Genomic DNA, 56,804 nt, shown 5'->3' with positions numbered 1-56,804 from the left:
GACGTCGGGCAGGGCGGGTCTGCCGGCGCTGGACTCCAGGTCGACCTCGCCCCGGCGCAGCTCGGGCGTGTCCGTGCCGGGCTCGGCGGGCAGGCGCAGCTGGACGCCGGGCGCCTGCCGGTGTACGGCGGCGACGAACGCCGTGCCGCAGGCGGCGGTCAGCGCGTCGTGCCAGCGCACGGTGAACACCCGGTCCAGCGCCGCCAGGTCGAGCTCCTGCCGGGCGGACAGGAGCCGCTGCGCCTGCTGCACGAGCGCGTGGACCTCGGCGCGCATCCCCAGCGCGCGCGTCGTCGGCACCATGCTCCGGCCGGTGCGGACCAGGATCTGATCCCCCGTGGCCTTGCGGATGCGGCCGAGTGACCGGCTCATCGCCGGAGCGGTGACGTGCAGCCGCGCCGCCGCACCGGCGACGCTGCCCTCCTCCAGCAACGCGTCGAGGACCGTCAGCAGGTTCAGATCCAGTTGCATGCGAGTAACTCTACAAGTGCAAAGCATGCACTTGTCGTTAATGGCAGGGCGGCCTACGTTCGCAGTGCGGGCAGGAAAGGCCCGCGGTCGAACGAAATCCAGGGAGCCCGTTCATGAGTACAGCCATGCCTTTCGTCGCCGACCCGGCCCTGCTGTCCGGCGTGACGGCCGCGGTGCGCAAGGCCGGTGACACGCTGCGCGAGCGGTACACCACACACGCCCGGGGGGTGAGCCTGGACGAGATCGTCGGCGAGATCCACGCCAACGACGACGCGGTGCTCGCCGTGCTGCGCGAGCCGCTGCTGAAGGCCCGGCCGGGCTCGCAGTGGGCCGAGGACGAGCTGGCCGGCGGCGCGCTGCCGCCCGGGGAGTGGTGGGTCGCCGACCCCGCCGAGGGCAACATCAACCACGTCCACGGCATGGGCGAGTGGGCCGTCACCGCCACCCTGGTCCGCGACAACCAGCCGGTGCTCACCGTCGTCCACGTGCCGCTGACCGGCGACACCTACACCGCCGTCGCCGGAGGCGGCGCGTACCTCGACGACCGGCCGCTGCGGGTGTCCGCCAAGACCGACCTGGGCGCCACGCTCGCCGGCACCGGGCAGGCCAGGCCCGGCGAGGGCGAGGACACGTTCCGGCGGATCGGCGAGTCGGTCAGCGCCATGCTCACGAGCGGGCTGGTGGTGCGCGTGTCCGTACCCGCGACGATGCAGCTCATCCACGTCGCCGCCGGGCGCACGGACGCGTTCTGGCAGTTCTCCGACGTCCGCTCGGGCTTGGTCGCCGGTGCCCTGCTGGTCGCCGAGGCCGGTGGTGTGGTCACCGACCTGGCGGGCGAGCCGTGGCGCACGGGCAGCCGCGACTTCCTGGCCGCCGCGCCCGGTGTCCACGCCGCTGCCCTCGCCGTCCTGTCACCGATCGCCTGACACCGCAAGGAGTTTTGTCTCATGAGCACCATCGGCATCCTGGGCGCGGGCCGCGTCGGCACCGCACTCGCGGACAAGCTCGCCGCTGCCGGGCACCACGTCGTGGTCGGTAGCCGGAGCCCGGAGGACGGGGTCCGCATCGCTGCCCGGACGGCGGAGATCGTGATCAACGCGACGCCCGGCGACAGCGCCCTGCAACGGCTCACGGGCCTGCGGGACGAACTCGACGGGAAGATTCTCGTCGACCTCTCGAACGCCACCCGCCACGGCGCGGACGGCCTGCCGGGCGAACTGTGTTATCCGGGCAGCAGTCTCGCCGAGCAGCTGCAGGCCGCCCTGCCCGGCACGCGGGTGGTCAAGACCCTCAACACGATGCTGTTTCCGGTCATGACTGCCCCGGAGATCCTCGCGACCCCGCCCACGGCTTACCTTTCCGGCGACGACGACCAGGCGAAGAAGACGGTCGCCGGGCTGCTCGGGGACCTGGGCTGGCGGCCGGAGTGGCTGGAGGACCTCGGCGACATCACCACCGCGCGCGCCACCGAGGCCATGATCCTGGTGGTGCCCCACCTCCTGCGCCGCCACGGTTTCCAGCCCTTCGCCGTCTCCCTGGCCCGCTGACGAAACTGATACACCTCATTTGACGATCGGGCGTCAATCTGTGACTCAGCTCTGCCGCACCTCGTCCAGCCGCCGGGCCTCGGCGGCCTGTTCGAACGGCGTGTCGCCCGCCGGGTGGCGGTCGCCCAGCTCGGCGAACAACGCGGCGACCGTCTTGGAGTCGTGGTGCGACGCCAGCGCGGCCAGCCCCGGGTCGGTGGTGGCCAGCAGCTGCCGGAACCGCAGCTCGGCGAGCGGGCCGAGGCGGTCGTAGATCTGCAGGAACACCTTCTGCGCGCGGTCCCGCGCCCAGTGCCCGGGCAGCAGCTCGGCGGGCAGATCCGGGTCGGTCTCCGGAAACCGGCGCCAGTCCACGCGCAGCTCGGTGCGGATGCGCAGCGCCTGCGCGGGACTGACCAGCCCGTCGTCGAGGCTCGCGAGCACCGGCTCGTAGCGTTCGGCGAAGCGCTGGTACTCCTTGGCGAGCGGGCCGAGGTCGAACGCCGCGACCGGGCTGCTGCCCCCGCCGGGCACCTCCGTCGCGCGGAAGACCGTGGCGCTGGCGATGCCCAGCTCGTTCAGCACCGAGAGAGCGCTTTCCGCCAGGTCGTGCGGGCTCACCCACACCCCGTCGTACAGGGCGCTGAACCGCAGGGCACGCAGCTGGGTGCGCAGCGTCGTGCGCATCCCGCGGTCGTGTTCCGGCACCGAGAAGGCGACCACCGTCCACCGGCCGTCCCAGTCGGGCGCGGTCGCGCCGAACGTCAGCATGCGGTGCGTGCGCTCGATGATCACCTCGGACGTGCGGGCGGGAATGCCGTACGCCGTCGTGCGCCCGGACCGCGACGCGGTGAGCAGACCGCGCGCGGCGAGCCTGCGGATGGCGGCCCGCGCGCTGGCCGGGGTGATGTCGAACTCGCCCAGCAGCCGCACGAGCGCGGCGGACGGGATGTGCTCGTCGCGCCAGTACCAGAAGTCGCCGAGCAGGGAGGTGAGCAGCAGCTGCGGCTCGGCTCCCTGCTGTGAGCGGGGCAGCGGGCCCGTCGTCATTCCTCGCCTGCCTGTCCGAAGGTCCGGTCGGAGCGGCGGGCCGGTGCCGCCGCCGGTGTCCATGCTGGCAGCTCCGGCGGGCCGCAGTGGACAAGGGGTTGAATCACGCGACACATCATGCGACGATCGGCGCCAAGATAGCAATCCATCCTTCGCAGGATCCCCGCTCGCTCCCCGTGCCGTCCACTCCGGACGGCCTCGCGCAGGAAGAAACTGATATGGGGTTCTCACTTCGTCAATGGCGTCGAAGCACGATCGCGGCGGCCGTCGCCACGGGGCTCGCCCTGACCGCGTGCACGGTGGACGACGGCGCGGCCTCCGCGCCCGCGCCCGCCGCGGCCGGCCTCGCCGTCGTCCCGGCGCTGCACGACCAGCTGCCGCAGGCGGTCAGGGACGCCGGGCTGCTCCGGTTCGCCGGTGACTCCCACCCGCCGTACCGCACGGTGTCGCCGGACGGCACGACGGTCACCGGCATCGACCACGACTTCCAGCAGGCGCTCGGCCAGATCCTGGGCGTGCGCGTGGAAACCACCATCGTCAGCGGCCTCCCGGCCGCGCTGCAGGGCATGCTCAGCGGCCGGTACGACGCGTTCAACGGGCCCGCCAAGGCCACCGCCGAACGCGAGCAGCAGTTCGACACCGTCACCTGGATGACCACCCGCACGTCCTACGTGGTTCCGGTGGGCTCCACGGCCGGTGTCAAGCAGGCCGACGACCTGTGCGGCAAGCGCGTCGCCGTGGTCACCGGCAGCGTGGTGGAGGACCAGCTCGCCAAGCTGTCCGCGTTCTGCCAGCGCGAAGGGCGCCCGGCGGCGCAGGTGATCGGGCTCGACGACACCAACGCGACGCTGCTGGCGGCCAAGTCCGGCCGCGCCGAGGCCGCGGGCATGACGCAGGCCGCCGCGATCGACGTGACCACGCAGCAGAAGGGGCAGTACGAGTACGTGACGCAGACCGAGGAACAGGGCGCCACCAAGGACAACCTGGCGTTGTACACGCCGAAGTCCGCGGGGCTGGGCCCGGTGTTGCAGAAGGCGTTCGAGGAGCTGTTCCGCGACGGCACCTACGCCCGGATCATGAACCAGTGGGGCCTGAACGACGTCACCGTCCCGCGGCCGCTGTTCGACGTGGCCTCGGCCGGGTGACCCGGGTGTCCACTGTGGAGGAAACAGTCGGGCGGCCGATGGCCGACGACGTCGCCTCGGCCCGGTCCCGTTTCCGCCCGCTGCGCTGGCTGTTCGTGCTCGTGCTCGCGGTGCTGGCCGCGCAGCTGGTGGTGTTCCTGGTCGGCAACTCCCGCTTCCAGTGGGACGTGGTGGCGAAGTACCTGTTCGAGAAGAGCGTCATGGCCGGGCTGGGCACCACGGTGGTGCTCGCGGTCGCGGCGATGGTGCTCGGCTCGGTGGTGGGCGGGGTGGTCGCCGCGATGCAGCTGAGCGGGTTCGGCCCCGCACGGTGGGTGGCGACGCTGTGGGTCGGGTTGTTCCGCGGCATTCCGCCGCTGGTGCAGCTGATCTTCTGGTTCAACCTGGCGTACCTGCTGCCGCGGCTGTCGATCGGCATCCCGTTCGGGCCGGTGTTCGGCAGCTGGGACGCCAACACCGTGATCACGCCGCTGACCGCCGCGGTCATCGGGCTGTCGCTGGTGGAGTCGGCGTACCTGGCGGAGATCTTCCGCGCCGGGGTGTCGGCGGTCGACCCCGGGCAGCGGGACGCGGCGCGCGCGATGGGGTATCCGCCGGGGCAGACGCTGGTCAGGATCGTGCTGCCGCAGGCGATGCGCGTGATCATCCCGCCCGCGGGCAGCCAGTTCATCAACGTGCTCAAGGGCACCGCGCTGGTGTCGGTGATCGCGATGTCGGACCTGCTGCACTCGGTGCAGGTGATCTACAACCGCACGTACGAGATCGTGCCGATGCTGCTCGTCGCGTGCTTCTGGTACCTGGTCGTGGTCACCGTGCTGACGGCCGCGCAGCGCCGCCTGGAGCGGTGGTTCTCCCGCGGGCACCTGCCCGCCGTCGTGCGGGGGCGGCGATGACGCCGCCGGTCCTGCGCGTCAGCGACGCGCGCAAGCGGTTCGGCCAGGTGGCCGCGCTCGACGGGGTGAGCCTGGACGTGCACGAGGGCGAGACCGTCGTGATCATCGGGCCGTCGGGCTCGGGCAAGTCGACGCTCATCCGGTGCGCGCACCAGCTGGAGTCGATCGACGGCGGGGCGCTGTACCTCGACGGCGAGCTGCTGGGCTACCGGCGCTCGCCGAGGGGGCTGCGGCCGCTGAGCGAACGGCAGGTCGCCGCCCAGCGACGGCGGATGAGCATGGTGTTCCAGCAGTTCAACCTGTTCCCGCAGTTCACCGTGCTGCGCAACGTCACCGACGCGGCGATCCGCGTGCACGGCCGCGATCGATCCACTGTGGAACGTGAGGCGCGTGAGCTGCTGGCGCGCATCGGTCTCGCGGGCCGCGAGGACCACTACCCGCGGCAGCTGTCCGGCGGGCAGCAGCAGCGGGTGGCGATCGCGCGGGCCGTGCTCGTGCGGCCGCGGATCATGCTGTTCGACGAGCCGACCAGCGCGCTCGACCCGGAGCTGGTCGACGAGGTGCTCGCGGTGCTGCGGGACCTCGCGGCGGCCGGCACCACGATGGTCGTCGTCACGCACGAGATGGCGTTCGCGCGGGAGGCCGCCGACCGGTGCGTGTTCATGGAGGCGGGGCGGATCGTCGAGGAGGGCAAGCCCGCCGACCTGTTCGCCCGCCCGTCCACCGAACGGCTGCGCGCGTTCCTGTCCCGTCATCTGTCCGAAAGGGAGGGTGTTTCGTGATCACCATCGGCGCCGTCGGCGACCTCATCCTGGACGAGCCGGACCCGGACTCCTTCCTGGCCCCGGCCGCGCCGGTGCTGCGGGGGATGGACCTGGCCATCGGGCACGTCGAGGTGCCGCACTCCACCACGACGGTCCAGCGCAGCACGGACGTGCCCGCGCCGCCCGCGGACCCCGCGGCGCTGAAAGCGGTTTCCGCCGCCGGGTTCGCCGTCGTCACGCTGGCGGGCAACCACATCTGCGACGCCGGGGACGAGGGGCTGGCCGACACCATCGCGCACGCCCGCGCGGCGGGCATGGAAACGGCGGGCGCCGGGGCGGACCTCGCCGAGGCACGCCGCCCGGCGGTGGTCGAGCGCGGCGGCCTGCGCATCGGCGTGCTGTCGTACAACTGCGTCGGCCCGCGTGACTCGTGGGCGACCTCCCGCAAGCCCGGCTGCGCCTACGTGCACGTGCTCACCCACTACGAGCTGGACCACGCGAGCCCCGGCGGGCCACCCCAGGTGTACACGTTCGCCGATCCCGGCAGCCTGGAGGCGATGGCCGACGACGTGCGGCGGTTGCGCGCCGAGGTCGACGTCGTGCTGGTGTCGCTGCACAAGGGCGTCGGGCACACGCCGGTCGTGGTCGCGATGTACGAGGGCCCGGTCGCGCGGGCGGCGATCGATGCCGGGGCGGACGCGGTGTTCTCCCACCACCCGCACATCATGCGCGGCATCGAGGTCCACAGAGGACGGCCGATCTTCCACGGTCTGGGCAACTTCGTCACCGTCACCCACGCACTGACCCCGGGCGCGGACACCGGCGCGGACGAGCTGCGTGCGTGGGCCGAGCGGCGCACGAAGCTCTACGGGTTCGCGCCGGATCCGGACATGCCCTACTTCCCGTTCCACCCCGAGAGCCGCAACACCGCCATCGCCTTCTGCCGCTTCGACGAGAACGGGTTGCGGGAGGCCGGTTTCGTGCCGTGCCGGATCGACGACCGCGGCAGGCCCGTGCCCTCCGGCGGCACCCCCGAGGGCGACGCCGTCACGCAGTACGTCGAGGACATCACCCGCGGGGCGAAGCTCAACGGGAAGTTCACCACCCGCGGCACCGAAGTGCTCGTCGACCTCACCGAGGGGGTTTCATGACCGACCAGCCACTGGCCGGCCGCACCGTGATCGACCTGACCACCGCGCTCGCCGGGCCGTACGCGACCCTGCTGCTCGCCGGGCTCGGGGCCACCGTGATCAAGGTCGAGAACCCCGCCACCGGCGGGGACTCCTCCCGCAACAACGCGCCCTACGTCGGGCGCGACGGGCTGAACCTGGCGCGGCGGCACGACGACGACCTGTCGGTGTCGATGCTGCTGCGCGGCCGCAACAAGCTCAGCGTCACCCTGGACCTGAAGAACCCCCGCTCCCGCGCGGTGTTCGCCGATCTCGTCCGCGACGCCGACGTGCTCGTGGAGAACTACAGCCCGGGCGTCACGAAACGGCTGGGCATCTCCTACGACGAGGTCCGCGAGCTCAACCCGCGGCTGGTCTACACCTCGATCAGCGGGTTCGGCGAGCAGGGCGGCCCCGGCTCGGGCAAGGCGATGGACTCGATCATCCAGGCGCTGAGCGGGGTGATGATGACCGCGGGCGAGCCCGACGAGGGCCCGGTGCGGTTCGGGCTGCCGATCGGGGACCTGCTGGCCCCGCTGTTCGCCGTCGTCGGCACGGTCTCCGCGCTGCTGCAGGCCGAGCACACCGGCGAGGGGCAACATGTCGACGTGTCGATGCTCGGGGCGCTGACCTCGCTCGTGGCGTGCGAGCCGTTCGACGCCTTCGACGCGGTCGGCCTGCCTCAGCGGACCGGCTCGATGGTGCCGCGACTCGCGCCGTTCGGGATCCTGCCCGCCGCCGACGGCTACGTGGCGCTGTGCGCGCCGACGGACGCGTTCGCGCACGGGGTGCTGCGGGCGATCGGGCGCCCGGACCTGGCCGAGGACGACCGCTACCGCACGCGGGACCAGCGGGTGCGCTCGGCCGACGAGCTGCACGGGCTCATTCGGGAGTGGTGCCGGGTGCGGCCACTGGCGGAGATCCTCGCCGCGTTCACCGCGGAAGGCGTGCCCGCGGCCGAAGTCCGGGAGCCGCGCGAAGCCGTACGGGATCCCTTGGTGCTGGCGCGCGAGGAGGTCGTGCCGCTGCGGCACCCGAAGCACGGGGCCGTGGCCGACCTCGCCGGAACCGGAGTGCCCATCCGGTTCTCCGGCGCGCGCGTGTCGCTCGACCGGCCCGCGCCGGGGCTCGGCGAGCACAACGAGCACGTGTATCGCGAGCTGCTCGGCTACAGCGAGCAGCAGGTGGCGGAGCTGGCCGCGGAGGCCGTGATTTGAGCGCGCTGGCCGAACTCCTCGCGGTGGCGCGGGACCGGGTGGCCGCGGCCCACGCGGCGGGCCTGCCCGTGGTGGGCTGCGTCGGCGCGGACGTGCCGGTCGAGCTGATCACCGCGGCGGGAATGCTTCCGTTGCGGCTGGCGGGAAAGCCCGGTGCCAGCGAACTCGGCGACCGCTACCTGGGCAGTGGTGTGGACCCGGTCGCGCGGTCCGTTCTCACGCGGATCCTCGCCGGAGACTACGGAAAGCTCGAAGCCATCGTGGTGTCGCGGGACTGCGAGGCGTCGCTGCGTCTGTTCTACGCGCTGCGGGAACTGCGCCGGGTCGAGCCGGAGCTGCCGCTGCCGCCGGTGCGCCTGGTCGACGTGCTGCACCTGCCGCATCACACGACAACCCGTTATGTGAAGGCGAAAATCGCGGAGCTGCGGGAATGGCTGGGCGTCGGCGACCCACGTGAGGCGATCGAGGCCCACGACCGGTTGCGGCGCCTGCTCGCCGAGGTCGCCGTCCTGCGGCGCACGCGGCTGACCGGCACCCAGTTCCTCGGCGTGGTGGCCGCGACCACCGCCCTGCCCGTGGCCACCGCGACGGCGCTGGTGGAACGCCTGCTCGGCGAAGTTCTTCCGGAGGTCGACGGCGTGCGGGCGTTCCTCACGGGCAGTTCGCACGACGACCCGGGGGTGTACGAAGTGCTGGAGGAAAACGGTTTCCTGATCACGGGGGAGGACCACGACTGGGGCGAGCTGCTGTTCGCGCGCACGTGCGCGGCGCCGACCGAGCTGGCGCTGGCCGAGCGCTACCAGCACAACGGGCCGTCCGCGCCACGTGCGTCCATCCGGCAGCGTGCCGCGCACACCGCGGCTGCCGCGCGGGCCTGCGGGGCGGAGGTGCTCATCTCCTACGCGCGGGTGCACGACGACGCACCGCCCTGGGACTTCTCCGCACAACGCGCGGCCGCCGGGCTGCCCGCCGTGCTGGCCGGGCACCAGCCGTACGGCGGGCTGACGGAGAAAGCGCTTACCGAGATCCGGACGCTCCTGCCGTTGGGAGTCTCACGATGACCGGCAGACTGGCTTCCGCGACCACCGCCACCGCCTATCAGCGCGAGTGGTTCGCCCGGATGCGCGAGGAGGTCGCCGGTGGTGTTCCGCTGGCGCTGGTGAACGCGGACGCACCGCAGGAGATCTTCCGCGCCATGGGCATCCCGTACGTCGTCAACCAGTGGTGGGCCTCGATCGTCGCGGCGAAACGGCAGACCCAGCGTTACCTCGGGTTGTTGCGAGAACGCGGTTATCCGGACGACATCGAGCAGTACAGCGCCACCTCGCTCGCGTCGGCCTTCGAGACCGACCTGGAGCAGGCGCCGTGGGGCGGCTTGCCGACACCGTCCATTGTGCTCGGTGAGACCACCGGTGACGCGTCGCGCAAGATCTTCGACGTTTGGGACGCCCAGCCCGGCGTGACCTACTACCCGCTGGAGAGCGCGGCGGAGAACGCCGTGCCGGAGCGGTGGTGGGAGCTGATGCCGCACCGCTGGGAGGAGGCGATCGGCTCCGATCGGCTCGACCTGATGACCGGCGAGCTGACCGGGCTCATCCGGTTCCTGGAGCAGACGACGGGCCGGGTGTTCTCCGAGACCCGGTTCCGTGAGGTGCTGGCGCTGGTCAACGAGCAGCAGGAGTGGAACCGGCGCACCCGTGACCTCATCGCCGCCGCCCGGCCCTGCCCGATCGCGGTCACCGACGGCATTCCGAGCGTGATGGTCCCGCAGTGGCACCGCGGCACGGAATGGGCGCGGGACGCCGCGCGCGCGTTCCACGACGAGGTGCGCGAGCGGGTCGAGGCGGGCGTGGCGGTGTGCGAGGACGAGCGGCTGCGGCTGATGTGGATCGGCCGCGGGCTGTGGTTCGACCTGGAGTTCTACCGGCGGTTCCAGGAGTCGCACGGCGCGGTGTTCGTGTGGTCGATGTACCTCGCGATCGCCGCCGACGGATACCTGCGCTACGGCGACGACCCGCTGCGCGCGCTCGCCGCGCGCTTCGCGGCGTTCTCCGACCAGCTCTACACCCCGCCGTGGTCGGCAGAGTGGTACGTGAAGGAGGCCCGTCACCACGGCGTGGACGGCGTGGTGCACCTGGTGTCCGACGACGCCCGCGGCGGCTACTTCACCACCCGCGCCCTGCGTGCCGCGGGCATTCCGGTGCTGGAGCTGCACGCGGACAACGTCGACGCCCGCACCGGCGGCGACCTGACCACGCAGATGACGGCGTGGCTCGACGAATTGGGGAGCAACTGATGAACCGGCGCTGGGCAGTGCTCGCGGCCGTTGCCGCGATGACCACCGCGATCGCACCGGCCGCGCAGGCCGCGGAGGGAAGCCCGTGCCCGGGCATCCCGTCGGCGACGTGCGTCCAGGGACAACTGGCCGACGGCACGCCTTACACGTTCGCGAAACCGGCCCGGTGGAACGGCACCGTGCTGGTGGACCTCGACTTCGCCTCGAACAGCCTGACGGCCCCGCTCACCGGAAATCTGCTGGCAGGCGGGTACGCGGTCGGCGGTACCACGCGGACGGTCACCGGCTGGCACATCGCCCAGGCCATCGACAACCAGGCCGCCGCGCTCGACCGTTTCGAGGCGGCGTTCGGCCACGCCCGCTACGCGATCGCGGAGGGCCGCTCGATGGGCGGCATGGTCGCCGCCGGCGTGGCGCAGGTGCACCCGGACCGGTTCGACGCGGCGGTTCCGATGTGCGGCGGGCTGGGCGGGGCCGTGGGGCAGTGGAACCAGAAGCTCGACACCGTGTTCACGCTGAAAACGTTGCTGTTCCGCGATTCCGCGCTACCCGTCACCGGGGTTCCCGCCGACGTCGCGGGAACCCAGCAGCAGTGGCTCTCGGCGGTGACCGCCGCCCAGGCGACGCCGGAAGGCAGGGCCCGGATCGCCCTCGCGGCGGCGATCGGGCAGCTGCCGGGCTGGGGAGTGGCCGCCGACGGCACCCCCACACCGGTGCCCGCCGAACGAGACGTGGATGGCGTCGAGCAGGGCGAGTTCCTGGCCCTCGCGGGCGGCCCGCTGCCCTACCTCGGGCAGGCCGTCAGCAGCAGGCGCAGCATCGAGCAGCTGGCGGGCGGCAACCCGTCCTGGAACACCGGCGTCGACTACGCGCGGCAGCTTTCGATGGCCGTGCCGGCGGAGCAGAACGCGGTGCGGCGGCTGTACGAGCGCGCGGGCCTCGACCTGCGCGCCGACCTCGGCACGCTCGCCGCCGCGCCCCGTGTCCAGGCCGACCCCGCCGCCGTCGCCTTCCTGCGGGACGGGATCGTGTTCACCGGCGACCTGCGGATCCCGGTGCTCACGGTCAACGGCACCGGCGACCAGATCTCCACCGTCGCCCAGCAGCAGTCCTACGGTGCGTTCGCCCGGGAGACGGGCACCGCGTCCCTGCTGCGGCAGACGTACGTGCAGACGGCCGGGCACTGCACCTACACCACCGGGGAGCAACGGGCCGCGATCGACTCGATGCTGTTCCGGCTGCGCACGGGGCACTGGCCGGACACCGCGCCGCGGACGCTGAACCGGCTCGCCACGGCGGCCGACGGCGAGCCGGGGCGCTACCTGGACTACACGCCGCCGCGGTTCAACCGGACGTACCCGGCGGCGTGACGTCCACTGTGGAGGGTCAGTCGTGCAGGGACTCCTCCGTGACCATCGGCTTGTGCGCCGCCCCGCGCAGGACGACCCCGGCGAGGAAGGCGGCCACCAGTGCGGCCACGCCGCAGACCACATAGCCGATCGAGTAGGCGTGGCCGAGGGCGTGGAAGGCCACGTCCTTCAACGGGTTCACGGACGCGGGCACGGCGTTCGCGCCCAGCGGCCCCGAGTTGACCGCGCCGACCGCGGCCTCCACCTCGGGCCGCTCGGCCGCCGGGGCGTGGGCCGGTGCGGCGTTGAACGCCGCCAGCGCGGACTGCAGCGCCGGGCTTTCGGCGATCTTCGCCTGGATCTGGGAGGCGGCGTTGCTGAGCGCGATCGCCCCGACGACCGCCGGGCCGAGGGTGAACCCGAAGTCCCGCAGCTGGCTCGTCGTGCCCGACGCCATGCCGGCGAGGTGGCCGGGCACGGTGTTGACCGCGACCGCGGTGACGCCGGACAGCGCGAAGGCGAACCCGACGCCGATGAGCACCAGCGGCGCGATGATCGGCAGCAGCGCCAGGTCGGTCACCGCGTGCGTGGCGATCCACAGGTCACCCGCACCGATGAGCAGGAACCCGCCGCCGAGCGCCCACCGCGGATTGTAGGAGTGGATGGCCCGCGCGGTCACCGGCATCAGCACCAGCGCGAACCCCTGCAGCAGCACGAACGCGATCGCGGTCTTCATCGGCGAGAACTCCTGGATCGCCGACAGCCGGATGCTCGTGGAGTACGCGGTGCCGAGGAAGGCGAACATGCCCACCACGGTGATCACCGAGTTCGTCGCGAACGCCCGGCTGCGGAACAGGTCCAGCCGCAGCAGCGGCGCGGGCGAGCGGCGCTCGGCCAGGACGAACAACACGAAGAACACCACGGCGAGCACGAACCCGCCCACCACCCACGGGTCCGACCAGCCGCTGGTGGCGCCCTGGATGACCGCGAACAGCAACGCGAACAGCGAGATCGCGATCGTCACCTGCCCGGGCCAGTCCAGCGACCGGCCCTCGGGGGAGGAGGAGTTCCGTGCCGCGAACGCAACCGCCGTGCTGACCAGCGCGAGCACGCACACCGCGACGAACGCCCACCGCCACGTCGCGTACGGGTCACCGCCCCAGCCGATCTTCGTCACCAGCCCGCCGAGCAGCGGCGAGATGAACCCGCCGCTGGACAGGGCGGCCGCCCAGATCGCGATGCCCCGCGCCCGGCTGCGCGCGGTGTGCGTGCCGGCGGCGACCATGGCCAGCGACGTCGGGAACAACACGGCCGCCCCGATCCCGGCCAGCGCCTGGCCGATCCACAGCACCGCCACCCGCGCGTCCGGGGAGGTCCCGGCGCCCGGCGTGAGGACGCTGACCGCCTCGCCGAGGGCCAGCAGCAGGCTGCCGCCGATCAGGAGGCGCTTGCGGCCGAAGAGATCGCCGAGCACGCCGAAGGTCAGTTCCAGCAGCGTCACCGGCACGAGGAACGCGTCGGAGATCCAGGTCAGCTGCGAGGACGTGGTGCCGAGGTCCTGCTGGAACAGGCCGTTGAGGACGGCGGGGATCGCCAGGCCGACCTGGGCCACGCACACGGCGAGCGCGGTGGCGACCTGGGTGCCGGGCGTGAGCGTGGGCGTGTGGACCGCGGTGCGGGCCGGACCGCTGGTGGTGCTCATGGAACCTCCACGGTGAGTTCGGGGCCCGAAGATATACAGGAATCCTGTCTTTTTCACCGCGTCGAAACCCACTCGTGACCCAGTGGCCGTCACCATGGAGGCGTGCCCTCACCGCCGAACCTGCTGTACCTGATCAAGCAACTGGAGCTGGCGGTGCGCGCCAGCCTCGACGAAGTGCTGCGGCCCGCCGAGCTGACACCACTGCAGTACACCGCGCTGACCGTGCTGCAGCGACGGGACAACCTGACCACCGCCGAGCTCGCCCGCAACTCGCTCGTCACCGACCAGACCATGGCCGGCATGATCGTCACGCTGGAGCGGCGGGGGCTGATCGAGCGGGAGAACGACGCGCAGGACCGGCGCCGCCGCGTGATCCGGCTGACCGAGGCCGGACGGGGTGTCCTCGACCGGTTCGCGGGCCCGGTCGCGGCGATCGAGGAGCGGATGCTCGCCGGGCTCGGCCCCGAGGACGCGGAGGGGCTCCGGCGCTCCGTACTGCACTGCCACGCGGCGCTCGCCGACCGGGTCCCGCACTGAAATCAGATTTCCTGATATTTCCACCTCGGAAAACTCTTGACTCTCCACGAGCTCGGCCACACAATCATCAGGAAACCTGACAAGTAGCAGGGAGATCCCATGGCTTTCCTCGATCCCGCGACGTGGCAGGACCGGGTCTTCACCGGCGGCTGGACCTCCGGTGGCGCCGGCGTGCGCGAGGTGTCCGAGCCCGCGACCGGCGCCGTGCTCGGTTCGGTCGGTGTGGCCGGCGCGGCGGACGTCGCCGCCGCCGTCGAGCGGGCCGTGGTGGCGCAACGGGAGTGGGCCGCCCGCCCGCACACCGAGCGAGCCGCGATCCTGCTGAAGGCGGCCGCGCTGCTGACCGAGCACGCGAGCGAGATCGCCGAATGGCTGGTCCGCGAGTCCGGCTCGGTGCGGCTCAAGGCGGGCATCGAGATCGACGGCTCGGCCGGGGAGTGCACCCAGGCCGCCGCGCAGGCGTCCGCGCCCTACGGCGAGCTGCTGCCGTCCGCGGGCCGGATCAGCGTCGAGCGCCGGGTGCCGGCCGGGGTGGTCGCGGTGATCTCGCCGTTCAACTTCCCGCTCCTGCTGTCGATGCGCTCGGTCGCTCCGGCGCTGGCGCTGGGCAACGCGGTGATCGTCAAGCCGGACCCTCGCACCGCGGTGTCCGGCGGCGTGGTGATCGCCCGGATCTTCGAGGAGGCCGGCCTGCCCGCCGGGGTGCTGCAGGTGCTGCCCGGCGACGCCGAGGCGGGCGCCGCACTCGTCGAGCACCCACGGGTGCCGGTCATCTCGTTCACCGGCTCGACCCGCGCCGGGCGGGCCATCGGCGCGCGCGCCGGGGAGCTGCTCAAGCGGGCGCACCTGGAGCTGGGCGGCAACAGCGCGCTGATCGTGTGCGAGGACGCCGACCTGGAGGCCGCCGCGTCGTGCGGCGCGTTCGGCAGTTTCCTGCACCAGGGCCAGATCTGCATGGCCACCGGCCGCCACCTCGTGCACCGCTCGCGCTACGACCGGTACGTGGAGCTGCTGGGCAAGAAGGCCGAGCAGCTGCCCGTCGGCGACCCGTTCACCGCCGACGTCGCGCTCGGCCCGATCATCGACGCCGGTCAGCTAGCGAAGGTCCAGGACCTGGTGGACCGCAGCGTCGCCGCCGGGGCCCGGCTCGTGCAGGGCGGCACGGCGGACGGCCCGTTCTTCCGGCCCACCGTCCTGGCGGACTGCCACGCCGGCATCCCCGCCTACGCCGAGGAGGTGTTCGGGCCGGTCGCGTGCGTGCGGGCGTTCGACACCCTCGACGAGGCCGTCGAGCTCGCCACCGAAACCGAGTACGGGCTGTCCCTCGGCGTGCTCACCGCGAACCCGGCCGCCGGGCTCGCGCTGGCCGACCGCATCCCGTCCGGGCTGGTCCACATCAACGACCAGACCGTCAACGACGACCCGGCCGCGCCGTTCGGCGGGGTCGGGGCCTCCGGGGTGGGCCGCGTGGGCGGTGCCCGCGCCAACCTCGAAGCCTTCACCGAGACCCAGTGGGTCACCGTCCGCGCCGAGTCGGCGCGGTACCCGTTCTGAAAGGAAGACCAAGTGTCCACACCCCCCTGGGGCAACACGGTTCTCGTCGAGTTCGACGAGGGCATCGCCTGGGTCACGCTGAACCGCCCCGGCAAGCGGAACGCGATGAACCCCACCCTCAACGACGAGATGGTCGCCACCCTCGACGCGCTCGAAGGCGACCCGCGCTGCAAGGTCCTCGTGCTCACCGGCGCCGGGAACTCCTTCTCCGCGGGGATGGACCTCAAGGAGTACTTCCGCGAGGTCGACGAGTCCGGCGACCCCGCGCTGCAGATCCGCGTCCGCCGGGCGAGTGCCGAATGGCAGTGGAAGCGGCTGGCGAACTGGTCGAAGCCCACCATCGCGATGGTCAACGGCTGGTGCTTCGGCGGCGCGTTCACCCCGCTCGTCGCCTGTGACCTCGCGATCTCCGACGAGGAGGCGCAGTACGGCCTGTCCGAGATCAACTGGGGCATCCCGCCGGGCGGCGTGGTCTCCCGCGCGCTGGCCGCGACCGTCAGCCAGCGCGACGCGCTGTACTTCATCATGACCGGCGAGCCCTTCGACGGCCGCCGCGCCGCCGAGATGCGGCTGGTCAACGAGGCGGTCCCGGCGGAGCGGCTGCGCGAGCGCACCCGCGAGCTGGCGCTGAAGCTGGCGTCGATGAACCCGGTCGTGCTGCGGACGGCGAAGGTGGGCTACAAGCTGGCCCAGGAGATGCCGTGGGAGCAGGCGGAGGACTACCTCTACGCCAAGCTGGAGCAGTCGCAGTTCCTCGACGCCGAGCGCGGCAGGCAGAAGGGCCTGACGCAGTTCCTCGACGAGAAGAGCTTCCGTCCCGGCCTGTCGGCTTACACAAAGGACTGACGATGCGCGACGGCGGACTGGGCTCGTGGCCGGTGCGGCGTGCCCGGATGACCCCGGACCGCACCGCGCTGGTGCACCGGGACGAGCGGATCAGCTACGCGGAGCTGGCGCGGCGGACCGCCGCGCTGGCCCGCGGCCTGCGTGAGCGCGGGGTCCGCCGCGGTGACCGGGTCGCCTACCTCGGCCCGAACCATCCGGCGTACCTGGAGACGCTGTTCGCCACCGGGTCGCTCGGGGCGATCTTCGTGCCGCTCAACACCCGGCTCACCGAGCCCGAACGCGAGTTCGTGCTGTCCGACGCCGGGGTTTCGGTCCTCCTGCGGCCGCAGGACGTCGAGGAGCACCGGCGTCCCGGCGAGCCGTTCGACGAGCCCGTCACGCTGGACGACCCGTGCCTGATCATGTACACCTCCGGTTCCACCGGCAGGCCCAAGGGCGCGGTGCTCAGCCACGGCAACCTCACGTGGAACTGCGTGAACGTGCTGGTGGAAAGCGATCTGTCCGGAAAGGACATCACGCTCGTCGTCGCGCCGCTGTTCCACGCGGCGGCGCTGGGCATGTCGTGCCTGCCGACGCTGCTCAAGGGCGGCACCTGCGTGCTGGAGGAGTCCTTCGACCCGGCGCGGGCGCTGGAGCTGATCGAACGGCACCGGATCACCACGCTGTTCGGGGTGCCCGCGATGTACGACGCGATCGCCGCCCAGCCGCGCTGGGCCGACGCGGACCTGTCGAGCGTGCGGGCCCTGCTCTGCGGCGGGTCCCCGGTGCCGGAGTCCACGATCCGCCGCTACCTGGACCGCGGGCTGGTGTTCGTGCAGGGCTACGGGATGACCGAAGCCTCCCCGGGCGTGCTCATCCTCGACCCGGAAGCCGTGCACACCAAGGCGGGCACGGCCGGGGTGCCGTCCTTCTTCACCGACGTGAAGATCGTGAACGCCGCGGGCGAACGGGTGCCGCCGGGGGAGCGGGGCGAGGTCGTGGTCCGGGGCCCGAACGTCATGCTCGGCTACTGGAATCGCCCCGACGCCACGGAGGAGGCGCTGGCCGGCGGGTGGCTGCACTCCGGCGACGTGGCCGTGGCCGACGAGGACGGGTTCGTGACCGTCGTCGACCGGATCAAGGACATGATCATCTCCGGCGGCGAGAACGTGTACCCGGCCGAGGTGGAGTCCGCTTTGTACGCCCATCCCGCCGTGGAGCTGTGCGCGGTCGTCGGTACGCCGGATCCCCGGTGGGGCGAGGTTCCGCGCGCGGTCGTCGTGCTGCGCGAAGGCGCGACGGCGACGGCCGGCGAGATCCAGGAGTTCCTGCGCGAGCGGCTGGCCGGGTACAAGGTGCCCAAGGAGGTCGAGTTCTGGACCGAGCTGCCCCGCACCGGCTCCGGGAAGGTGCGGAAGGCAGCCGTGAAGAAGCGGCTGGGGGAGCACACCGCGTGACGCGTCAGGCCGTGCGGGACAATCCGGAGGTGGCCGAAGACCCGCTGACCCTCTACCTGGTCAAGCGCCTCGAACTGGCGATCCGCGCCAGGATGGACGAGGCGCTGCGCCCGCACGGCCTGTCCACGCTGCAGTTCACGGCGCTCACCGCGCTGCGTGCCCGGGACGGGCTGTCGTCCGCGCAGCTCGCCCGGCGCTCCTTCGTCACCCCGCAGACGATGAACGAGATGATCCGCTGGCTGGAGCGCCACGGGCACATCGCGCGCCACCGCGACCCGCACAACAAGCGCGTCCTGCTGCTCACCCTCACCGACGCGGGCCGCGCGCTGCTGGAGCGCTGCGACCCGCTGATCGAGGCGATCGAGGCCGAGCTGCTCGGCGCCGTTCCGGCGGTGCAGCACGGGTTGTTCCGCCAAAGCCTGGAGCTGGGCTACGCCGCGCTGAGCGGCCACGTCGACGAGTGACCCGATGTCAGGGAACCTGTCCAGCCCCGGTGTCAGCGTCGCGTCGCGGGTGTTCGCGGTGCTGGGCGCCTTCGACGCCGACCACCGCGCCCTGACCGCCAGCGACGTGGCCCGTCGCGCGGGGCTTCCGCTCGCCACCGCGCACCGCCTCGCCACGGAGCTGGTGGCGCTCGGCGGGCTGGAACGCCACGGGGATCGTTACGTCATCGGTCGCCGGCTGTGGGACCTCGGGCTGCTCGCGCCGGTGCAGGCCGGGCTGCGCGAGGCCGCCGCGCCGTTCCTGCAGGACCTCTACGCCGCCACGCACGCCACCGTGCACCTGGCCGAGCGGGCGGGGCAGGAGGTGCTCTACCTCGACCGGCTCACCGGCCGCGCGACCGTGCCGGTGGTGAGCCGGGTCGGCGGCACGCTGCCGATGCACGCCACCGGGGTCGGGAAGGTCCTGCTCGCGCACGCGCCGGAGGACGTGCGCCGCGCCGTGCTGGCCGACCTGCCGCGGATCACGCCGTACACCGTGACCCAGCCCGGGTTGTTGCGGGCCCAGCTGGACCGCGTGCGGCGGGAGGAACTCGCGCAGACGGTCGAGGAGATGACCCTCGGCGCCTGCTCGGTCGCCGTGCCGGTCCGGCGGCACGACGAGGTGGTCGCGGCACTCGGTCTCGTGGTGCCCGACCTGCGCCGGCACCGCCCGCGGCTGGTCGCCGCGCTGCGGGTCGCGGCCGCCGGGATCGGGCGGACGCTTTCCACTGAGTGAGAGCCCCCTCTGGCCGTCGGGGGCCGCGGCGACGAGAGTGGTCCCATGCGTACCCAGGTCGCCATCGTCGGCGCCGGCCCGGCCGGACTGTTGCTGTCCCACCTGCTCGACCGCGCGGGCGTCGAGTCCGTGATCGTCGAGACCCGCTCGCGTGAGTACGTCGAGGCACGCATCCGCGCGGGCATCCTCGAACAGTCCACAGTGGACCTGCTGCGCGAGGTGGGGCTGGGGGAGCGGCTGGCGCGCGAGGGCGACGTCCACCGCGGGATCTACCTGCAGTGGCCGCGGGAGCGCCACCACCTCGACTTCGTGGACCTGGTGGGCCGCAGCGTCACGGTGTACGGGCAGACCGAGGTGACCAAGGACCTCGGCCGGGCGCGGGAGGCCGCCGGGCAGGAGATCGTCTACGAGGTCACGGAAACGGCCGTGCACGACATCGACTCCGAGCGGCCGTACGTCACCTTCACCGACGCGGACGGTGCAGCGCAACGGCTCGACGCGGACGTGGTCGTGGGCTGCGACGGCTCGTTCGGCCCGTCGCGCGCCGCCGTGCCGGATCCGGCCACGTGGGAGCGCACCTATTCGTACTCGTGGCTGGGAATTCTCGCGGACGTCGCCCCGTCGACCGACGAGCTGATCTACGCCTGGCACCCGGACGGTTTCGCGCTGCACTCCATGCGCTCGGCCAAGGTTTCGCGGCTGTACCTGCAGGTGCCCAACGGCACGGACGTCGCCGAGTGGCCGGACGACCGGATCTGGGACGCGCTGGCCGCGCGGCTGGGCCACGGCCAGGACGGCTGGACGCTGACGCCGGGGCCGATCACGGAGAAGTCCGTGTTGCCCATGCGCAGCTTCGTGCAGCAGCCGATGCGCCACGGGCGCCTCTTCCTGGCCGGGGACGCCGCGCACATCGTGCCGCCGACGGGGGCGAAAGGTCTGAACCTCGCGGTCGCCGACGTGGCGCTGCTCGCCCCGGCGCTGGCCGCGCTGTTGCGGGACAAGGACCCGGCGCTCGCCGACGCGTACTCCGACACGGCGTTGCGCCGCGTCTGGCGCTGCACGCACTTCTCCTGGTGGATGACCACGATGCTGCACAAGTCGGACGACCCGTTCGACGCGCAGCTGCAGCTCTCGCAGCTGCGCTGGGTGGCATCGAGCACCGCCGCGGCGACCGGCCTGGCGGAGAACTACGCGGGGTTGCCTTTCGGGTACTGAACCCTCGGGACGACCGGTCTCCGCTGCCGTATAACGACGAATACGGCAGCGACGTCATCATAGCGACACGGGGCCGTCCGGACGGCCCCGTCGCGCATGCCCGCGCCGCGGCCCGGGAGCGGCCGGGCGCCGGGCCCGTCGTCGTCGTGCAGGGCCTCGCGCAGATCACTTCCTGATCGTCTGGCTCTGCGCCATGGTCAGTAGGAGGCCCGGCCGCCGCTGGCGTCGTACACCGCGCCGGTGGAGAAGCTGAGCTGCTCCGAGCACAGCCACGCGATCAGCTCGGCGATCTCCTCCGCGCGCCCGAACCGGCCCATCGGCGTCAGCGCCTGCGAGCGGGCGAGGATGGCCGGGTCGGTGTCGGCGTTCATCGGCGTCTCGACCGCCGCGGGCGCGACGGCGTTGACCAGCACCCCGGTCCTCGCCAGCTCCTTGCCGAGCGACTTCGTCAGCCCGACGACGGCGGCCTTCGACGCGGAGTACGCGCTCTGCGCGGGATTGCCGTCCTTGGCCGCGATGCTCGCCATCGTCACGATCCGGCCCCAGCCCGCGCGGGCCATGCCGGGCGCGAAAGCCCGGCACAGCAGGAAAGTCCCGTCGACGTTGACCCGGAACGTGGTCCGCCACTCGTCGAGCCCCAGCTCGGTCAGCGGACGCGACGGGCCCACGATTCCCGCGCTGTGCACGAGAATCCCGACCGGACCGAGCTTGGCGGCAAGCGCCGCAACGGCTTCGGGATCGCTCACGTCGAGTCGCTCGTCCGCCCCCGGCGCCAGGTCAGCGGTCACGACGGGCACGCCATCCGCGGCGAGCCGTTTCGCCGTCGCCGCACCGATTCCCGACGCGCCACCGGTCACGAGTGCGCGCACGCCTTCGGGGTAGCTCATGCCGGCACCTCCGCGCGGGCCAGGTCCTGTGCCGCCAGCCAGCCGAACGTCAGCGCCGGGCCGAGGTTGATGCCGCCGGCGGGGTAGTGGCCGCCCATTACGCTCGCCTGGTCGCAGCCCACCGCATAAAGGCCGGGGATCGGCTGGTCTTCGTCGTCGAGTACGCGCGAAGCCTCGTCGGTGCCGAGCCCGGCGAACGTGCCGAAGCTGCCGGGCACCACCTTCACCGCGTAGAACGGCGCCTTCTCCAACGGCGCTAGTGACGGATTCGGGCCGACAGAACGGTCCCCGCCGTAGCGGTTGAAGGGCGTCGAACCACGCCCGAACTCTGGATCCTCCCCGCGACGCGCGGCGGCGTTGAACCGTGCGACGGTGTCCACCAGCCCCGCCGGGTCGATTCCACAGGTGCGCGCGAGCTCTTCGAGAGTGCGGCCGCGTTTCAGATATCCGTTGCGCAGATAGGGAAACAGTGGTATCGGCCGAGGCTTCACCATGCCGAGCGGGTAGCGGCGCACGTACCGCGCGTCGGCGATCTGCCACGCCTCCGCCGGTTCACCCTCGGGCGTCGCGGCGAGCATCGCGGACACGTAGTCGTAGTAACCGTTGGCCTCGTTGACGAAGCGGCGCCCGGTGCGCAGCACTCCAATGCTGCCGGGCTTCGCGCGGTCCATGATGTGCGGGAACACGCCGGTCCGCCCGGTCGCATAAGGTACGAGCGACACTGGGCACCACGCGGCGGGCGAGCGCAGGTCCGTGCGCAGCCGCCCGCCCACGGACTCGCCGAGCGCGACCCCCGAGCCGTCGGCGGTCTCCGGCGCGAGCGTCCAGTGCTTCTCGCCGTGGGGGAAGACCGCCCGCCGCCGGTTCTCGTCGCGCGGGAAGCCGCCTGTCGCGAGCACCACACCCCGGCGCGCGATCAGGATCAGCTGACCGTCCGGAGTGGATGCTTCCACTCCGGCGACCGTGTCCCCGTCCCGAATCAGGCGGCTCACCCGCGCCGACGTCCGGATCGCGACACCCGCGTCGAGCGCCGCGCGCAGCAGCCTGCCGACGAGGGCGGTCCCGTTGACCAGTTGCATGCCACGGCGCCGCGTGACGAGGTCGAACATGTGCCGGCTCACCCGGCGCGTGGCGTGCAACAGCCCGCGCACGTCGCCCCGCGACGCGGCGAGGAAACCGCCGAGGTCGTCGCCCGCCATGATGCCCAGCCCGAGGAACGAGGTCTCGTACAGCTGGCGGCGCAGCAACCGGGCCACGTCGTCACCGAGCTCGCGCAGGTCCACCGGTGCCGGGGCGACGGAGCGATGCCCGGTGCCCGCGCCCGGCAGATCACCATAGATGTCACAGATCTTGGCTCCCGGCACGAACTTCAGCGCCGTCCGTTCGTGGAAGAAGCGGACCATCTCGGGCGCCGCCGCGAGGAAGGCGTCCACTCTGGCCGGATGGAAGTCGTTGCCCAGCACGGCGTTCAGGTAGGTGCGGAACTCGTCGGTGTCCTCGCGGACACCGTCGGCACGGGCGAGCGGGTTGCCGGGCGCCCAGATCCAGCCACCGGACCAAGCGGTCGCGCCGCCGCACACCGCCGCGCGTTCCAGGACCACGACCCGCAGGCCCCGGTGTGCGGCGGCGACCGCCGCGGCGAGCCCGCCGGCCCCGGATCCGGCGACGATCACGTCGTAGGTCTCGGCAGGCGAAGGTGTTCGGGTGGTCACGGCGCTGGTCCTCCCTGGAGCCGGCGCGGGACTGTGTAGCGTCCACGCCAGCACTATGTAAGATATTAGATAAAATCGCTGGTCAACTGTGCTGCAAACTGACTATAAGCAGAATCTTCGGCAGCGCAAAACCCCGCGGGGAAGGAACACCCATGGAGATCCGCTGGCTCGAAGCCTTCGTCGCGGTCGCGGAGGAGTTGCACTTCGGGCGGGCCGCGGCCCGGTTGCGGCTGGCCCAGTCGCCGCTGAGCCAGACGATCCGCAAGCTGGAGAAGGAACTCGGCACGACGCTGTTCGACCGCAGCACCCGCAGCGTCGCACTCACCCCCGCGGGGCAGGCGTTCCTGCCGCACGCGCACCGCGTGTTCGAGGAGCTGGAACTCGCGCGCCAGGCCACGCGCGCCACCGACGGCATCGTCTACGGCACGGTGTCGATCGGCTTCTCCGGCGCCCTCAACCACCTCACGCTCCCGCCCCTGACCCGCGCGGTGCGCCAGCGCTACCCGGACGTGACGCTGTCGCTGACCGGCCGCGTGATGACCCGCGACGGCGTGGAGGCGCTCGAACAGGGCGGGTTGGACATCGCGTTCGTCGGCCTGCCGATCGACCCGTCGCCGGTGCGCACCCGGATGATCGGGCGCGAGCCGCTCGGCGCGGCGCTGCCGATCGACCATCCGCTGGCGAACGAGCGCGAGATCGACCTCGCCGACCTCGCCGACGACGGGTTCATCACCACGCCGGCCGAGGCCGGTTCGGCGTTGCAGGAGCTGGCGATGCAGGCGTGCGTGAAGGCCGGTTTCCGCCCGCGCATCGTGCAGGAGATCACCGACCCGTACATGATCCTGACACTGGTTTCGGCCGGGGTCGGCGTCGCGCTGATGTCCTCGGGCGTCGCCGGGATCATGCCGTCGGCGGCGGTTTTCGTCCCCCTGCGGGGGGAGCAGACGTACATGGAGCACGCGCTCGCGTGGCGGGAGGACAACCCGTCGTCGGTTCTCCGGGCCGTGCTGGAGGTGGCCGAGGAGGTTCTGCCGACACCTGCGGGGTGATTATGCTCCCGTGGCACAAAGTGTAGGTGAAACCAAGTATTGGACGCGGCATAGTCGCGCCTGCGATCCTCGTCGAAACCGCCGACGACGCCGGATCGAAAGGAGCGCCAATGTCCGCCAAGGCATCGGCCTCGCCGTCCAGCGGCACCCGCAACGATCCCCGGAAGGCCGCGCTTTCCGGATTCCTGGGCAGCACGCTGGAGTACTACGACTTCTTCATCTACGGTTCGGCCGCCGCGCTGGTGTTCGGCAAGGTGTTCTTCCCGGACGCCGGCGCCACCGGGGCCCTGCTGTCCATCGCGACGCTCGGCGTCGCCTACGTCGCCCGGCCGCTGGGTGCTGTCCTTTTCGGACACTTCGGCGACCGGCTCGGCCGCCGCGCCACCCTGCTGGTCACCGTGCTCATGATGGGCTCGTCGACGTTCCTCATCGGCTGCCTGCCCTCTTACCAGCAGATCGGCATCGCCGCGCCGGTGCTGCTCGTCGTTCTCCGCCTGCTGCAGGGACTTTCGGCCGGCGGTGAGTCGCCGGGCGCCAGTTCGCTCACCGCGGAGCACGCGCCGGACCGCCGCCGCGCGTTCTTCACCAGCTTCACCATGAGCGGCATCATGTTCGGGATCGTGGTGTCCAGCATCGTGTTCATCCCGGTCGCGGCGATGCCCGAGGACCAGCTGATGAGCTGGGGCTGGCGAATCCCGTTCTGGCTGTCCGTGGTGGTCACCGGGATCGCCTGGCTGCTGCGGCGTTCGCTGCACGAGCCCGAGGTGTTCGCCGAACTGCGGGAGACGGCGGAGACCGCGAAGGCGCCGATCGTGGAACTGTTCCGCGATCACTGGGTCACCGTGCTGCGCATCGCGGTCTGCGCGAGTTTCGCGATGGTCAACACGATCGTCAACGTGTTCGCGCTGGCTTACGCGACCGAGGTCGCGGGCGTGTCGAAGACGACGATGCTGCTGGTGATCTCGGTGGCGAACCTGGTCGCCGTACTGACCCAGCCGGTGTACGGGATCATCGCCGACCGGATCGGCCGCAAGCCGGTGTTCGTCGGCGGGCTGCTCGGAGTCGGCGTGATGGTGTTCGTGTTCTTCGCCGCGATCGGCACCGCGAACGTGCCGTGGATCTACGTTTCCGCGGTGTTGCTGATCGGCTTTTGTTACGCCGCACCAAACGGCGTGTACCCGGCGTACTTCCCCGAGCAGTTCCCGGCCCGCGTGCGCTACAGCGGAATGGCGATCGGCCTGATGGTCGGGCTGCTCGCGGCCGGGTTCACCCCGCTGCTGGCCACCGCGCTCACCTCCGGCGACAACGGCCACTGGACCCCGGTGGCGTGGATGTGCGCGGGCTTCGTGGTCGCGTCCGCGCTGGCCGCGCTGACCGGGCCGGAGACCTTCCGCATCCCCACCGCGCAGCTGGGTGAGCGGGCCGAACCGGCCACCGTGGACAGCGTGGCCGAGGCGGTGCGGCCGTGAAATCCTTGCGTGCCGGGGTGATCGGCTGCGGGAACGTCGCGGGTAACCACGCGTCCGCCTACCGCGACCTGCCGGACACCGAACTGGTCGCCTGCGCCGATGTCGATTCCGGACGCGCCGCCCGGTTCGCGGCGGAGTACGGCGCGGCGGGAGTGAGCCCGGGGGAGATCTTCGGGCTCGGCCTGGACGTGGTGAGCGTGTGCACGCCGCATCCGACTCACGAAGCGGTGGTCATTGAAGCCGCCGCCCACGGGGTGCACGTGTTGTGCGAGAAGCCGATCGCGATCGGACTCGGCTCCGCCGCCCGCATGGTGGCCGCATGCGAACGGGCCGGGGTGAGGCTGGGTGTGTTGTTCCAGCGCCGGTTTTGGCCCGCGGCGCGACGGATCCGCGCCGCGATCGACGACGGCACACTGGGCACGCCGGTGCTCGGGCAGACTTCCGTGCTGTTGCACCGCGACACGTCGTACTACACCGCCGACGCCTGGCGCGGCACCTGGGCGACCGATGGAGGCGGCGTGCTCATGACGCAGGCGGTGCACAACATCGACCTGCTGCAGTGGTTCATGGGTGACGCGGTGGAAGTCGCGTGCTCGTACGCCACGGTCAAGCACGGCGCCGCCATCGAGGTCGAGGATACCGCTGTGGCAACGGTTCGCTTCGCCTCCGGCGGCCTCGCCACGATCTCCGCGTCGACCGCGCTCACCCCGGGGCTCGGCACGCGCGTTCAGGTCACCGGGCGTACCGGCGCCACGGCCGGGCTCGCCGAGTACCCGGAGGGCAGCGAGGCGCGGCTGGACGTCTGGGCCGTGGCGGGGCAGGAGGCCGCCACGGCCCCGTTCGGCGCGGGCCTCACCGGCGACCTGACCCTGGCGCAGATCAACGGCAGCCTCGCACCGTTCCACGCGTTGCAGATCGCCGACTTCACCGCTGCTGTGCGTGAGGGCCGCGAGCCTGCCGTCACCGGCCGCGAAGCCGTCAAGTCGCTCGCGATTCTCACCGCGTTGTACGCCTCGGCCGCCTCCGGCAGCCCGGAACCCGTGCCCGCACTGGGAAAGGAGATCACCGTATGAACTCGATCGGGCTCGCGCACTTGACGCTGCTGAGGCTCAGCCCACCCGAACTCGTCGGCGTGGCCGCGGAGGCCGGGTACGACTTCGTGGGCGTGCGCGTGCGGGCGGCCACTGCCGGGGAGAACCAGTACCCGATGGCGGCGGGCTCGCCGATGTCCCGCGAGACCGTGCGCCGCCTGCGCGACACCGGGCTGCGCGTGCGCGATATCGAATTCCTGAGCCTGGGGCCGGAAACCGGCCCCGGCGACTGGCGGCCGGTGCTCGACGCCGGTGCCGCGCTGGGTGCCACCACGCTCAGCGCGGTCGGCGCCGACCCCGACCGGCAGCGGCTCACCGATACCCTTGCCGCGCTGACCGAGGACGCCATGACCGTCGGCATCCGGCCCACGCTGGAGCCGATCAGCTACCAGCCGATCAGTACCGTTGCCGACGCGGCGGCGATCGCCGCGCCCGCCGGTGCCGCGGTGCTGCTCGACGCGCTGCACATCCAGCGCGGGGGCAGCAGCCTCGACGACGTCCGCGCACTCGACCCGGATCTCGTGCCCTGCCTGCAGGTGTGCGACGCGCCGCTCGCCACGCCCGCGCACCTCGACCTGCCCGCGGACCTGCCGATGGGGATGAAGGCCGACGGGTCGGTGTTGCAGGTCGAGGCCAGGGCGCACCGATTGCTCGCGGGGGACGGAGAACTTCCGTTGGCGGAGTTGGTGGCGGCGGTGCCGGAGGATGTTCCGCTGAGTGTCGAGGTGCCGAACGCGGTGTTGCAGAACGCACTGTCGGCACTGGAGTTCGCGCGGCGCAACCTCGACGGCCTGCGCCGCGTGCTCGCGACGGTGGGCTCGCATGTCTGAAGTGCTCGCGCCGGTCCGCCACCGGGTCGCGCTGGTCGGCGCGGCGATCGGCGGCTCGCTCTCGCCCGCGCTGCACGAACGCGAAGCGGCGGCACTCGGCCTCGACTACACGTACACGTTGCTGGACCTGGAAACGCTCCCTCCGGAGTGGACGTTGCGCGACGCTGTGGGTATCACGGGCTTCAACGTGACGCATCCGGCGAAGCAGGCCGTGATCCCGCAGCTCGACGACCTGTCCCCGGATGCCCGCGCGCTCGGCGCCGTGAACACGGTGACTGTCGACGGCAGCCGACTCATCGGGCACAACACCGACCACAGCGGATTCCTCGCCGGACTGCGGCACGGCCTGCCCGGCGCGCGGCTGGGCCGGGTGATCGTGGTGGGCGCCGGGGGAGCGGGCTCCGCGGTGGCCTACGCGCTGGCCGGCGCGGGCGCGGCCGTGGGCATCGCCGACCCGGACCACGATCGGCTCGACGCCTTGCTCGCACGCCTGCGGGGCCGGTTCCGCGACATCTCCGCGGTGGACCACGTGGAGGACGCGCTGAGCGATGCCGACGGGATCGTCAACGCCACCCCGATCGGCATGACCGGCCACCCCGGGATGCCGTTCGACCCCGGCGCGCTCTCCTCACGGCACTGGGTCGCCGAGGTCGTGTACCGGCCGCTGGCCACGCAACTCCTGCTCGCGGCGCGGACGGCGGGCTGCCGCGCCCTCGACGGGGGCGCGATGCTCGTCGCGCAGGCCGCCGAAACCCTCTCCGTGCTCACCGGCGCCACCCCGGACCTCGGCCGGATGCGCGCGCACCTCGGTGAACTCACCACAAAGGACAGTGCTCATGACTGACTGGGACCACGAAACGGACCTGCTCGTCCTCGGCTCCGGCGCGGGCGGGCTCGGCGCCGCCGTCGTCGGCGCGTGCGAAGGCCTTTCCGTGCTGGTGCTGGAAAAGACCGAGTGGCTCGGCGGCACCACGGCGTACTCCGCCGGCACGTGCTGGATCCCTGGCCATCGCTACCTTTCCGACGCCTCCGGTGACACCGCTGAAGCGAGCCGCTACCTCGACGCGCTCGTGGGCGACCGCGCGCCGCGCGAACTGCGCGAGTCGTATCTCGCGCACGGGCCGGAGATGATCGACTACCTGGACCGGATCGGCGTCGGGTTCTGGCATTCGAAGACCGTCGTCGACTACCACCCGGAGATCCCCGGCTCCGGCGTCGGCCGCGCGCTCGAACCGCGGACGTTCGACGGGCGCGAACTCGGCAAGGCGCGGTTCGGGCGGGTGCGGTACCCGGTGCCGGAGTTCGCGCTGTTCGGCGGCACCCTCATGGTGCGACGGCCCGAGGTGAACGAGCTGCTGACCCTGCTCGAAGGCTCCCCGCGCGCGGCCGGGCTCGCGCTGCGGCTCGGCGCGCGGTGGGTGGCCGACCGGCTGCGGCACGCGCGCGGCACCCGGCTCGCGATGGGCAACGCGCTCGTGGCGAACCTCTACCACCAGCTCGTGCGCCGGTCCGGCGACGTGTGGTTCACGGCGGTCACGAGCGAACTGGTGACCGAGGACGGGCGCGTGACCGGCGCCGTCGTTTCGCATCGGGGGCGGACGGTGCGGGTGCGGGCCCGCCGTGGTGTTGTCCTTGCCGCAGGCGGGTTTTCGGCGAGCCCGCAGCTGCGCGCCGAGTACCTGCCTTCGCCGACGCCGCAGTTCACGCGCGCGAGCGAGGGCGCGACGGGCGACACGCTCGCCCTGGCGTGCGCGGCCGGAGGTGCGCTCGGCGAACCCCGCGACGACAACGCGCTGTGGTTTCCCAGCTCGATCGGCCGTCGCGCGGACGGCTCGACGGCGGTGTTCCCGCACATCTGGGACCGGGCCAAGCCGGGCATCGTCGCCGTCAACGCGGCGGGGCGGCGGTTCGTCGACGAATCCGTGTCGTACCACCGTTTCACGCGCGCGATGTACGACTCGCACAAGTCCGTGCCGACGATCCCCGCGTGGCTCGTGCTCGATGCCCGCACGCTGAAGCGGTACGGCCTCGGCATGATCCGCCCGCGCGTTCCGAAGTCCGTGTTGCGGCGCTACGTCGAGCAGGGCTACCTGCACACCGGCCGCACGCTCCGCGACTTGGCGGTGTCGATCGGGGTGGACGCGGGTGGCCTGGAAAGGACGGTCGCGGACACGAACCGCTTCGCCCGCACAGGACTCGACGAGGAGTTCGGCAAGGGGCAGAGCCCGTTCGGCCACCAGTACGGCGACCACGCCCACACGCCGAACGTCAACCTGGGCCCGATCGAGCACGCGCCCTACTACGCGATCGCCGTCGTGCCGACCCCGCTGGCCACCGCACTCGGCATCCGCACGAACCCATCCGCGCAGGTGGTCGACGAGGACGGCGACCCCGTGCCCGGCCTGTACGCCTGCGGCAACGACGCCAACTCGATCATGGCATCGGAGTATCCGGGCGCCGGGTGTCAGGTCGGGGCGGGTTTGACGTTCGGGTATCTGGCGGCGCGCCATGCGGCGGGTGCGGTCGTGGGTCAGGCTCGGCGGCAGTCAGCTCGTGGACCGCGGACCGGATGAGGACCACCCGGCGGCTCGTCACGGACCAGGCCTCCGAGGTAGACCGCCAGGCGCCGGGTGGCGGCGCGAGCACGTGACCCGGGTGTCAGCCCGCTCGTCGATACGCGAGCTCCAACGAACCGGTCCGGGGCGGCGCTGAGCTCCTGCCCGGGTGCGGATCGGCGTGGAAGACCTCCGTGGCGAAGTAGCTGCGGTACAGGTAGGCCAGCAGGTCGCGGCCGATGCCGAGCCGCTCCTCCTCGGCGGACGCGGTGGCGTCCACGTCGCGGGTCCCTGTCCGGCCCGTGTCTCCTCCCCGTTGACCTTGGCCCGGTCCTGCGCTTACGGTGATGTCACGTATGGCGGAAGTGATTTCGTAATCCGGAACAAGGTGGTTTCGATGGCAGTACGCTCCCTGTCCGAACTGCTCGCCCAGGAGGGCGTGGTGTACGCCCCCGGCGTGTGGGACGGACTCTCGGCACGCATCGCGGAACAGGCGGGCTTCCCCGCCGTCTGCGCCTCGGGCTTCGCGATCGCGGCGGCGCTGGGCATGCCGGACGCCGAGATCTTCACGGCGACCGAGGGCGTCGACGCCGTACGCAAGATCGCCGAGGGCTCCGCGCTGCCGATCGTCGCCGACATCGACACCGGGTACGGCAACGCGATCAACGCCGGCCGCACCGCCGCGAACATGCGCCGCGCCGGCGCGTCCGCCGTCTTCATGGAGGACCAGGTCTCGCCCAAGCGCTGCCCGGTCTGCGTCGGGGACCCGGTGGAGGTCACGCCGCTGCCCGAGGCCGTCGGCAAGGTGCGCGCGGCGAAGGACGGGCTGGGCGACGCGCTGCTCATCGCGCGCACCGACGCGGTGGGCGACGAGGCCCTCAAGCGCGCGGAAGCCTACGTCGAAGCCGGCGCGGACCTGATCATGCCGGTGTCCAAGACGTTCGCCACGCTGGAGGACTGGCGCCGCTGCCACGAGCTGACCGGCGTCCCGCTCGTCGCGTCGCTCACCGCGTGGACCTGGGTCGAGCGCGAGTTCACCCCGGAGGTCATGGCGCAGCTCGGTGTCAAGCTCGCGCTGGTCGCCACGCACGGCGTGCTCGCCGCCGCCACCGCGCTGCGCGACTCGTTCACCCGCCTGGCCGCGGGCGAGGCGCTGCCGCGGGTGTCGGCCTCCTCCATGGAGCACGAGGACTTCGTGCGGCTGATCGGTTTCCCCGAGATGGAGCAGCGGCAGCGCGAGTACCTGCCGGCCGCGGAGGAGGTGTGAGCATGGGTTCGACGATCACCGAGAAGATCCTGGCCCGCGCCGGCGGGCTCGACCGCGTGACGCCGGGGCAGAACGCGCCCTTCCGGCCCGACTACATGATCGCCTACGACTACCCCGGCTACACCGACGTGATGTTCCGGCAGATGGCCGAGGACTTCGGCATCGATACCGTCAAGGAGCCGGAGCGCTACGTCCTGTTCATCGACCACATGACCACCCGGAACGACGAGCGTGAGCAGCGGATGCACGACGTCACCCGGGAATGGGGCCGCCGCAACGGGGTCGCGGTGCACGAGGGCCTGGGCATCGGGCACCAGGTGTCCGCCGAGCTGGGCTACGCGATGCCCGGCCGGTTCCTCGTCCACTTCGACGGGCACGTCAGCGGGCTCGGCGCGTTCGGCGCGCTCGGCTGGGGCGTGCGCAAGGACCTGCTCGAAGCGTGGGTGACCGGCGCGGTGTACCTCGACGTGCCCGCCAGCACGCGCTTCCACCTCGAAGGCCGCTTCGCCGAGGGTGTCGACAACCGCGACCTGATCCACCACCTCATCGCGCGGTACGGCGCGGACGCCTGCGCGCACCAGGTCATGGAGTACACCGGGCCGGGCGCCGAGGCGATGACGATCGACCGCAGGCAGGGCCTGTGCGCGATGGCGATGTTCACCGGCGCGGTGTCGGCGATCTTCAACCCCGACGAGAAGTCGCTGGCGTACGTGGAAAAGGTCGCGCGGAGCGAGTACGAACCGGTCTGCAGCGACCCGGACGCCACGTACGCCGCGAGCCACACGGTCGACCTGGGCGCGCTGTCCCCGCAGGTCGTGCTGCCCGGCTCGGCGAAGTCGGCCAACACGCGGCCGGTCGAGGACCTCGTCGGCACCGAGATCCAGCACGCCTACATCGGCTCGTGCGCGAGCGGGCGCATCGAGGAGATCCGCGCGGCCGCGGAACTGCTCAAGGGCAAGAAGGTCGCGCCGGGTGTGCGGTTCAACGTCGTGCCGACGTCGCAGCGGATCTACGCGCAGGCGAAGGAGGAGGGGCTGCTCGACGTGCTGGCCGAGGCCGGGGCGCGCGTCGCGGGCGCGTCGTGCGACTTCTGCGTCGGCTACGCGTCTCCCTTGGCGCCGGGCGACAAGTGCGTGTCCACGGGCGTGCTGAACATCTCGGGCCGGATGGGCAGCACGGCGGCCGAGATCTACCTGGGAAGCGCTTACACGGTGGCCGCTTCGGCGCTGGCCGGGCACATCGTCGACCCGAGGGAGGTGCTGGCGTGAAGGACGTGTTCCGCGGCCGGGCCGCGTGGGTCTTCGGCGACGACTTCGACGTGGACCTGATCATCGGCGTCGAGAACATCAAGTACTACGACCCGGACAAGCTGCGCTCGGTGTGCATGAAAGCGTTCGACGAGTCCTTTGTGGACGAAGTGCGGCCGGGTGATCTCGTGGTGGGTGGCCGGAACTTCGGCTACGGCCACCCGCACTACCCGGCGATGATCTCCCTGCGCAACCTGGGCGTCGTCGCCGTCGTGGCCGAGTCGTACGCGCCGGGGTTCTGGCGCGGCGAGCTGTACCAGGGGATGCCGCTGGTCACCGTGCCCGGCATCGGGTCCGCCGTCGAGCGCTGGGACGAGCTGGAGGTCGACTGGAAGGCCGCGACCGTCCACAACGCGCGCACCGGCGAGACCCTCGTCGGCACGCCGCCGAGCGCGCACGCGATCGAGGTGATCGAGGCCGGGGGCGGGCTGAACCTGCTGCGCGCCCAGTACGGCGGGGGTCGTGCGCCGGCCGCCGCGGGGGTACGGTCCACCCGGTGAGCGACGCGGAACGACCTTGGCTCGGGCTCTACCGCGACGGGCAGCCGCACGCGTTCGAGCCCGAGTACGACAACCTGCTGGAGATGTTCGCGGCGTCCGTGGCCCGGGCCCCGGACCAGGACGCGATCCGGTACTTCGACGGCCGGATCTCCGTGGCACGGCTGGACACCGCGTCGGACGCGCTGGCCGTCGCGCTGCGGGCGCACGGGTTCGCGCCCGGCGACCGGCTGGTGTTGTTCTCTCAGAACGACCCGGCGTTCGTCGTCGGCATGCTGGCGGCGTGGAAGGCCGGCGGGATCGCGGTGTCGGCGAACCCGATGTACAAGGACCGCGAGCTGGGCCACCTGCTGCGGGACTCCGGCGCGTCGGCGGTGCTGTGCCTCGACGAGCTGTATCCGGTCGTGTCGCGGGTGGCGGCGGACGGGGTCACGGTGATCACGTTCTCCGGGCTGGACTGGCAGACCCGCAACGACGCGCGGGTCTTCCCGTCGCCGCACCGGCTTCGCGTGCCGGAGGCGCTGGACCTGCTGGAGCTGCTGGCCGAGTACGACGGCCGGCGGCCGCCGCCGGTTTCGGCCGCGCCCGGCGACCCGGCGTTCCTCGTCTACACCTCCGGTACGACGGGTGACCCGAAGGGCGCGGTGCTGACGCACCGGAACTTCGTGTTCAACGCGCGCAGCTACCGCGAGTGGATGCAGCTGGGGCCCGCGGACACGATCCTCGGGCTGGCGCCGCTGTTCCACATCACCGGGCTGGTCGGGCACGGCGTGCTGGCGCTGCTGCTGCCCGCGCCGCTCGTGCTGGCACACCGGTTCGAGCCGTCGGTGATGGTCGACGCGGTGCGCGAGCACCGGCCGGTGTTCACCGTCGGCGCGATCACGGCGTACGCGGCGATGGCCGGGGTGCCGGGTGCGGGGCCGGAGGACTTCCGGTCCCTGACGAAGATCTGGTCCGGCGGGGCGCCGATCGCGCCCGCGGTGGGGGAGCAGCTGGGCGAGAAGCTCGGCGGTTACATCCACAACGCCTACGGGCTCACGGAGACCTCGTCGATCACGCACCTCGTGCCGCCGGGCCGCCGCGCGCCGGTCGACCCGGCGTCGGGTGCGCTGTCGATCGGGGTGCCGATCGCGTCGGTGCACTCGCGCATCGTCGACGAGGACGGCGTGGAGCTGCCGCCCGGCGAGGTCGGCGAGGTGCTGATCTCGGGGCCGCAGGTCGCGGCGGGCTACTGGCGGCGCCCGGACGCGAGCGAGGCGGCGTTCCCCGGCGGCGAGCTGCACACGGGCGATGTCGGGTTCAGGGACGCCGAGGGCTGGTTCTACCTCGTGGACCGCAAGAAGGACATGATCATCGCGTCCGGGTACAAGGTGTGGCCGCGCGAGGTGGAGGACGTGCTGTACAGCCACCCGGCGGTCCGCGAGGCGGCGGTGGTCGGGGTGCCGGACGCCTACCGCGGCGAGACGGTGCACGCGTTCGTCTCGTTGCAGCCGGGGGCGGTCGTGACCGCCGACGAGCTCATCGCGTTCTGCCGCGACCGCATGGCGGCGTACAAGTACCCGCGCGCGGTGTTCTTCGTGGACGAGCTCCCGAAGACCGCGAGCGGGAAGATCCTCCGCCGGGAGCTGCGCAAGGGATGACCACGGCACGACGAAGGCCCCCGGCGGGATTTCCCGCCGGGGGCCTCGTTTTCGGGTCTACTGCGGCAGGCGTGTGTTCGCCGTTTCGCGGAGGCCAACCAGGCTGATCAGGCCGACCACCGCGACGCCGATCACCCAGAACGCCGGGGACTCGTGGTCACCCGTCTTCGCCACCAGCAGCGTCGCCACGTACGGGGCCGTGCCGCCGGCCAGGATGGTGCCCAGGTTGAAGCCCAGCGCCACCCCGGTGTACCGGATCCGGCCCGGGAACAGCTCCGTGAACAGCGGGAACGCCGGCACCTGCAGGAACCCGTTGAGCACCATGTAGACCAGGTACACGAGCCCGATGACGAACAGGTTCCCCGCCCCGCCCATCACCGCGAGCACCGGGTACGCGACGACCAGGTAGCCGACGAGCCCGGTCACCAGCACCTTCCGCCGCCCCCACCGGTCCGACAGCAGCCCGGTCAGCGGCATCGTCAGGCACGCCAGCGCGATCACGGCCGCCGACAGCCAGTACACCTGGTTCGCCGGGAAGTGCAGGGTCTTGATCAGGTACACGCTGACGTACGTCAGTCCGATGTAGCCGGTGCCGTTCGTCGCCACGGCGAGGCCGATCACGCGCAGCACCGACAGCGGGCGCGTGCGCAGCACCTCCAGCAGCGGCGGCCGCTTCGCCTGCCCGCCCTCGGCGACCTGCCGCGTGAACTCCGGCGTGTCCTCCAGCCGCGCGCGGGCCAGCAGGCACAGCACGGCGAGCGGCAGGCACAGCAGGAACGGCAGCCGCCACGCCCACGAGCTCATCGACGCCGAGGTCGCGGCGCTCGACACGATGCCGACGACCATCGCCGCCACCGCGAAGCCGAACGTCGAGCCGAACGGCGTGAACGAACCGAAGAAACCCCGCCGCCGCGGTGGCGTCGACTCGGCGATGTACGTGGCCGCGCCGCCGATCTCACCGCCCGCGCAGAACCCGCCCGCGAGCCGCAGCACGACGAGCAGCAACGGCGCGAGCACCCCGGCGGAGGCGAACGTCGGCAGCGCGCCGAGCAGCCCGGAGCAGACACCCATGCCCAGCACGGTCGCCACGAGCGGCACCCGCCTGCCGGAGCGGTCGCCGAGCCAGCCGAAGAAGATGCCGCCCAGCGGGCGCACGAGGTAGCCCGACGCGAACACCGCGAGCGCGGAGAGCATCGACGCGGTGCTGTTGGCGTTCGGGAAGAACAGCGGGGCGATCGTGACGGTGAGGAAGCCGTACACGCTGAAGTCGTAGTACTCGATGAGAGTCCCGACGCCGCCCGCGAGCGCGGCGCGGCGGGTGAGTCTGGGGGAGAACGCGGGCGCGGCGGCGCCGGCGGACAGGCTGGTGGTCTCCATTGAGCACCTTTCCGGATTACGAACCCTGTTCCGAAAAACAGTAGAAGGTGGGTTGTCCCCGGTCAAGAACGCGGCAGGTGTCGAATCTGAAAACGAAGCGTGTACCGTATGGTGAAAGAGTTACGGGGGACGAGGAGCGCCATGACTGCCACCGCGGGCGGGGACGACGCGAAGAACCTGGTGAACTCCGTGCGCCGGGCCGGGCAGCTGCTCGAAGCGTTCGACCAGGGGCATCCGGCGCTCGGGCTCACCGAGCTGGCGGACGCGACGGGGCTCAACAAGACGACGACGCACCGGCTGCTCGCCACGCTCGTGCGGATGGGCTGGCTGACCAAGACCGTCGAGGGCGAGTACAAGATCGGGATGAAGCTGTTCAGCCTCGGCTCGATCGCGCTCGCCGGGTTCAGCCTCCGCGACGAGGCGCGCCCGCTGCTGCTGGAGCTGGCCGAGCAGTTCGGCGACACCGCGTACCTGATGATCCCGGGCGACGGCGGGGCCGTGGTGATCGACCTGTTCGAGGGCTCGGGCCCGTTGACGGTCAAGCACATCAGCGTGGGCACGGTGCTGCCGTACCACGCGGCGGCGGGGCCGATGACGATACTGGCGTACCTGCCCGAGGTGCGGGAGCGCTGGCTGTCCGGGCCGTTGGAGCGCTTCACGGACCAGACCGTCGTGAATCCGGGCGTGCTGGCCGGGCAGCTGGACAAGATCCGCGCCGAGGGCTACACGATCAGCGACGAGGACTACCTGGTGGGCGTCGGCGCGGTGGCGGCGCCGGTCTTCGGCCGCGGCGGAGTCCTCCAGGCGACGATCAGCCTGGGCGGCCCGGTGGTGAACTTCCGGGGCAGCCACCTGCTCGGCGTGATCACGGGCGTCCGCGAGGCGGCGGCCACGCTGTCGTCGCGCTTGGGCCACGCCGTGGACCTCGGCGAAGTGAGCTGACCGGCGGAATGCTGTTCCGCGGGGAGGTTCCGCGGCCACGCGACGAAACCGAGGCCGCCGGGCCGCAGGACGGGCTGCGCCCCCTGGTGGGCGGACACGCCGAACCGGGCCGGGAGCGGGGTGACCGGTCGCCGGTGCGGCTGGACGGCCGGGCGGCCGGCTACGCGGTGCGCACGCAGGCCGGGATCAAGCCCGTCTACGTGTCGCCCGGCCACCGGGTGAGCGTGGAGACGGCCGTGGAGCTCGTCCTCCGCCTCACCCCGCGCTACCGGCTGCCGGAGCCCGTCCGGGCCGCCGACCACGAGTCCACAGTGGCCCGGAAGGACTGAGTCACCCAACCGTCCTCAATGGACTCAGTGCCACCCCTGCAACCCGGCGCCGTAGGGGTAGAGCGGGTTTCCGTAGGTGGTGGGCACCGGCTGCCCGGCGGCGATGCGGGCCCTGATGTCGGCCCGTTCCGCGTCGGTGGCGCCGAGATCGTACGGCAGGTCCCAGTGTTCGACCGCGTCCGCGGGGACGTCCGTGCCGCCCGGCACGAGGACCTGGTCCAGGCTGCGCGGCAGCTGCCAGGGCAGCCGTCCGCGAGGCGCGTAGTCACCGAACAGCAGGCCGGCGGCGGCCGGTCCCATGCCCTCGCCGCCCCGGTACGTCACGACGAGTGCGTCGGCGAGGCCGTTCCAGTCCGTGATCACGTACGGCCGCGGCAGCACCAGCAGCACCACGACGGGAATGCCCTGGTTGCGGTAGTTCTGGATGAGCGCCACCTGGTCGGCGGGCAGGGACGGCTGCTCCTTCACCCAGTTCGTGGCGTGCGTGTAGGACGCCTCGCCGACCGCCACCACGGCCAGTTTCGGCGGCGTGGGTGACGAGTCCTGGTAGACGTTCACCCCGGCCGTCGCGGCCCGGGCCCTGATCGCGTCCAGGAAGTCGAGCGAGCCGTACTGCGAGTGGAAGTAGCTGGTCCACAGGCAGCACGACGCGCCGTCCGCCGCCCGCGCGCCGGTCACCACGATGTTGTCGCCCGCGTTGAGCTTGACCGGCAGCACGCCGTCGTTCTTCAGCAGCGTCATCGATTCCTGCGCGGCCTGCTGCACCAGCGCCGCGGACGCCGGCTGGTGGAAGCGGTACGGCGCGTTGGCCGGGTCGCCGTAGGGGGTCTCGAACACGCCGAGCTTGAACTTCACCGTCAGGATCTGGCGCACCGAGTCGTCGATCCGGCTCGACGGCACGCTCGCGATGAAGCTGTCGAGGGAGAAGTCCGCGGCACCGGGGTCGGCGCCGCCCATGACGTCGGCGCCGGCGTTCGCCGCGCTCACCCACGCGCCGGACGGCAGCCAGTCGGTGGTGATCAGGCCGGGGTAGCCCATGGTCTGCCGCAGGTAATCGATGATCGGCGCGCTGTTGCCCGCGCCCGCCCCGCTGGGGTCGAGGTACGAGCTGCCCGCGTAGCCGGTCATGATGCTGCCCGCGTTCGCCTCCAGCGCCGCCGTCCACGGGATCATCGTGTACTTGATCGTGGTCGCGTCGAAGGTGATGCCCGCTTCGCCGCCGACGCCCTCGCCCGGCCAGTGCTTGACGGTCGCCAGCACCGACGACGGGTTCAGCTCCGGCCCGCCCTGCAGGCCCGCCACCAGCGCCCGCACCTGGGCGGCCGCGACCTGCGCGTTCTCGCCGTTGCCCTCCTGGATGCGCGGGTAGAGCACCTTGGTGCCCACCTCGGCGAGCGGCCCGAGGACGCCGCGCGCCCCGGCGGCGACCTCCTCCCGCCGCTGCAGGTCGCCGAGCTGGTAGTCCAGTGCGTAGTCCTGGCCCGCGGCGAGTGCGCTCTGCGCCGGGTACGTCGTCTCGTACCCCATGATCGTGTCGCCCGCCGCGACCGGCGGAATGCCGAGCCGCGTGCCCGCGGAGGCGACCAGCCAGCCGTTGAGGTCCTGCGGCTGCGCCGGGCCGAAGATCCAGCCGGACTGCGGATAGGTCTGGTTGTTGTAGAACATCTGGTACGCCTTCTCCTGCGGGGTCATCCGCGAGAGCAGGTCGTTCACCCGCGTGGCCACCGGCTGGTGCCAGTCCTCGTACGGCTCGATCGCACCGTCCTTGTTCAGATCGCGCATGCCGTTGACGACCGGCACGCCGTCCCCGGCCGCGGTCACCGCCGGATGGTAGAGGCTGAACGTCGCGATGTCCGACGTCTTCGTGGCGCCCGCCGCATCGACCGACACGACGAACCACCGGTAGGTCCAGCGGTCGGGCAGGTCCCACGTCGGCGTGTAGGCGGTGCCGGTGGGTTCGGCCACCTTGGTGTAGAAGTCGAGCAGGTTGCCCGACGCGGTGAAGTCGTAGTCGGTGCGGCTGATGTTGAGCCACACCTGGTAGTGCGCGGTGCCGGGCACCGCCGCCCAGGTCATTGCCGGGCGCCGGGTGTCGGTGACCATTGCGCCGCCGGCGGGCGAGGTGAGCGCGAACTGTCCCGTGGTGGCCGGGGGTTTCGTGGGCGCGGACAGGATCGTCGGGGCCGCGGCCGACGTGTCGACCGTGCCGTGCACCTCGAACTCCCACAGCGAGTAGCCGTAGCCGGTGGCCCTCGTCGTGCCGTTCATCCGGATGAACCGTCCGCTACCGGAGAGGCTCAGCGTCTCCACGCCGCCTTTGCCGCTGGTGGTGGAGAAAACGGTGGTCCACGTCCGGCCGTCGGGGGAGACGTCGATGGTGTAGGCCGACGCGTAAGCGCTTTCCCAGTTCAGCACCACGCAGTTGACCGTGGCCGTGCCGCCGAGGTCTGTCGCGATCCACTGTGGATCGCTGGCCTGGCTTTCCCAGCGCGTCGTGGTCCGGCCGTCCAGTGCCGCGGCCGGAGCGTTGCCGGCCACGAACGAAGACGCCTGCACCGGCGCGAACGACGAGATCACCGGGGCCGAGCACCCGCCGGCGCTGGTGGTGTAGACCTGCAGCGACCAGAGCGAGTAGCCGTAACCGGTGGCCCGCGCCGTCCCGTACATCCGCACGTACCGGCCGGTGCCGCTGACGTCCAGCGTCTGCGTTCCGCCGGTGCCCGTCGTCGTGGAGTAGACCGGGGTCCACGTCGCGCCGTCGGTGGAGACCTGGAGCTGGAACGCGGTGGCGTAGGCCGCCTCCCACATCAGCGAGGCCCGGCAGAGGGTCTGGACCGCGCCGAGATCGACCTGGAGCCACTGGGGGTCGCTCGCCGCGCTGGACCAGCGGGTGCCGGTGTCGCCGTCGAAGGCCGCGCTCGCCGGGGTGCCCGCGTTCTCCGCCGACGACGCGGTGGCGGGCCTGTTCAGCGCGGCGTCGGTGGTGCCGCAGGACGCGGAGCCCGAGCCGGTGGTGCCGTAGACCTGGAACTCCCAGAGGCTGTAGCCGTACCCGGTGTTGCGCGCGGTGCCCGTCAGGCGCACGTACCGCCCGGTTCCGTTCACCGTCAGGCTTTCGGTGCCACCCGCTCCGGTGGTCGTCGAGTACACGGTGGTCCAGGTGGCGGCGTCGGTGGAAACCTGGAGCTGGTAGGACTTCGCGGACGCGGTCTCCCACTGGAGCACGACCTGGCCGATCGACGCCGGGGCGCCGAGGTCCACCTGGATCCACTGCGGGTCGGCCCAGGCGCTTTCCCACCGGGTGCCGGTGTCGCCGTCCACCGCTGCGGCCGCGGCGTTCCCCGCCTGGGCCGAGGAGGCGGTGGCCGTCTTCCCTTGCGACAGCAGGGTCGCGGCCGCCGCCGGTTCCGCCACGACGAGCGCGTAGGCGCCCAGGCCAATCGCGGCGAGGAGCGCGACGAGGGCGCGCCGGACGCGGACGAGGTGGAACCAGTGGGCCGTCATACCGTCTCCCGCGGTGGGTGCGGGGCCGGAGCGGTGGTACGGACCAACCCCTGGCTGAGGCGTGCTGGAAAGGTGCGGAAAGCGCTTTCTGTAGCGGCAGTAGTGTCGCGTGCGCCGCGACTTCCGTCAAGGGTGCCGGTGCGCGATCGACCCTACTTGTCCACTGTGGACACGCGGCCGCGGGCCACGCGTTGCCGGGAGCTGGACGTGGTCCGGTCCACCTTCGTGTGCCCGAGGGCCTCCGCGAGACCGAACTTCGGCATGTTCGCGTAGATGGTCTCGAACGAGCCCGGGGTGACGAGGTACGTCTCGTGCCACACGCCGACCGCGCCGGACGCGCTCGCCTTGCGGTAGTACCGCCGCCAGGCGGGTGCGTGCGGGGCGCCGTCGTCCGCGGCGAACGCGACCAGGTCGTCGAGGCTGCGCCAGTACCCGACCTGCATGGTGGTGCGGCCCAGCCAGTTGCGCGCCCGGATCAGCCCCGCCTCGGGATGCTGGGCGAGGTGGCGCAGCATCCGCCCCATCGCCAGGAAAACCCACAGGTACTGGTCGATCCGCCACCACTTGTTGACGCGCATGCCGATCAGGAACAGCACGACCACCGCCTCGCCGGGCTGCGCCGACCGGTCCGGCCTCGCGGTCCAGCGGCCGGGGAAGATCTCGCTCACGACTACCTCCATAACGCTGTTATCGATGAGGTTATGAAACACCGTTACGGGTGGTTCGTCAAGCGGGGCAGCACAGATGCCGACGTTCGGCGCATTGCCGGTGCACCGCGCCCGCTGCCACGCTGGGAGGTCGCCCGAGCCGGAACGGAGGCGCCCGGAATGAACCCACTCGTCCTGGACCCGAACGGCCGAGACATCCACGGCGAAGCGGCCCGGCTGCGTGAGCGCGGGCCCGTCGCCAGGGTGGAGCTGCCCGGCGGCGTCCTCGCCTGGTCGGTGACCGGCGACGAAGTGCTGCGGAGCCTGCTGAACGACCCACGGGTGTCGAAGGACGCCCGGCGGCACTGGCCGGAGTTCCCGCACATCGGCGAGGACTGGCCGCTGCACCTGTGGGTGTCGGTGCGGAACATGTTCACCGCCTACGGCCCGGACCACAAGCGGCTGCGATCCCTTGTGGCGCAAGCGTTCACGGCCCGCCGGATCGCCACGTTGCGGCCGCAGGTCGACGAGATCGTGCGTGGCCTGCTGGACGCGCTCGCCGCCCGGCCCTCGGGCGAACCGGTCGACCTGCGGGAGAACTTCGCCTACCCGCTGCCCATCGAGGTGATCTGCCGCCTGTTCGGGCTGCCGGACGAGGCGCGCGCCGGGCTGCGGCACGCGGTGGAGGTGGTGTTCCGGACGTCGGCGAGCGCGGAGGCGGCGCTGGCGGCGCAGCGCGACATGTACGCGATCCTCACCGAGCTCCTCGCCGCGAAGCGCGCGAAGCCCGGCGACGACCTGACCACCGCGCTCATCGCCGCGCACGGCGAGGACGACGGCGCCCGCCTGGACGAGACGGAGCTGATCGACACGCTGATCCTGTTCGTCTCGGCGGGTCACGAGACTACGGTGAACCTGCTCGACCAGGCCATCGCCGCACTGCTCACCCACCCCGGCCAGCTCGCGCTGATCCGCGACGGCCGCGCCCGGTGGACGGACGCGATCGAGGAGACGCTGCGCTGGCAGGCCCCCGTCGCGCACCTGCCACTGCGGTACGCGATCGAGGACATCGACGTCCAGGGCGTGGTCATTCGCAAGGGCGAGGCCATCCTCGCCGGTTACGCGGGCGCGAGCCGCGATCCCGCGCTGCACGGCGAGAACGCCGACGAGTTCGACGTCACCCGCGCGGACAAGTCCCACGTCGCCTTCGGCTACGGCGTGCACTACTGCCTGGGCGCGCCGCTGGCCCGCCTGGAGGCGGCGATCGCGCTGCCGGCACTGTTCGACCGGTTCCCCGCGATGACGCTCGCCGTGCCCGCCGGGGAGCTGGCGCACCTGGACTCGTTCATCTCCAACGGACACCGCGAACTGCCGGTGCTGCTGAACGGCCGGTAGCGACGCGTCCCGGCACCACGGCCACCCCAGGCACCACAGGACAGGCGGGGTGGATCGCGAAGACACCGAACGCCGCGGTCGCCGAGCCCAAGGCTTCACGGCGCGACGGCGCCGCGGTGGTGGTGCGTGGTGGGCCCGCCGGTCGAGCGCGGGGCTTGCGGTCGGGTCACGACGTGGCCGCGGGGGTAACGGCGCCAGGGGCGGGCGCGAGTTCACTGGTATGCCCGTTTCGCTCCGGCTCGTTCCGCTGGCCGCCGTGGCTGCACTCGCCGTTGCGTGCACGACCGGCGGGACACCGGTGCCCGCCGCGCCGCCCGCCGTGACCACCTCGGTCGCTCCCGCCCCGGTCACGGAGACGGTCACCGTCGCCCCGCCGCCGCCCAGCACCCCGGCGCCGCGGCGGACGACCGCGAAGGCCAAGCCCGCGCCGTCCCACAGTCGCGCTGCGTGTCTGCGGGATGAGAACCAGTGCTACGAACCCGGCACGAACGTCAAGTGCTCCACCGGCGGCTGCGTGAACGCGGCGCGTGGGCTCACCGACCGCGACGTTCGCGCCCGAACTCAGCAGTGGCTCCGCGAGCATCCCGGCTGGTGCGCCGCCGGGGAGACAGGTGCCGTCGCGCCCTGCTGAAATCGCCTACCCCAGATACCGCTGGAAGTCCGCGAACAGCTCGTCCACCGTGGGCTCCGTCGTGATCAGATGTTGTTGCGCCGCATAGCGGACCGCGATCCGTACGGCCTCCGCCACCGCCGGGACGCCGTACCTGAGGCGCTCGTCCCCGCGTGCGTCGATGCCCGCCGCCAGGGCGTCGTACAGCTCGCGCACCGCCTCCGGGTCCGAGCGCAGCACCTCGGTGCGCACCGTCAGCAGGTGGTTGATCGGCACCGTCCCGTGCCGCGCGAACCACTGGCGCTGCGCGTTCTCCCAGTCCGGCAGCAGCGGCTCCAGTGGCGCACCCTCGGGCACCGCCCTCGGGCCCATCACCACCGCCGCCACCTCGCCCGCCTCCAGCGCCGCCACCAGCGGGCCCGGCACGCGCGTCACGTTCGCCGGCTCCGCATATCCCGCCACCTGCGGCCCCTCCGTCGTGACCCACGTGATCCCGTCGAGGTCGACCCCGTAGTCCGACGCCAGGAAACCCCGCACCCACAAGCCGGTCGTCTGCGTGTACGCCCGCACCCCCACGCGCCGGCCCGCCAGCTCCGCGAGGCCCGGACCGCCCGCCCGGCGCCAGATCGAGCGGTGGTGGAAGTTCCCGTGCAGAACCAGTGGCAGCAGGCTGACCCCCACCCCCGCCTCATGGGCCTGCAGGCACGTCGCCAGCGCCAGCTCCGCGAAGTCGAACCGCAGCGAGCGCACCATCGGCGCGAACGCCCGGTGGATCGGCTCGACGTCCGCGAACTCGAACCGCCCGCCCGCCTTCACCGCAGCCGTGTGCGGGTAGTCGCCGATCGCCGCCGTGTAGGCCCGCATCCGGGCACCTCCTTCGGGTCCACCGCAAGCTAACACCCAGGATTGTCGAACAACAAGAACGCGGTACCACTCTCAGTCAGTTCACGGCTAAGAAGTTCTTGCTGATCGGCGGCAGCGGGTGTTAGCGTCGCGGCACGCTTTGTCAAACAATCCGACACTCGGTCAAGGGAGACTGGGATGACGACGAGTGAGCTCGGCTCGGACGCCCTGCGGTTCGACAGCGTCACGCTGGACTTCCCGGGCAGCCCGCGGCCCGCCATCGAGGACGTCTCGCTCCGCGTGGGCAGGCGCAAGTTCGTCGCGGTGATCGGGCCCAGCGGCTGCGGCAAGAGCACCATCCTCAACCTCGCCGCGGGCCTGCTCTTCCCGACGCGCGGCGAGGTCCACTTCGACGGCGCGCCGGTCACCGGGGTCAACTCCGCGGCGGCCTACGTGACCCAGCAGGCGAACCTGCTGCCCTGGCTCAGCGTCCGGGCGAACATCGGGCTGGCCCTGAAGTTCCGCGGCACTTCGAAGGGCGAGCGCGACGAGCGGATCGACCACTGGATCGAGGTCGTGGGCCTCAGGGGGTTCGAGGACCACTACCCGCGCGAGCTGTCCGGCGGCATGCAGAAACGCGTGTCCATCGCCCGCGCCCTGATCTACGACCCCTCGATCGTGCTGATGGACGAGCCGTTCGGCCCGCTGGACGCCATCACCCGCCTCAAACTCCAGCAGGACCTGCTCAACCTGTGGGAGGAGCAGAACGGCACGCTGGTCTTCGTCACCCACGACCTGAACGAGGCGATCTACCTCGCCGACGAGGTCGTGGTGATGTCCAAGGGCCCCGGCACGGTGCGGCGCGTGCTGCCGGTGCCGTTCTCCCGGCCCCGCGACATCGGCACACTCATCGAGTCCCCCGAGTTCGCGGAGCTCTACAACGATCTCTGGAGCCTGTTCAAGGCCGAACTCGACCTGTCCGACGCCGCCTGAAGCCACGAGCGAGGTTCCCTGCTTTGATCACGATCACGGAAGAGATCGCCGTTCCCGCGCCCCCGGGGCGGGTCTGGGAGGTCATCTCCGATCCCGCGGAAGTCGTCTCCTGCATCAGCGGGGCCGAGCTGGGACAGTCCCATGAGGACGGTTCCTTCGACGGCACGCTGGTGGTCAAGTTCGGTGCGGTGCGGGTGAAGTTCGGCGCCCGGGTGTCGCTGGAGCTCGACGTGCCGGGGCGGGAAGGCCGCCTCTCGGCACGGGGCAAGGACGGGCAGGGCGCCACGCGGTTCAACGCGCACGCCACGTTCGGTGTCGCCGAAGCCCCCGAAGGGTCGCGGGTGAGCGTGCGGGGCGAGGTCAAGCTCTCGGGCAAGCTCGCTTCGGTGATCGAGGCGGGTGCCGGTGCGGTGGTCTCCCGCATGACCAAGGAGTTCTCCGCGGAGCTGGTGCGCAGGTGCGGCGGGGAGCCCGAACCGCCGCCGGTGCGGCGTTCCCTCTGGGCACGCGTGCGCGACTGGTGGAGCCGGAAAGTCCACAAGCGACAGAGCGAAGGAGTCCGCCGTGGCCAGGCTGAATAGCGTCATCGCGGCGCTGGAGTCGGGGCAGCACGCCTTCGCGGCGTTCGCCGCCCCGGAACCGGCCGCCGCGCTCGACTTCGCGAACACCGACTACGACGGCCTGGTGTTCGAGGCCGAGCACAAGGCGTGGGACGCCACGACGTTGCGGGACACCCTGCAGTACCTGCTCGACCGGCGGCGGATCTTCGAGGCCGGCACGCTGGCCCCCTCGCCGACGCCGCTGGTGCGCGTTCCGGTCAACGGCGCGGAGTTCGGGCAGTGGCACGCGAAGCAGGCGCTCGACCTCGGCGCGTACGGGATCGTCTGGCCGCACATCACCACCGTCGAGGAGGCGCGCAACGCCGTCGCCGCCTGCCGTTACCCCCGGCTGCCCGGCGAGGACCGCTACGAACCGGCCGGGGTGCGCGGCGACGCGCCGACGGCCGCGGCGCGTTACTGGGGCATCTCGAACCAGGAGTACTACGCCAAGGCCGACGTCTGGCCGCTCGACCCGGACGGCGAAATCCTCGTGGTGCTGATGATCGAGGACCAGCGCGGGATCGAGAACCTGCCGTCGATCCTGGAACAGGTGCCCGGCATCGGCCTGGTGCTGATCGGCGAGGGCGACCTGAGCCAGGAGCTGGGCGTGCCGCGGCAGCTGGAGCACCCGAGCATGGTCGAGGCCCGGCGCCGGATCGTGGGGATCTGCTCCGACCACGGCGTCGTGGTCGGCCATCCGCACGTCACCGCGGGCAACATCGAGCGGGTGCTCGACGAGGGCTACCGCTTCCTGATGTCGGCGCCCGTGCGCAGCTATCCCGGCCTGGAGCTGGGCCGCAAGCTCACCGGCCGGTCCTGAACCCTCGGAGAAAGCGCTTTCATGATCATCGACTGCCACGGTCACTTCACGACCGCACCGCCCGCGCTCGGCAAGTGGCGCGAGCGCCAGATCAAGGCGTGGGAAGCCTCGCGCTTCCGCGTGCTGCCCAACGAGCTGTTCATTTCGGACGAAGAGATCATCGCCGCCATCGAGGGCGGGCAGCTGAAGCTGCAACGGGAACGCGGCACCGACGTCACGCTGTTCTCGCCGGGCGCGGGTAAGATGGCGCACCACTACGGCGACGCACGGACCAGCCTGCACTGGTCCCAGGTGGCGAACGACCTGATCGCCCGCGTGTGCGGCCTTTTCCCGGACAACTTCGTCGGCGTGTGCCAGCTGCCGCAGTCACCCGGCGACGCGCTCGAATCCTCCGTCCACGCCTCGGCCGCCGAGCTGGAACGGTGCGTCACCGAGCTCGGGTTCGTCGGCTGCCTGCTCAACCCGGACCCGTCCGACGGCTACTGGCAGGCGCCGCCGCTGACCGACCGGATCTACTATCCGCTCTACGAGAAGCTGGTGGAGCTGGACGTGCCGGCGATGGTGCACGTTGCGATGTCGCGCAACGCGGCCGTCCAGGGCACGTGCGCGCACTACCTCAACGGCGACACCGCGGTGTTCATGCAGCTGTGCCAGTCGGACCTGTTCACCGACTTCCCGGCACTGCGGCTGATCCTGCCACACGGCGGCGGCGCGGTGCCCTACCACTGGGGCCGCTACCGCGGGGTGATGCTCGACCAGGGCCGCCCGCCGCTCGAAGAAGCGTTGCTGCACAACGTTTTCTTCGACACCTGCGTCTACCACAAGCGCGGCCTGGAGCTGCTCACGGACATCGTGCCCGCGGAGAACATCCTGTTCGCCTCGGAGATGATCGGCGCCGTCCGCAGCGTGGACCCGGAGACCGGGCGCCGCTTCGATGACGTCAAGTCCATTCTGGACTCCATCGAGATCGGCCCCCAGGACCGGCAGGCGATCTACGGCGGCAACGCGCTGCGGGTCTTCCCGCGCCTGGAACGCGTGCTGCACAACAGGAAGCAAGAGGAGGTCGTGCGGTGAAGGTGTACGAAGCGCTCGCCAGGGCGTTCGCCGCCGAGGGCACCACGGACGTGTTCGGCATGATGGGCGACGCCAACATGCACTGGATGAACGCGCTGGCCACCCGCGGCGTGCGGCTGTACGAGGTGCGCCACGAGGGCGCGGGACTGAGCATGGCGCACGGGTTCGCCCGCGCCGCCGGGCGACCGGGCGTCGTCACCACCACCAGCGGGCCGGGCACCGCGCAGCTGGCCACGTCGATGCTCGTGGCGAGCCGGGCACGCGTCCCGCTGGTCGCGTTTTGCGGCGAGACCGCGCTGGGCGACACGAGCGCGGTGCAGTACCTCGACCAGCGGCGGTTCGCCGCCGCGATCGAGGCCGAGTTCGTCCAGGTGACCAAGGCGGAGTCGGCCGAGGAGGTCGTGCAGCGGGCGTTCTACCGCGCCCGCACCGAGTCCCGCCCGGTGCTGCTCAGCGCGCCCTTCGACGTGCAGCTGCAGGAGTTCGAGGACGTCGACGACTACGTCCCCTCCACGAGCCTCCTCCGCACGCCGAAGCTGCTGCCGCACCCCGAGCGCGTCGAGCAGGCGTGCGAGATCCTCGCCTCGGCCAAGCGGCCGGTGATCGTCGCCGGGCGCGGCGCCCGTCGCGCCGGGGCGGGGGAACAGATCCTCGCGCTGCAGCGGCGCACCGGTGCCGTGCTCGCGACCACGTTGCAGGCGAAGAACTGGCTGTACGGCGAGACCGAGTACCACGTCGGGATCGCGGGCCTGTTCGGCAGCAAGGTCGCGATGGAGATCCTGCAGGAGGCCGACTGCGTGGTGGCGGTGGGCGCGAGCCTCAACCACTACACCATCGAGAGCGGCTACCTGTTCCCTGAGGCGCGGTACGTCCAGATCGACACCGCGCCGCACCTGGTGATGGGCAACGGCCGGGTCGCCGACTGCTACCTGCAGGCCGACGCGGTCACCGGGCTCACCGCGCTGACCGGCGCGCTGGAGAGCCGCGGGGTGGAGCTGGAAGGCTTCCACACGCCCGACGTGCACCGGAGGCTGACCGCCCCGTTGGTCGACCCGGCCGACTACCGCAGCGGGAACGGGCTGCTCGACCCGCGTGAGGCGATCGCGGTCATCGACGCCGAGCTGCCCGGGGAGATCGGGCTCGTGCTCGGCAGCGGGCACCAGACCGACTTCGGCACGCAGCTGTTCCAGCGCTCCCGCGAGATCACTTCGAACTACGGCATGTTCGGCGCCATCGGCCAGGCCCCGCTGCTGACCATCGGCACCGCGGTCGCCACCGGCAGGCCGACGTTCGTCGTCGAGGGCGACGCGAGCTTCCTCATGCACCTGCCGGAGTTCGAGACCGCCTGCCGCTACGACCTGCCGGTGCTCGTGGTCGTGCTGAACGACGAGGGCCTCGGTGCGGAGTACCACAAGTCCGTGGCCAAGGGCCTCGACCCGGAACTCGCCGTGATCCCGACCCCGGAGCTGGGGACGGTGGCGCGGGCGCTCGGCGGTGGCGGCGCGACGGTCCGCACGACGGACGAGCTGCGCGCCGCGCTGGCCGAGTACGTCCGCGCCCCGCGGCCGACGGTGATCGACGTGCGGATCACGCGGGACGTACTGAGCGTGCCGTACCGCCGCATCCAGTACGGCGAGGACGTGTGACATGGGACTGCGCAAACGCGGCAGCCCGCCGACCAAGCGCCCGGCGCTGTGGACCCCGGAGCTGCTGAGGAAGATCGAATGGCGGGTGCAGTCGGCGGCCGTCCCGTTCCGCGGGCTGGTCACGGAAGACGGGCCCCGGCCGGGCCTGTTCCCGCTGACCAGGACCGGCGTGGACGTCACCGGCCTGCGACGCGCGGCGGAGGACTACCTCGCGGCGCTCACGCCGGAGGAGCTGACCGACGGCCGGTTCGCGATGCACGACGTGTCGTGGCGGCACTGGGGCAACGGCGCCCGCTACTTCCTGCGGCACGGGCTGTGCCTGGAGGACCTCGACGAGCGCAAGCGCGAGCTGGCGCTGGAGATCCTGCGCCGCAGCCTCAGCGACGCCGGGTACCAGCAGGTGCTCGACCTGATGCGGCTCAACCTGACCATCGGCGAGCTGCGCGGCGAGACCGGCGAGCTCAACGAGTGGGTGTACTGGTTCAGCATCTACGGCGAACCCGAAAAGGGCCGGCCGTGGGGCTGGCAGCTCGACGGGCACCACGTCAACGTCAACTGCGTGCTCGTGGGCGACCAGCTGGTGCTCACGCCGTCGTTCCTCGGCGCCGAACCGGTGGTCGCCGAGGGCGGGAAGTTCGCCGGGACACAGGCTTTCCGGCGTGAGGAGGCGCTGGGGCAGCAGCTGTTCGCCAGCTTCGACGCCGGCCAGCGGGAGCGGGCGACGATCGCCGACGTGCTGCCGGAGGACCTGTTCGTCGGCGCCTTCCGCGACAACTTCGAGCTGAACTACGAGGGCCTGCCGTTCGCCGACCTCACCGAGGAGCAGCACGCGACGGCGATGCGGCTGGTCGAGCTGTACACCGGGCGGGCGAACAAGGGCCACGCCGAGGTGCGCCGGGAGGAGGTCCTCGCCCACGCCGACGAGACGCACTTCGCGTGGGTGGGTGACCCCGACGGCGTCTTCTACTACCGCGTGCACAGCCCGGTGATCCTCATCGAGTTCGAGCACCAGGCGGGCGTCATGTACGACAACGACACGCCCACCCGCCGCCACATCCACACCATCGTGCGCACGCCGAATGGCGGTGACTACGGCGCGGACCTCTTGCGCCAGCACCACGAACGCCACCACGGACAACGAAGGAGCTCCTGATGAAGATCGTGCTGGGCCGCGACGACCTCGCGGCGGTGGCGCTCACCGCCGCGCTCGACGCCGGGGCCACGCCGGAACGGGTCGAGGTCAAGCCGGTGAACAAGGCGTCGCGCCCGTTCCTGAACGACGGGTCCTTCGACGTGTGCGAGATCCCCGTGGTGACGCTGTTGCAGGCCGTCGCGTACGACAAGCCGGTGGCGCTGCTGCCGGTCACTGTGCTCGGCCGGTTCCAGCACCAGACGCTGGTGACGCTGGGCGGCCTCGGCGTCGGCGACGTGCCGGGCCACAGCGTCGGCGTGCGGTCGTGGAGCCAGACCACCGGCGTGTGGCTGCGCGGGTTCCTCACCGAGCAGTACGGGATCGCACTGTCCGATGTGGAGTGGCGCACCTACGAGGACGGGCACGTCGACGAGCACGCCGACCCGTCGTGGGTCAAGCGCGCACCGGAAGGGGCCAAGCTGCCGAAGGACTTCCTCGACGGCAAGGTCGACTTCGGCATCATGGGCAACGAGCTGCCCGCCGACGACCGGATCCGCACGGCCATCCCGGACGCGCTCGACGTCGCGGAGGACTGGGCCCTGCGCAAGGGTTTCGCGCCCATCAACCACGTCGTCGGCGTGAGCCTGAGTGCCGCGGGAAGCGACCCGAAGACGGTGCTCGCGGTCTACGACGCGCTCGCCGAGGCCGCCGCGGCCACCGGTCCCGTGCCGCCACCGGTCGAGCTGAACCCGGTGGGTTTCGCCGCTCTGCGCGGGCCGGTCAGCGAGGCCGCGCGCTACGCGTACGAGCAGGGGGTGCTGCCGCGGCCGGTCGAGTTCGACGAACTGGTCGAGCGCACCTGCGGCGCGCTCGGTGTCCCGTCGTCGCGCCTCGGCGCCTGAAACCGGAGAAAGGCACAACGCATGAGCAAGCTTTCGGTGGTCCTGGGGGACTACCCGCACGGGCAGGCACTGCTGGCCGGTGACGTCGGAGTGGACGGTTACGACGTCGAGCCCATCGAGGTCAAGCCCGTCATCGGCGCGTACCGGCGGATGATCCGCGACCGGGAGTTCGACGTGTGCGAGCTCGCCCCGACCTCGTACCTGATGGCGGTGCAGGCCGGGGTGCCGCTCACCGCGATCCCGGTGTTCCTCAACCGCCGGTTCCACCACGGCGACGTCCGCTGTGGAGTGCACTCCGGCATCCGCGTTCCCGCCGACCTCAAGGGCAAACGGGTGGGCGTGCGTGCGTACACCGTCACCACCGGGGTGTGGGTGCGCGGCATCCTCCACGACGAGTACCACGTGGACGTCGACGGCGTGACGTGGGTCGTCGACGACGAGGACCACGTCGAAGGGCGCGCACCGGTGAACGTCGAGCGCGTCACCGACGGCCGGTCGCTCGGCGAGCTGCTGCGGGCAGGTGAGCTCGACGCGGCCTTCACCGGCAACGCCGGCACCGGGCGCGCGGGCGCGCCACGAGCGGGCTGGGCCGCGGCGTCCGAGCAGCCGGCCGGGGAGGACGGGCCGTACCCGCTGTTCCCGGACGCCGAGGTGCTTGCCGTCGACTGGTACCTGCGCACCGGGATCTACCCGCTGCACTCGGTCATCGCGCTGCGCCGCGAGCTCGTCGACCAGGATCCCGGGCTGCCGACAGCGCTGTACGCCGCGTTCGCCGAGAGCAAGCGCCGCCAGGTCGAGGCGGATCCGGAGTGGACCGCGCTGGCGCGCCTGGGCAAGCAGGCCCGGCAGATCGGCGGCGACCCGGTCCCGTACGGGCTGAAGGCCAACGACGCGAGCCTGCGCGCGCTGGTGAAGTACTCGCGGGACCAGGGGCTGCTGGACGCGGACTTCGCGGCGGAACCGGCGGACCTGTTCGCCGGCGGCGAGTACCCGGACGCCTGAAAGGAAGACCACCCGTGGACATCGTCGACACCCACTGCCACGTCATCTCCGCCGACGAGGAACGCTATCCCCGCGCGCCGATCGGCGGGAAGCAGTCCGGCTGGGCCACCACCCGCCCGGTCAGCGCCGAGGGCATGCTCGCCGCCATGGACGAGGCCGGCATCGGCCGGTCCGTGCTGGTGCAGGCCACCACCGCCTACGGCTACGACAACTCCTACGTCCTCGACAGCCAGTCCCGGCATCCGGACCGGTTCCTCGCCGTCGGCACCTTCGACCCGCTGCCGTCCGACGCCGCCGCCAAGCTCGCCGAGGCGATCGACGGCGGCCTCTCCGGCGTCCGGCTGTTCACCAGCGGCAGCACCGTTCCCACGCAGGGCGAGTGGTTCGCCGCGCCGGAGACGTATCCGTTCTGGGAGAAGGCAGGCGAACTCGGGGTGACCGTGTGCCTGCAGATGCGGCTCGGCCCGGCCACCGCGCAGCTGGTCGAGCTGCTGCACCGGTTCCCCGGCGTCCGGGTGCTGCTCGACCACCTGGGTTACCCCGATATCGAGGCGTCGCCCGCCGACGCGGGGGAGGAGGTCGCGAAGCTGGCCGAGCACCAGGGCCTGCACCTGAAGCTGACGCACCGCAACCTCGAACGCCTGCGGGACGCGGGCAAGGAGGCCGTGGCGTTCCTCGACCCGGTGCTCACGGCGTTCGGCGCGGAGCGCATCGCGTGGGGCTCCAACCTGCCCGCCGCGGAGCAGTCCCTGCCCGAGCTCGTCGCGCTTGCCCAGGAGGTGCTCGCCGACGTGCCGGAGGCCGAACGACAGCAGATCTTCGCTGGTACGGCGCGCAAGTTGTACCCCGGCCTCGCGGGATAACGTCTGCCTACTCCTATCCGGACCGACGAGCGTGGGGCACACGTGGACGACAACGACAAGGGCACGGCCACCCGGCAGGGCCAGGTGTACGACGAGCTGCGCACGCTGCTGCTCTCCGGCGGCTTCGAGCCGAACACCCGGCTGACCGAGGCCGATCTCACCGGCAGGTTCGCCGTCTCGCGCGGCACGATCCGGTCGGTGCTGGTCCGCCTGGCGCAGGAGGGCTACGTCACCGCCGAGGTCAACCGCGGGGTGCGCACGAGGTCCTTCACGGTCGAGGAGGCCGCGGACATCCTCGAAGCACGCGAGGTCCTGGAGTCCGCGCTGGCGGGCAAGGCGGCCGAGCGGGCGACCGAGGAGGAGATCGCCGAGCTGCGCGGCACGCTCGAAGACATGGAGCAGGCGCAGCTCAGCGGTGACCAGGCGGCGTACTCGAAGGGGAACCGGCGGTTCCACCAGCAGGTGAAGGAGGCGGCGCACGCGACGACGCTGGCGCGAGCCTACGACACGCTGCTGTACCCGCTGGTGATGCGGCAGTACCGCAACCTCTCGGCGCAGCACCCGCGGGCCGGTTCGCTGCAGGAGCACCAGGCGATCTTCCTCGCGATCGTCACCCGCAACCCCGACGCGGCGGTCGCCGCGATGCGCCATCACGTCGGCTCGGCCCGGCGGGCGCTGCTGCTCGACCGGCGGCAGGACCACTGACGGAGGGAGTAACCCATGCGCGGCCCGGCAACGTCGACGGTCCTGAGTGGACGGACGAGGACCGCCGGGTCGCGGACACATCGACTTCTGGCAACGGTTCTTCTCCCGACAGAAAGCGTGGTGAAAGCAGTGGTGAAGAGGCAACGACGCCCCCGAACCCGGATCAGGCCGCCCGTTCTCGCGGCGGTGCTCAGCCTGTTCGCGGGCCTGCTCGCGGCGTGCGGTTCCAGCGACGCGGACGGGCTCACGACCATCACCGTGGGCGTGAGCAACAACATCTTCGACACCTCGCTGCGGGTCGCCGACGCCAACGGCTACTTCCGCGCCGCGGGTTTGAAGGTCGAGTTCATCACCGTGACCGCGTCGATCGGCTCGGCCGCGCTGCAGTCGGACTCCGTGCAGTTCCTCAACGACAGCCCGACGAACTTCCTCACCGCGGTGGGCCGCAAGATCCCCGAGCTCGCGGTGGCGATGAACGGCGGTGGCAACCCGCTGGGCCTGGTGGTGAGCGCGAAGTTCGCGAAGGAGCACGGCCTGACCGCGCAGACCCCGCCGGACGTGGTGGCCAAGGCGTTGGCCGGCTCGACCGGCGGCGCCAGCTCCAACACCACGAAGGGCCAGTCGAGCATCTTCCTGAAGGAGTACGGCGCCGACCCGGCGTCGGTGAAGTGGGTGATGCTGCCCAGCCCGGCCGCGGACAAGGCGGCGCTCAACAACGAGCAGATCGACTGGTTCGTCACGTCCGAGCCGATTCCGCTGCAGGTGCAGGACGCCGGCGACGGGGTGGTGGTCGCGGGCCCGGACCGGGTGCCCGTGTGGTCGGTCGCGCGCAGCGGTTACGGCCAGGTCGTGGTGGTGCGCCAGAGCTTCGCGCAGGAGAACGCCGACCTCGTCCGCCGTTTCGTGGGCGCCGTCCAGCAGGCGACGGCCTACACCCGCGGACACGAGGCCGAAACGGTCGCGATCATGAAGAAGGTGCTCTCCGGCGTTCCCGAACCGGTGCTGCTGGCGAGCCTCCGGCTGGTCGACTGGCCCGAGAGCGACGCGATGGACAAGGCGGGCTGGGCCACGACGATGGCCTTCATCAGCAAGGAAGGCGCACTGCCGAAGGGCACGAAGCTCCCCGACAGCAACTGGACCAACCAGTACCTCCCGCAATGACGCAGAGGATCTTGTAGGAGCGGCTTGACGGCCGGTGCGGGTAGCGGTGCAAGTCGACGGCCTCACAGCAAGCCGCCACTGCCACTTACCAAAGACTGGAAGGAAAAGACATGGTGACGACGACCGGCAAGATGACCGGAGGAAGAACGAGGCCCGTGCAGGCGGCGCCACGTCGTGGCAGCGGGTGGAACGGTGCGCAGATCGTCGCGGCGCGGGTCGGGGTGATCGTGCTCGCGCTCGTGGTGTGGCAGCTGGTCAGCGGGCCGCTGATCCCCGAGTACGCGATCAGCAAGCCGACCGAAGTGGTGCAGTCGCTGTGGAAGCTGCTCACCAGCCCGGCCGGGTGGACCGACATCGGGGCCACCACCGTGGAGATCGCCGTGGGCTTCGGCATCGGCGTCGCGATCGGCACCACGCTGGGCCTGGTGCTCGGCTCGTTCCCCGTCGCCGGACGCGTGCTCGAACCGCTGATCGCCGCGGTCAACGGCATTCCCAAGATCGCGCTGGCGCCGCTGTTCCTGCTGTTCTTCGGGATCGGCGCGTGGTCGAAGATCACCATCGCGGCCACCGGCGTGGCGTTCGTGGTGTTCTACAACCTCTACCTCGGCCTGCGGCAACGCCAGCGCGAACTCGTCGAGGTGATCGAGGTGATGGGCGGGCGCAAGCACCACGTGCTCGCGTACGTCACCATCCCGACGCTCGCGTCGCCGTTCTTCGCGGCGCTCAAGGCCGGTGGCCCGCTGGCGATCCTGGGTGTCATCGGCGCCGAGTTCATCGCGTCCTCGCAGGGCGTGGGGCACGAGCTGTTCAGCTACGCCACGGCGCTCGACGCCTCGGGCGAGTTCGCGGCCTTGATCGTGCTCGTCGCGCTGACCCTCGTGCTCAACGGCCTCCTGACCCAGCTGGACAAGTACGCCCTCAAGCGCCTCGGTCTCCTGCCTCGCAAGAAGGCGGCCCAGCCCCGCGCCTAGACCAGGAAAGAGGCCCTTCCATGAACCTCTCCCGCAGACGGCTGCTGGGCGCGGCCGCCGCCGTCCCGCTGCTCGGCGCGATACCCGCGACGGCCGCTCCCCGGAAACCGGACCTGGTGTACATCGGCACCTGGGGCCGCGAGGAGCTGTACGGCGCCCGGTTCGACCCGGGCACCGGAGCGCTGACCTCCGGCGGAGTCGTGGCGGACGTCAGTTCGAGCTGGGCCGTGCGGCATCCCGCCCTGCCCGTCCTCTACGTCGGAAGCGGCGAGGGTGCGGGCGTCGTCTCCAGCTACCGCATCGACCGCACGGGACTCACCCGCACCAGCGAGGTGTCCACCGGCGGCTCGGGCACCGCGGGCGTCATCTCGCACCTCGCCGTGCACCAGAACACGGTGCTGGTGGCCAACTTCGCGGCAGGGCTCGTCGCGACCGTGCCCCTCGGGCGCGACGGGACGCTCGGCTCGCCCACGTCGGTCGTGCGGGACACCGGCTCCGGCCCGAACCCCCGCCAGGCGGGCCCGCATCCGCACCACGTGACCGTCGATCCCAGCGGCCGCTGGGCGCTGGTGGCGGACTTCGGCGCCGATCGCGTCT

General features: G+C 71.7%; 54 protein-coding genes (1 of these 54 running past the window's edge). 44 read left to right on the top strand and 10 right to left on the bottom strand.

What is annotated here, in order from left to right; genetic code table 11:
• A protein-coding gene (locus tag FHX82_RS27255; RefSeq protein WP_145933420.1) for a LysR family transcriptional regulator crosses the window boundary here: on the bottom strand, positions 1-471 show its 5' portion. Its footprint begins 429 nt before the window's first position; only the first 471 of its 900 coding nucleotides appear in the window; the start codon lies at positions 469-471; the stop codon falls past the left edge of the window.
• A gap of 113 nt (positions 472-584) precedes the next feature.
• On the opposite strand from FHX82_RS27255, the gene FHX82_RS27250 reads away from it, so the two are divergent.
• Complete coding sequence (locus FHX82_RS27250; RefSeq protein WP_145933421.1) at positions 585-1,397, top strand: inositol monophosphatase family protein; 813 nt, start codon at positions 585-587, stop codon at positions 1,395-1,397.
• A gap of 21 nt (positions 1,398-1,418) precedes the next feature.
• Positions 1,419-2,018, top strand: a complete 600-nt coding sequence (locus FHX82_RS27245; RefSeq protein ID WP_145933422.1) for an NADPH-dependent F420 reductase — start codon at positions 1,419-1,421, stop codon at positions 2,016-2,018.
• A 45-nt stretch (positions 2,019-2,063) separates the two neighbouring features.
• Here FHX82_RS27245 and FHX82_RS27240 read toward each other — a convergent pair whose 3' ends face one another.
• Complete coding sequence (locus tag FHX82_RS27240; RefSeq protein ID WP_145933423.1) at positions 2,064-3,047, bottom strand: PaaX family transcriptional regulator; 984 nt, start codon at positions 3,045-3,047, stop codon at positions 2,064-2,066.
• A gap of 218 nt (positions 3,048-3,265) precedes the next feature.
• Between FHX82_RS27240 and FHX82_RS27235 the strand changes: the two genes are divergently transcribed.
• From FHX82_RS27235 to FHX82_RS27200, 8 genes are read left to right on the top strand one after another with little or no spacing between them, the layout of a single operon-like run.
• On the top strand, positions 3,266-4,192 hold the full coding sequence (locus FHX82_RS27235; protein WP_145933424.1) for a transporter substrate-binding domain-containing protein: 927 nt from the start codon (positions 3,266-3,268) through the stop codon (positions 4,190-4,192).
• A 5-nt stretch (positions 4,193-4,197) separates the two neighbouring features.
• The gene (locus FHX82_RS27230) at positions 4,198-5,085 is read left to right on the top strand and encodes an amino acid ABC transporter permease (RefSeq protein WP_444541925.1); all 888 of its coding nucleotides are present in this window, start codon (positions 4,198-4,200) and stop codon (positions 5,083-5,085) included.
• Positions 5,082-5,867, top strand: a complete 786-nt coding sequence (locus FHX82_RS27225; RefSeq protein ID WP_145933425.1) for an amino acid ABC transporter ATP-binding protein — start codon at positions 5,082-5,084, stop codon at positions 5,865-5,867. The genes FHX82_RS27230 and FHX82_RS27225 overlap by 4 nt, the downstream gene beginning before the upstream one ends.
• On the top strand, positions 5,864-7,000 hold the full coding sequence (locus tag FHX82_RS27220; protein WP_145933426.1) for a CapA family protein: 1,137 nt from the start codon (positions 5,864-5,866) through the stop codon (positions 6,998-7,000). The genes FHX82_RS27225 and FHX82_RS27220 overlap by 4 nt, the downstream gene beginning before the upstream one ends.
• Positions 6,997-8,235 (top strand): CaiB/BaiF CoA transferase family protein, encoded by a 1,239-nt coding sequence (locus FHX82_RS27215; RefSeq protein ID WP_145933427.1) that lies wholly within the window; start codon positions 6,997-6,999, stop codon positions 8,233-8,235. Before FHX82_RS27220 ends, FHX82_RS27215 begins: the two co-directional genes overlap by 4 nt.
• Positions 8,232-9,296, top strand: coding sequence for a 2-hydroxyacyl-CoA dehydratase family protein (locus FHX82_RS27210; RefSeq protein WP_229881159.1), 1,065 nt, complete (start codon positions 8,232-8,234; stop codon positions 9,294-9,296). Before FHX82_RS27215 ends, FHX82_RS27210 begins: the two co-directional genes overlap by 4 nt.
• Positions 9,293-10,531, top strand: a complete 1,239-nt coding sequence (locus FHX82_RS27205) for a 2-hydroxyacyl-CoA dehydratase family protein (RefSeq protein ID WP_145933428.1) — start codon at positions 9,293-9,295, stop codon at positions 10,529-10,531. The genes FHX82_RS27210 and FHX82_RS27205 overlap by 4 nt, the downstream gene beginning before the upstream one ends.
• The gene (locus FHX82_RS27200) at positions 10,531-11,901 is read left to right on the top strand and encodes an alpha/beta hydrolase family protein (RefSeq protein ID WP_229881160.1); all 1,371 of its coding nucleotides are present in this window, start codon (positions 10,531-10,533) and stop codon (positions 11,899-11,901) included. Before FHX82_RS27205 ends, FHX82_RS27200 begins: the two co-directional genes overlap by 1 nt.
• A 16-nt stretch (positions 11,902-11,917) precedes the next feature.
• On the opposite strand, the gene FHX82_RS27195 is transcribed toward FHX82_RS27200, so the two are convergent.
• Positions 11,918-13,582: an MFS transporter gene (locus tag FHX82_RS27195; RefSeq protein ID WP_145933429.1), complete on the bottom strand. Its 1,665-nt coding sequence runs from the start codon at positions 13,580-13,582 to the stop codon at positions 11,918-11,920.
• Positions 13,583-13,684: 102 nt separating this feature from the next.
• On the opposite strand from FHX82_RS27195, the gene FHX82_RS27190 reads away from it, so the two are divergent.
• The 7 genes from FHX82_RS27190 (at position 13,685) to FHX82_RS27160 (ending at position 20,388) form a co-directional block, all read left to right on the top strand.
• Positions 13,685-14,119: a MarR family winged helix-turn-helix transcriptional regulator gene (locus tag FHX82_RS27190; protein WP_222425934.1), complete on the top strand. Its 435-nt coding sequence runs from the start codon at positions 13,685-13,687 to the stop codon at positions 14,117-14,119.
• 99 nt (positions 14,120-14,218) lie between these two features.
• Positions 14,219-15,673, top strand: a complete 1,455-nt coding sequence (locus tag FHX82_RS27185) for an aldehyde dehydrogenase family protein (RefSeq protein WP_183176868.1) — start codon at positions 14,219-14,221, stop codon at positions 15,671-15,673.
• 12 nt (positions 15,674-15,685) lie between these two features.
• Positions 15,686-16,519, top strand: a complete 834-nt coding sequence (locus tag FHX82_RS27180; RefSeq protein ID WP_145936437.1) for a p-hydroxycinnamoyl CoA hydratase/lyase — start codon at positions 15,686-15,688, stop codon at positions 16,517-16,519.
• Between the two features lie 2 nt (positions 16,520-16,521).
• The gene (locus FHX82_RS27175) at positions 16,522-17,955 is read left to right on the top strand and encodes an acyl-CoA synthetase (protein ID WP_145936438.1); all 1,434 of its coding nucleotides are present in this window, start codon (positions 16,522-16,524) and stop codon (positions 17,953-17,955) included.
• Positions 17,952-18,419 (top strand): MarR family winged helix-turn-helix transcriptional regulator, encoded by a 468-nt coding sequence (locus FHX82_RS27170; RefSeq protein ID WP_229881162.1) that lies wholly within the window; start codon positions 17,952-17,954, stop codon positions 18,417-18,419. The genes FHX82_RS27175 and FHX82_RS27170 overlap by 4 nt, the downstream gene beginning before the upstream one ends.
• 4 nt (positions 18,420-18,423) lie before the next feature.
• On the top strand, positions 18,424-19,173 hold the full coding sequence (locus FHX82_RS27165; RefSeq protein ID WP_145936439.1) for an IclR family transcriptional regulator: 750 nt from the start codon (positions 18,424-18,426) through the stop codon (positions 19,171-19,173).
• 45 nt (positions 19,174-19,218) lie between these two features.
• Positions 19,219-20,388, top strand: a complete 1,170-nt coding sequence (locus tag FHX82_RS27160) for a 4-hydroxybenzoate 3-monooxygenase (protein ID WP_145936440.1) — start codon at positions 19,219-19,221, stop codon at positions 20,386-20,388.
• 197 nt (positions 20,389-20,585) lie between these two features.
• Here the strand turns inward: FHX82_RS27160 and FHX82_RS27155 are convergent, their stop codons facing one another.
• Positions 20,586-21,275, bottom strand: a complete 690-nt coding sequence (locus FHX82_RS27155) for an SDR family NAD(P)-dependent oxidoreductase (RefSeq protein WP_145936441.1) — start codon at positions 21,273-21,275, stop codon at positions 20,586-20,588.
• Positions 21,272-22,987 (bottom strand): FAD-dependent oxidoreductase, encoded by a 1,716-nt coding sequence (locus FHX82_RS27150; protein WP_145936442.1) that lies wholly within the window; start codon positions 22,985-22,987, stop codon positions 21,272-21,274. Before FHX82_RS27150 ends, FHX82_RS27155 begins: the two co-directional genes overlap by 4 nt.
• Before the next feature lie 152 nt (positions 22,988-23,139).
• Between FHX82_RS27150 and FHX82_RS27145 the strand changes: the two genes are divergently transcribed.
• From FHX82_RS27145 to FHX82_RS27120, 6 genes are all read left to right on the top strand, one after another.
• Positions 23,140-24,036, top strand: coding sequence for a LysR family transcriptional regulator (locus tag FHX82_RS27145; RefSeq protein WP_145936443.1), 897 nt, complete (start codon positions 23,140-23,142; stop codon positions 24,034-24,036).
• 110 nt (positions 24,037-24,146) lie between these two features.
• Complete coding sequence (locus FHX82_RS27140; protein WP_145936444.1) at positions 24,147-25,505, top strand: MFS transporter; 1,359 nt, start codon at positions 24,147-24,149, stop codon at positions 25,503-25,505.
• The gene (locus FHX82_RS27135) at positions 25,502-26,578 is read left to right on the top strand and encodes a Gfo/Idh/MocA family protein (protein ID WP_145936445.1); all 1,077 of its coding nucleotides are present in this window, start codon (positions 25,502-25,504) and stop codon (positions 26,576-26,578) included. Before FHX82_RS27140 ends, FHX82_RS27135 begins: the two co-directional genes overlap by 4 nt.
• Complete coding sequence (locus FHX82_RS27130; RefSeq protein ID WP_145936446.1) at positions 26,575-27,426, top strand: sugar phosphate isomerase/epimerase family protein; 852 nt, start codon at positions 26,575-26,577, stop codon at positions 27,424-27,426. Before FHX82_RS27135 ends, FHX82_RS27130 begins: the two co-directional genes overlap by 4 nt.
• A complete protein-coding gene (locus FHX82_RS27125) occupies positions 27,419-28,270 on the top strand; it encodes a shikimate dehydrogenase (protein ID WP_145936447.1) in 852 nt (283 codons plus the stop codon). Before FHX82_RS27130 ends, FHX82_RS27125 begins: the two co-directional genes overlap by 8 nt.
• On the top strand, positions 28,263-29,999 hold the full coding sequence (locus FHX82_RS27120; RefSeq protein ID WP_145936448.1) for an FAD-binding protein: 1,737 nt from the start codon (positions 28,263-28,265) through the stop codon (positions 29,997-29,999). The genes FHX82_RS27125 and FHX82_RS27120 overlap by 8 nt, the downstream gene beginning before the upstream one ends.
• Positions 30,000-30,084: 85 nt before the next feature.
• Here FHX82_RS27120 and FHX82_RS27115 read toward each other — a convergent pair whose 3' ends face one another.
• Positions 30,085-30,261 (bottom strand): hypothetical protein, encoded by a 177-nt coding sequence (locus FHX82_RS27115; RefSeq protein ID WP_183176867.1) that lies wholly within the window; start codon positions 30,259-30,261, stop codon positions 30,085-30,087.
• A 117-nt stretch (positions 30,262-30,378) separates the two neighbouring features.
• Here FHX82_RS27115 and FHX82_RS27110 point away from each other — a divergent pair, with 117 nt between their 5' ends.
• Genes FHX82_RS27110 through FHX82_RS27095 form a run of 4 tightly spaced genes read left to right on the top strand, consistent with a single transcriptional unit; the run spans position 30,379 to position 34,692 of the window.
• Positions 30,379-31,248 carry an isocitrate lyase/PEP mutase family protein gene (locus FHX82_RS27110; RefSeq protein WP_145936449.1) on the top strand — a complete coding sequence of 290 codons (870 nt, stop codon included), beginning with the start codon at positions 30,379-30,381 and terminating at the stop codon, positions 31,246-31,248.
• 2 nt (positions 31,249-31,250) lie between these two features.
• Complete coding sequence (locus FHX82_RS27105) at positions 31,251-32,516, top strand: 3-isopropylmalate dehydratase large subunit (RefSeq protein WP_183176866.1); 1,266 nt, start codon at positions 31,251-31,253, stop codon at positions 32,514-32,516.
• Complete coding sequence (locus FHX82_RS27100; RefSeq protein WP_145936450.1) at positions 32,513-33,055, top strand: LeuD/DmdB family oxidoreductase small subunit; 543 nt, start codon at positions 32,513-32,515, stop codon at positions 33,053-33,055. The genes FHX82_RS27105 and FHX82_RS27100 overlap by 4 nt, the downstream gene beginning before the upstream one ends.
• The gene (locus FHX82_RS27095) at positions 33,052-34,692 is read left to right on the top strand and encodes an AMP-binding protein (RefSeq protein WP_145936451.1); all 1,641 of its coding nucleotides are present in this window, start codon (positions 33,052-33,054) and stop codon (positions 34,690-34,692) included. The genes FHX82_RS27100 and FHX82_RS27095 overlap by 4 nt, the downstream gene beginning before the upstream one ends.
• A gap of 57 nt (positions 34,693-34,749) precedes the next feature.
• Here the strand turns inward: FHX82_RS27095 and FHX82_RS27090 are convergent, their stop codons facing one another.
• Complete coding sequence (locus FHX82_RS27090; protein WP_145936452.1) at positions 34,750-36,069, bottom strand: MFS transporter; 1,320 nt, start codon at positions 36,067-36,069, stop codon at positions 34,750-34,752.
• A 141-nt stretch (positions 36,070-36,210) separates the two neighbouring features.
• On the opposite strand from FHX82_RS27090, the gene FHX82_RS27085 reads away from it, so the two are divergent.
• Together FHX82_RS27085 and FHX82_RS27080 are read left to right on the top strand one after the other, a co-directional pair.
• Positions 36,211-37,011 carry an IclR family transcriptional regulator gene (locus tag FHX82_RS27085; RefSeq protein ID WP_145936453.1) on the top strand — a complete coding sequence of 267 codons (801 nt, stop codon included), beginning with the start codon at positions 36,211-36,213 and terminating at the stop codon, positions 37,009-37,011.
• Between the two features lie 8 nt (positions 37,012-37,019).
• The gene (locus tag FHX82_RS27080; RefSeq protein WP_145936454.1) at positions 37,020-37,340 is read left to right on the top strand and encodes an endonuclease V; all 321 of its coding nucleotides are present in this window, start codon (positions 37,020-37,022) and stop codon (positions 37,338-37,340) included.
• 24 nt (positions 37,341-37,364) lie between these two features.
• Here FHX82_RS27080 and FHX82_RS37315 read toward each other — a convergent pair whose 3' ends face one another.
• The gene (locus tag FHX82_RS37315) at positions 37,365-40,844 is read right to left on the bottom strand and encodes a discoidin domain-containing protein (RefSeq protein ID WP_145936455.1); all 3,480 of its coding nucleotides are present in this window, start codon (positions 40,842-40,844) and stop codon (positions 37,365-37,367) included.
• 152 nt (positions 40,845-40,996) lie between these two features.
• Positions 40,997-41,512, bottom strand: a complete 516-nt coding sequence (locus FHX82_RS27070; protein ID WP_221216618.1) for a DUF4188 domain-containing protein — start codon at positions 41,510-41,512, stop codon at positions 40,997-40,999.
• Positions 41,513-41,671: 159 nt separating this feature from the next.
• Here FHX82_RS27070 and FHX82_RS27065 point away from each other — a divergent pair, with 159 nt between their 5' ends.
• Entirely contained in the window at positions 41,672-42,886 is a 1,215-nt protein-coding gene (locus FHX82_RS27065) for a cytochrome P450 family protein (RefSeq protein WP_145936457.1), read from the top strand.
• 256 nt (positions 42,887-43,142) lie between these two features.
• Positions 43,143-43,517, top strand: a complete 375-nt coding sequence (locus FHX82_RS27060) for a hypothetical protein (RefSeq protein ID WP_145936458.1) — start codon at positions 43,143-43,145, stop codon at positions 43,515-43,517.
• A 6-nt stretch (positions 43,518-43,523) separates the two neighbouring features.
• Here the strand turns inward: FHX82_RS27060 and FHX82_RS27055 are convergent, their stop codons facing one another.
• Positions 43,524-44,360 (bottom strand): substrate-binding domain-containing protein, encoded by an 837-nt coding sequence (locus FHX82_RS27055; protein ID WP_145936459.1) that lies wholly within the window; start codon positions 44,358-44,360, stop codon positions 43,524-43,526.
• Between the two features lie 177 nt (positions 44,361-44,537).
• Here FHX82_RS27055 and FHX82_RS27050 point away from each other — a divergent pair, with 177 nt between their 5' ends.
• The 13 genes from FHX82_RS27050 to FHX82_RS26990 form a co-directional block, all read left to right on the top strand.
• Complete coding sequence (locus FHX82_RS27050) at positions 44,538-45,332, top strand: ABC transporter ATP-binding protein (RefSeq protein WP_145936460.1); 795 nt, start codon at positions 44,538-44,540, stop codon at positions 45,330-45,332.
• A gap of 23 nt (positions 45,333-45,355) precedes the next feature.
• Positions 45,356-45,913: an SRPBCC family protein gene (locus tag FHX82_RS27045; RefSeq protein ID WP_145936461.1), complete on the top strand. Its 558-nt coding sequence runs from the start codon at positions 45,356-45,358 to the stop codon at positions 45,911-45,913.
• Positions 45,897-46,751, top strand: coding sequence for an HpcH/HpaI aldolase family protein (locus tag FHX82_RS27040; RefSeq protein ID WP_145936462.1), 855 nt, complete (start codon positions 45,897-45,899; stop codon positions 46,749-46,751). The genes FHX82_RS27045 and FHX82_RS27040 overlap by 17 nt, the downstream gene beginning before the upstream one ends.
• Before the next feature lie 21 nt (positions 46,752-46,772).
• Entirely contained in the window at positions 46,773-47,825 is a 1,053-nt protein-coding gene (locus FHX82_RS27035) for an amidohydrolase family protein (protein WP_145936463.1), read from the top strand.
• A complete protein-coding gene (locus tag FHX82_RS37860; protein ID WP_145936464.1) occupies positions 47,822-49,471 on the top strand; it encodes a thiamine pyrophosphate-binding protein in 1,650 nt (549 codons plus the stop codon). Before FHX82_RS27035 ends, FHX82_RS37860 begins: the two co-directional genes overlap by 4 nt.
• 1 nt (position 49,472) lies before the next feature.
• Positions 49,473-50,624 carry a DUF3500 domain-containing protein gene (locus FHX82_RS27025; RefSeq protein ID WP_145936465.1) on the top strand — a complete coding sequence of 384 codons (1,152 nt, stop codon included), beginning with the start codon at positions 49,473-49,475 and terminating at the stop codon, positions 50,622-50,624.
• A complete protein-coding gene (locus tag FHX82_RS27020) occupies positions 50,624-51,505 on the top strand; it encodes a hypothetical protein (RefSeq protein WP_145936466.1) in 882 nt (293 codons plus the stop codon). The genes FHX82_RS27025 and FHX82_RS27020 overlap by 1 nt, the downstream gene beginning before the upstream one ends.
• 21 nt (positions 51,506-51,526) lie before the next feature.
• Positions 51,527-52,507: a substrate-binding domain-containing protein gene (locus FHX82_RS27015; protein ID WP_145936467.1), complete on the top strand. Its 981-nt coding sequence runs from the start codon at positions 51,527-51,529 to the stop codon at positions 52,505-52,507.
• Positions 52,508-52,521: 14 nt separating this feature from the next.
• Positions 52,522-53,370 (top strand): amidohydrolase family protein, encoded by an 849-nt coding sequence (locus FHX82_RS27010; RefSeq protein ID WP_145936468.1) that lies wholly within the window; start codon positions 52,522-52,524, stop codon positions 53,368-53,370.
• A 42-nt stretch (positions 53,371-53,412) separates the two neighbouring features.
• Positions 53,413-54,075 (top strand): GntR family transcriptional regulator, encoded by a 663-nt coding sequence (locus FHX82_RS27005; RefSeq protein WP_145936469.1) that lies wholly within the window; start codon positions 53,413-53,415, stop codon positions 54,073-54,075.
• A gap of 186 nt (positions 54,076-54,261) precedes the next feature.
• Positions 54,262-55,236 (top strand): ABC transporter substrate-binding protein, encoded by a 975-nt coding sequence (locus FHX82_RS27000; protein ID WP_221216617.1) that lies wholly within the window; start codon positions 54,262-54,264, stop codon positions 55,234-55,236.
• A gap of 110 nt (positions 55,237-55,346) precedes the next feature.
• Positions 55,347-56,207, top strand: coding sequence for an ABC transporter permease (locus FHX82_RS26995; RefSeq protein ID WP_221216616.1), 861 nt, complete (start codon positions 55,347-55,349; stop codon positions 56,205-56,207).
• Positions 56,208-56,227: 20 nt separating this feature from the next.
• The coding region (locus tag FHX82_RS26990; protein WP_183176865.1) for a lactonase family protein at positions 56,228-56,804 on the top strand (577 nt) is incomplete at its 3' end.

Origin of the sequence: Amycolatopsis bartoniae (assembly GCF_014191255.1) — a bacterium.
Taxonomy (GTDB): domain Bacteria; phylum Actinomycetota; class Actinomycetes; order Mycobacteriales; family Pseudonocardiaceae; genus Amycolatopsis_E; species Amycolatopsis_E bartoniae.
The sequence above is the reverse complement of the archived record's forward strand: the minus strand, read 5'-3'. Positions and strand labels throughout refer to the sequence as shown.

What these genes read in the sequence shown, in the direction of transcription:
- FHX82_RS27235 (WP_145933424.1), top strand. Translation starts at nt 3,266, where the DNA reads ATGGGGTTCTCACTTCGTCAATGGCGTCGAAGCACGATCGCGGCGGCC.
- FHX82_RS27110 (WP_145936449.1), top strand. Translation starts at nt 30,379, where the DNA reads ATGGCAGTACGCTCCCTGTCCGAACTGCTCGCCCAGGAGGGCGTGGTG.
- FHX82_RS27120 (WP_145936448.1), top strand. Translation starts at nt 28,263, where the DNA reads ATGACTGACTGGGACCACGAAACGGACCTGCTCGTCCTCGGCTCCGGC.
- FHX82_RS27165 (WP_145936439.1), top strand. Translation starts at nt 18,424, where the DNA reads ATGTCAGGGAACCTGTCCAGCCCCGGTGTCAGCGTCGCGTCGCGGGTG.
- FHX82_RS26995 (WP_221216616.1), top strand. Translation starts at nt 55,347, where the DNA reads ATGGTGACGACGACCGGCAAGATGACCGGAGGAAGAACGAGGCCCGTG.
- FHX82_RS27155 (WP_145936441.1), bottom strand. Translation starts at nt 21,275, where the DNA reads ATGAGCTACCCCGAAGGCGTGCGCGCACTCGTGACCGGTGGCGCGTCG.
- FHX82_RS27105 (WP_183176866.1), top strand. Translation starts at nt 31,251, where the DNA reads ATGGGTTCGACGATCACCGAGAAGATCCTGGCCCGCGCCGGCGGGCTC.
- FHX82_RS27130 (WP_145936446.1), top strand. Translation starts at nt 26,575, where the DNA reads ATGAACTCGATCGGGCTCGCGCACTTGACGCTGCTGAGGCTCAGCCCA.
- FHX82_RS27065 (WP_145936457.1), top strand. Translation starts at nt 41,672, where the DNA reads ATGAACCCACTCGTCCTGGACCCGAACGGCCGAGACATCCACGGCGAA.
- FHX82_RS27145 (WP_145936443.1), top strand. Translation starts at nt 23,140, where the DNA reads ATGGAGATCCGCTGGCTCGAAGCCTTCGTCGCGGTCGCGGAGGAGTTG.
- FHX82_RS27175 (WP_145936438.1), top strand. Translation starts at nt 16,522, where the DNA reads ATGCGCGACGGCGGACTGGGCTCGTGGCCGGTGCGGCGTGCCCGGATG.
- FHX82_RS27245 (WP_145933422.1), top strand. Translation starts at nt 1,419, where the DNA reads ATGAGCACCATCGGCATCCTGGGCGCGGGCCGCGTCGGCACCGCACTC.
- FHX82_RS37315 (WP_145936455.1), bottom strand. Translation starts at nt 40,844, where the DNA reads ATGACGGCCCACTGGTTCCACCTCGTCCGCGTCCGGCGCGCCCTCGTC.
- FHX82_RS27140 (WP_145936444.1), top strand. Translation starts at nt 24,147, where the DNA reads ATGTCCGCCAAGGCATCGGCCTCGCCGTCCAGCGGCACCCGCAACGAT.
- FHX82_RS27250 (WP_145933421.1), top strand. Translation starts at nt 585, where the DNA reads ATGAGTACAGCCATGCCTTTCGTCGCCGACCCGGCCCTGCTGTCCGGC.
- FHX82_RS27020 (WP_145936466.1), top strand. Translation starts at nt 50,624, where the DNA reads ATGAAGATCGTGCTGGGCCGCGACGACCTCGCGGCGGTGGCGCTCACC.
- FHX82_RS27015 (WP_145936467.1), top strand. Translation starts at nt 51,527, where the DNA reads ATGAGCAAGCTTTCGGTGGTCCTGGGGGACTACCCGCACGGGCAGGCA.
- FHX82_RS27185 (WP_183176868.1), top strand. Translation starts at nt 14,219, where the DNA reads ATGGCTTTCCTCGATCCCGCGACGTGGCAGGACCGGGTCTTCACCGGC.
- FHX82_RS27055 (WP_145936459.1), bottom strand. Translation starts at nt 44,360, where the DNA reads ATGCGGGCCTACACGGCGGCGATCGGCGACTACCCGCACACGGCTGCG.
- FHX82_RS27225 (WP_145933425.1), top strand. Translation starts at nt 5,082, where the DNA reads ATGACGCCGCCGGTCCTGCGCGTCAGCGACGCGCGCAAGCGGTTCGGC.
- FHX82_RS27195 (WP_145933429.1), bottom strand. Translation starts at nt 13,582, where the DNA reads ATGAGCACCACCAGCGGTCCGGCCCGCACCGCGGTCCACACGCCCACG.
- FHX82_RS27200 (WP_229881160.1), top strand. Translation starts at nt 10,531, where the DNA reads ATGAACCGGCGCTGGGCAGTGCTCGCGGCCGTTGCCGCGATGACCACC.
- FHX82_RS27215 (WP_145933427.1), top strand. Translation starts at nt 6,997, where the DNA reads ATGACCGACCAGCCACTGGCCGGCCGCACCGTGATCGACCTGACCACC.
- FHX82_RS27025 (WP_145936465.1), top strand. Translation starts at nt 49,473, where the DNA reads ATGGGACTGCGCAAACGCGGCAGCCCGCCGACCAAGCGCCCGGCGCTG.
- FHX82_RS27160 (WP_145936440.1), top strand. Translation starts at nt 19,219, where the DNA reads ATGCGTACCCAGGTCGCCATCGTCGGCGCCGGCCCGGCCGGACTGTTG.
- FHX82_RS27080 (WP_145936454.1), top strand. Translation starts at nt 37,020, where the DNA reads ATGCTGTTCCGCGGGGAGGTTCCGCGGCCACGCGACGAAACCGAGGCC.
- FHX82_RS27050 (WP_145936460.1), top strand. Translation starts at nt 44,538, where the DNA reads ATGACGACGAGTGAGCTCGGCTCGGACGCCCTGCGGTTCGACAGCGTC.
- FHX82_RS27205 (WP_145933428.1), top strand. Translation starts at nt 9,293, where the DNA reads ATGACCGGCAGACTGGCTTCCGCGACCACCGCCACCGCCTATCAGCGC.
- FHX82_RS27240 (WP_145933423.1), bottom strand. Translation starts at nt 3,047, where the DNA reads ATGACGACGGGCCCGCTGCCCCGCTCACAGCAGGGAGCCGAGCCGCAG.
- FHX82_RS27125 (WP_145936447.1), top strand. Translation starts at nt 27,419, where the DNA reads ATGTCTGAAGTGCTCGCGCCGGTCCGCCACCGGGTCGCGCTGGTCGGC.
- FHX82_RS27035 (WP_145936463.1), top strand. Translation starts at nt 46,773, where the DNA reads ATGATCATCGACTGCCACGGTCACTTCACGACCGCACCGCCCGCGCTC.
- FHX82_RS27090 (WP_145936452.1), bottom strand. Translation starts at nt 36,069, where the DNA reads ATGGAGACCACCAGCCTGTCCGCCGGCGCCGCCGCGCCCGCGTTCTCC.
- FHX82_RS27085 (WP_145936453.1), top strand. Translation starts at nt 36,211, where the DNA reads ATGACTGCCACCGCGGGCGGGGACGACGCGAAGAACCTGGTGAACTCC.